This window comes from Micromonospora sp. NPDC049203, from assembly GCF_043197215.1.
GTDB lineage: Bacteria > Actinomycetota > Actinomycetes > Mycobacteriales > Micromonosporaceae > Micromonospora.
The window spans coordinates 1-55,767 of the sequence record NZ_JBICSV010000016.1 but is presented as its reverse complement, the minus strand read 5'-3'; the positions used below and the strand labels follow the sequence as shown (position 1 = coordinate 55,767).

At 74.8% G+C, this 55,767-nt stretch carries 57 protein-coding genes (1 of these 57 only partly in view); 30 read left to right on the top strand and 27 right to left on the bottom strand.

Translation table 11 applies throughout. From position 1 onward, the window contains the following. A protein-coding gene (locus tag ACGFIA_RS27800) for a S1 family peptidase (protein ID WP_357390905.1) crosses the window boundary here: on the top strand, positions 1-816 show its 3' portion. 27 nt of this gene lie to the left of the window's left edge; 816 of the gene's 843 nt are visible here — the last part of the coding sequence; its start codon lies off the left edge, out of view; it ends in the stop codon at positions 814-816. 48 nt (positions 817-864) lie between these two features. On the opposite strand, the gene ACGFIA_RS27795 is transcribed toward ACGFIA_RS27800, so the two are convergent. Next, on the bottom strand, positions 865-1,197 hold the full coding sequence (locus tag ACGFIA_RS27795; protein WP_357390903.1) for a putative quinol monooxygenase: 333 nt from the start codon (positions 1,195-1,197) through the stop codon (positions 865-867). Positions 1,198-1,236: 39 nt separating this feature from the next. Next, complete coding sequence (locus ACGFIA_RS27790) at positions 1,237-2,199, bottom strand: hypothetical protein (RefSeq protein WP_357471456.1); 963 nt, start codon at positions 2,197-2,199, stop codon at positions 1,237-1,239. A 175-nt stretch (positions 2,200-2,374) separates the two neighbouring features. Here ACGFIA_RS27790 and ACGFIA_RS27785 point away from each other — a divergent pair, with 175 nt between their 5' ends. Beyond that, on the top strand, positions 2,375-2,680 hold the full coding sequence (locus ACGFIA_RS27785) for a DUF1330 domain-containing protein (RefSeq protein ID WP_128138258.1): 306 nt from the start codon (positions 2,375-2,377) through the stop codon (positions 2,678-2,680). A 61-nt stretch (positions 2,681-2,741) separates the two neighbouring features. Then, positions 2,742-3,164, top strand: a complete 423-nt coding sequence (locus ACGFIA_RS27780) for a thioesterase family protein (RefSeq protein ID WP_357471459.1) — start codon at positions 2,742-2,744, stop codon at positions 3,162-3,164. Between the two features lie 7 nt (positions 3,165-3,171). Here the strand turns inward: ACGFIA_RS27780 and ACGFIA_RS27775 are convergent, their stop codons facing one another. After that, a complete protein-coding gene (locus tag ACGFIA_RS27775; protein WP_357390896.1) occupies positions 3,172-3,831 on the bottom strand; it encodes a response regulator transcription factor in 660 nt (219 codons plus the stop codon). Further along, a complete protein-coding gene (locus ACGFIA_RS27770) occupies positions 3,819-5,102 on the bottom strand; it encodes a histidine kinase (RefSeq protein WP_357390894.1) in 1,284 nt (427 codons plus the stop codon). The genes ACGFIA_RS27775 and ACGFIA_RS27770 overlap by 13 nt, the downstream gene beginning before the upstream one ends. A 133-nt stretch (positions 5,103-5,235) precedes the next feature. On the opposite strand from ACGFIA_RS27770, the gene ACGFIA_RS27765 reads away from it, so the two are divergent. Genes ACGFIA_RS27765 through ACGFIA_RS27755 form a run of 3 tightly spaced genes read left to right on the top strand, consistent with a single transcriptional unit; the run spans position 5,236 to position 6,984 of the window. After that, positions 5,236-5,877 carry a DUF998 domain-containing protein gene (locus ACGFIA_RS27765; protein ID WP_357390892.1) on the top strand — a complete coding sequence of 214 codons (642 nt, stop codon included), beginning with the start codon at positions 5,236-5,238 and terminating at the stop codon, positions 5,875-5,877. A 4-nt stretch (positions 5,878-5,881) separates the two neighbouring features. After that, positions 5,882-6,169 (top strand): DUF1905 domain-containing protein, encoded by a 288-nt coding sequence (locus tag ACGFIA_RS27760; RefSeq protein ID WP_013286479.1) that lies wholly within the window; start codon positions 5,882-5,884, stop codon positions 6,167-6,169. Beyond that, positions 6,166-6,984, top strand: coding sequence for a Sir2 family NAD-dependent protein deacetylase (locus ACGFIA_RS27755; protein WP_357471462.1), 819 nt, complete (start codon positions 6,166-6,168; stop codon positions 6,982-6,984). Before ACGFIA_RS27760 ends, ACGFIA_RS27755 begins: the two co-directional genes overlap by 4 nt. Positions 6,985-7,017: 33 nt before the next feature. On the opposite strand, the gene ACGFIA_RS27750 is transcribed toward ACGFIA_RS27755, so the two are convergent. Beyond that, positions 7,018-7,563, bottom strand: coding sequence for a hypothetical protein (locus ACGFIA_RS27750; RefSeq protein WP_357390888.1), 546 nt, complete (start codon positions 7,561-7,563; stop codon positions 7,018-7,020). 69 nt (positions 7,564-7,632) lie between these two features. Between ACGFIA_RS27750 and ACGFIA_RS27745 the strand changes: the two genes are divergently transcribed. Then, on the top strand, positions 7,633-8,211 hold the full coding sequence (locus ACGFIA_RS27745; protein WP_357390886.1) for a TetR/AcrR family transcriptional regulator: 579 nt from the start codon (positions 7,633-7,635) through the stop codon (positions 8,209-8,211). A gap of 5 nt (positions 8,212-8,216) precedes the next feature. On the opposite strand, the gene ACGFIA_RS27740 is transcribed toward ACGFIA_RS27745, so the two are convergent. Genes ACGFIA_RS27740 through ACGFIA_RS27720 form a run of 5 tightly spaced genes read right to left on the bottom strand, consistent with a single transcriptional unit; the run spans position 8,217 to position 15,305 of the window. Then, positions 8,217-10,958 carry an ATP-binding protein gene (locus tag ACGFIA_RS27740; protein ID WP_393262882.1) on the bottom strand — a complete coding sequence of 914 codons (2,742 nt, stop codon included), beginning with the start codon at positions 10,956-10,958 and terminating at the stop codon, positions 8,217-8,219. A gap of 48 nt (positions 10,959-11,006) precedes the next feature. After that, the gene (locus ACGFIA_RS27735; RefSeq protein WP_393262879.1) at positions 11,007-12,431 is read right to left on the bottom strand and encodes a hypothetical protein; all 1,425 of its coding nucleotides are present in this window, start codon (positions 12,429-12,431) and stop codon (positions 11,007-11,009) included. Positions 12,432-12,439: 8 nt separating this feature from the next. Next, complete coding sequence (locus tag ACGFIA_RS27730) at positions 12,440-12,988, bottom strand: hypothetical protein (protein ID WP_357390878.1); 549 nt, start codon at positions 12,986-12,988, stop codon at positions 12,440-12,442. Positions 12,989-12,999: 11 nt separating this feature from the next. Continuing rightward, positions 13,000-13,551, bottom strand: coding sequence for a hypothetical protein (locus ACGFIA_RS27725; protein ID WP_357390876.1), 552 nt, complete (start codon positions 13,549-13,551; stop codon positions 13,000-13,002). A gap of 47 nt (positions 13,552-13,598) precedes the next feature. Further along, positions 13,599-15,305: a sugar ABC transporter permease gene (locus ACGFIA_RS27720; protein ID WP_393262875.1), complete on the bottom strand. Its 1,707-nt coding sequence runs from the start codon at positions 15,303-15,305 to the stop codon at positions 13,599-13,601. Positions 15,306-15,416: 111 nt separating this feature from the next. Here ACGFIA_RS27720 and ACGFIA_RS27715 point away from each other — a divergent pair, with 111 nt between their 5' ends. Continuing rightward, positions 15,417-16,346 carry a diacylglycerol kinase family protein gene (locus tag ACGFIA_RS27715; protein WP_357390872.1) on the top strand — a complete coding sequence of 310 codons (930 nt, stop codon included), beginning with the start codon at positions 15,417-15,419 and terminating at the stop codon, positions 16,344-16,346. On the opposite strand, the gene ACGFIA_RS27710 is transcribed toward ACGFIA_RS27715, so the two are convergent. Then, a complete protein-coding gene (locus ACGFIA_RS27710) occupies positions 16,340-16,735 on the bottom strand; it encodes a DUF2267 domain-containing protein (protein WP_357390870.1) in 396 nt (131 codons plus the stop codon). The two genes, ACGFIA_RS27715 and ACGFIA_RS27710, sit on opposite strands and share 7 nt — an antisense overlap. A gap of 135 nt (positions 16,736-16,870) precedes the next feature. Here ACGFIA_RS27710 and ACGFIA_RS27705 point away from each other — a divergent pair, with 135 nt between their 5' ends. Further along, positions 16,871-17,623, top strand: a complete 753-nt coding sequence (locus ACGFIA_RS27705) for a dienelactone hydrolase family protein (RefSeq protein WP_357480115.1) — start codon at positions 16,871-16,873, stop codon at positions 17,621-17,623. Between the two features lie 103 nt (positions 17,624-17,726). Further along, positions 17,727-18,440, top strand: coding sequence for an RraA family protein (locus ACGFIA_RS27700; protein ID WP_357480118.1), 714 nt, complete (start codon positions 17,727-17,729; stop codon positions 18,438-18,440). Between the two features lie 5 nt (positions 18,441-18,445). On the opposite strand, the gene dinB is transcribed toward ACGFIA_RS27700, so the two are convergent. The 3 genes from dinB to ACGFIA_RS27685 form a co-directional block, all read right to left on the bottom strand. Beyond that, positions 18,446-19,633, bottom strand: a complete 1,188-nt coding sequence (dinB, locus tag ACGFIA_RS27695; protein WP_357390864.1) for a DNA polymerase IV — start codon at positions 19,631-19,633, stop codon at positions 18,446-18,448. Positions 19,634-19,729: 96 nt separating this feature from the next. Beyond that, positions 19,730-22,915 (bottom strand): penicillin acylase family protein, encoded by a 3,186-nt coding sequence (locus tag ACGFIA_RS27690; protein WP_357389996.1) that lies wholly within the window; start codon positions 22,913-22,915, stop codon positions 19,730-19,732. A gap of 256 nt (positions 22,916-23,171) precedes the next feature. After that, entirely contained in the window at positions 23,172-24,305 is a 1,134-nt protein-coding gene (locus ACGFIA_RS27685) for an N-acetylmuramoyl-L-alanine amidase (protein ID WP_393262870.1), read from the bottom strand. 449 nt (positions 24,306-24,754) lie between these two features. On the opposite strand from ACGFIA_RS27685, the gene ACGFIA_RS27680 reads away from it, so the two are divergent. The 9 genes from ACGFIA_RS27680 to ACGFIA_RS27640 all read left to right on the top strand — a co-directional run bounded on the left by ACGFIA_RS27680 (position 24,755) and on the right by ACGFIA_RS27640 (position 35,479). Further along, the gene (locus ACGFIA_RS27680; RefSeq protein WP_393262867.1) at positions 24,755-24,964 is read left to right on the top strand and encodes a TlpA family protein disulfide reductase; all 210 of its coding nucleotides are present in this window, start codon (positions 24,755-24,757) and stop codon (positions 24,962-24,964) included. 114 nt (positions 24,965-25,078) lie between these two features. Continuing rightward, positions 25,079-25,519, top strand: a complete 441-nt coding sequence (locus ACGFIA_RS27675) for a DUF4395 domain-containing protein (protein ID WP_357390002.1) — start codon at positions 25,079-25,081, stop codon at positions 25,517-25,519. Between the two features lie 42 nt (positions 25,520-25,561). Then, positions 25,562-27,349 carry a hypothetical protein gene (locus ACGFIA_RS27670; RefSeq protein WP_357390004.1) on the top strand — a complete coding sequence of 596 codons (1,788 nt, stop codon included), beginning with the start codon at positions 25,562-25,564 and terminating at the stop codon, positions 27,347-27,349. 291 nt (positions 27,350-27,640) lie between these two features. Continuing rightward, on the top strand, positions 27,641-29,260 hold the full coding sequence (locus tag ACGFIA_RS27665) for a serine/threonine-protein kinase (protein WP_357480124.1): 1,620 nt from the start codon (positions 27,641-27,643) through the stop codon (positions 29,258-29,260). A gap of 54 nt (positions 29,261-29,314) precedes the next feature. After that, positions 29,315-30,541 (top strand): hypothetical protein, encoded by a 1,227-nt coding sequence (locus ACGFIA_RS27660; RefSeq protein WP_357390008.1) that lies wholly within the window; start codon positions 29,315-29,317, stop codon positions 30,539-30,541. A gap of 73 nt (positions 30,542-30,614) precedes the next feature. Next, positions 30,615-31,640: a hypothetical protein gene (locus ACGFIA_RS27655; protein ID WP_357480129.1), complete on the top strand. Its 1,026-nt coding sequence runs from the start codon at positions 30,615-30,617 to the stop codon at positions 31,638-31,640. A 203-nt stretch (positions 31,641-31,843) separates the two neighbouring features. Then, on the top strand, positions 31,844-33,058 hold the full coding sequence (locus tag ACGFIA_RS27650; RefSeq protein ID WP_357390012.1) for an MFS transporter: 1,215 nt from the start codon (positions 31,844-31,846) through the stop codon (positions 33,056-33,058). Between the two features lie 80 nt (positions 33,059-33,138). Then, a complete protein-coding gene (locus tag ACGFIA_RS27645) occupies positions 33,139-35,001 on the top strand; it encodes a transketolase (RefSeq protein WP_357480134.1) in 1,863 nt (620 codons plus the stop codon). Between the two features lie 88 nt (positions 35,002-35,089). Then, a complete protein-coding gene (locus tag ACGFIA_RS27640) occupies positions 35,090-35,479 on the top strand; it encodes a DUF2267 domain-containing protein (protein WP_357471537.1) in 390 nt (129 codons plus the stop codon). A 72-nt stretch (positions 35,480-35,551) separates the two neighbouring features. Here the strand turns inward: ACGFIA_RS27640 and ACGFIA_RS27635 are convergent, their stop codons facing one another. Then, entirely contained in the window at positions 35,552-35,968 is a 417-nt protein-coding gene (locus ACGFIA_RS27635) for a YchJ family protein (RefSeq protein WP_357390018.1), read from the bottom strand. A 100-nt stretch (positions 35,969-36,068) separates the two neighbouring features. On the opposite strand from ACGFIA_RS27635, the gene ACGFIA_RS27630 reads away from it, so the two are divergent. After that, complete coding sequence (locus ACGFIA_RS27630; protein ID WP_357390020.1) at positions 36,069-36,749, top strand: tyrosine-protein phosphatase; 681 nt, start codon at positions 36,069-36,071, stop codon at positions 36,747-36,749. Positions 36,750-36,828: 79 nt separating this feature from the next. Then, the gene (locus ACGFIA_RS27625; protein ID WP_357390022.1) at positions 36,829-37,830 is read left to right on the top strand and encodes an aminoglycoside phosphotransferase family protein; all 1,002 of its coding nucleotides are present in this window, start codon (positions 36,829-36,831) and stop codon (positions 37,828-37,830) included. A gap of 3 nt (positions 37,831-37,833) precedes the next feature. On the opposite strand, the gene ACGFIA_RS27620 is transcribed toward ACGFIA_RS27625, so the two are convergent. The 4 genes from ACGFIA_RS27620 to ACGFIA_RS27605 form a co-directional block, all read right to left on the bottom strand. Beyond that, entirely contained in the window at positions 37,834-38,475 is a 642-nt protein-coding gene (locus ACGFIA_RS27620) for a class F sortase (RefSeq protein WP_357390024.1), read from the bottom strand. A 72-nt stretch (positions 38,476-38,547) separates the two neighbouring features. After that, positions 38,548-39,030 (bottom strand): hypothetical protein, encoded by a 483-nt coding sequence (locus tag ACGFIA_RS27615; protein ID WP_357390026.1) that lies wholly within the window; start codon positions 39,028-39,030, stop codon positions 38,548-38,550. Between the two features lie 242 nt (positions 39,031-39,272). Further along, positions 39,273-39,947 (bottom strand): response regulator, encoded by a 675-nt coding sequence (locus ACGFIA_RS27610; protein ID WP_393262859.1) that lies wholly within the window; start codon positions 39,945-39,947, stop codon positions 39,273-39,275. After that, positions 39,944-41,047 carry a histidine kinase gene (locus ACGFIA_RS27605; protein ID WP_357390030.1) on the bottom strand — a complete coding sequence of 368 codons (1,104 nt, stop codon included), beginning with the start codon at positions 41,045-41,047 and terminating at the stop codon, positions 39,944-39,946. Before ACGFIA_RS27605 ends, ACGFIA_RS27610 begins: the two co-directional genes overlap by 4 nt. 169 nt (positions 41,048-41,216) lie before the next feature. Here ACGFIA_RS27605 and ACGFIA_RS27600 point away from each other — a divergent pair, with 169 nt between their 5' ends. From ACGFIA_RS27600 to ACGFIA_RS27585, 4 genes are all read left to right on the top strand, one after another. Then, the gene (locus ACGFIA_RS27600) at positions 41,217-41,651 is read left to right on the top strand and encodes a DUF6069 family protein (protein WP_393262856.1); all 435 of its coding nucleotides are present in this window, start codon (positions 41,217-41,219) and stop codon (positions 41,649-41,651) included. 121 nt (positions 41,652-41,772) lie between these two features. Further along, entirely contained in the window at positions 41,773-42,180 is a 408-nt protein-coding gene (locus ACGFIA_RS27595; protein WP_357480153.1) for a YciI family protein, read from the top strand. An 8-nt stretch (positions 42,181-42,188) separates the two neighbouring features. After that, positions 42,189-43,346: a DUF6596 domain-containing protein gene (locus ACGFIA_RS27590; protein ID WP_357480170.1), complete on the top strand. Its 1,158-nt coding sequence runs from the start codon at positions 42,189-42,191 to the stop codon at positions 43,344-43,346. A gap of 99 nt (positions 43,347-43,445) precedes the next feature. Continuing rightward, on the top strand, positions 43,446-44,648 hold the full coding sequence (locus ACGFIA_RS27585) for a lycopene cyclase family protein (RefSeq protein ID WP_393262853.1): 1,203 nt from the start codon (positions 43,446-43,448) through the stop codon (positions 44,646-44,648). Between the two features lie 6 nt (positions 44,649-44,654). Here ACGFIA_RS27585 and ACGFIA_RS27580 read toward each other — a convergent pair whose 3' ends face one another. From ACGFIA_RS27580 to ACGFIA_RS27560, 5 genes are all read right to left on the bottom strand, one after another. Further along, the gene (locus tag ACGFIA_RS27580) at positions 44,655-45,626 is read right to left on the bottom strand and encodes an ABC transporter permease subunit (protein ID WP_393262851.1); all 972 of its coding nucleotides are present in this window, start codon (positions 45,624-45,626) and stop codon (positions 44,655-44,657) included. Further along, positions 45,623-46,522: an ABC transporter ATP-binding protein gene (locus ACGFIA_RS27575; RefSeq protein ID WP_357390041.1), complete on the bottom strand. Its 900-nt coding sequence runs from the start codon at positions 46,520-46,522 to the stop codon at positions 45,623-45,625. The genes ACGFIA_RS27580 and ACGFIA_RS27575 overlap by 4 nt, the downstream gene beginning before the upstream one ends. Beyond that, entirely contained in the window at positions 46,519-46,914 is a 396-nt protein-coding gene (locus tag ACGFIA_RS27570) for a GntR family transcriptional regulator (RefSeq protein WP_357390061.1), read from the bottom strand. Before ACGFIA_RS27570 ends, ACGFIA_RS27575 begins: the two co-directional genes overlap by 4 nt. A 73-nt stretch (positions 46,915-46,987) precedes the next feature. Next, positions 46,988-48,103: a serine hydrolase domain-containing protein gene (locus tag ACGFIA_RS27565; protein WP_357480162.1), complete on the bottom strand. Its 1,116-nt coding sequence runs from the start codon at positions 48,101-48,103 to the stop codon at positions 46,988-46,990. A 163-nt stretch (positions 48,104-48,266) separates the two neighbouring features. Next, complete coding sequence (locus ACGFIA_RS27560) at positions 48,267-49,091, bottom strand: tyrosine-protein phosphatase (RefSeq protein ID WP_357480164.1); 825 nt, start codon at positions 49,089-49,091, stop codon at positions 48,267-48,269. A 70-nt stretch (positions 49,092-49,161) separates the two neighbouring features. Here ACGFIA_RS27560 and rnhA point away from each other — a divergent pair, with 70 nt between their 5' ends. Then, positions 49,162-49,725 (top strand): ribonuclease HI, encoded by a 564-nt coding sequence (gene rnhA, locus ACGFIA_RS27555; RefSeq protein WP_357390047.1) that lies wholly within the window; start codon positions 49,162-49,164, stop codon positions 49,723-49,725. Here the strand turns inward: rnhA and ACGFIA_RS27550 are convergent. From ACGFIA_RS27550 to ACGFIA_RS27540, 3 genes are all read right to left on the bottom strand, one after another. After that, the gene (locus ACGFIA_RS27550; protein WP_357390049.1) at positions 49,644-49,904 is read right to left on the bottom strand and encodes a hypothetical protein; all 261 of its coding nucleotides are present in this window, start codon (positions 49,902-49,904) and stop codon (positions 49,644-49,646) included. The genes rnhA and ACGFIA_RS27550 overlap by 82 nt on opposite strands. 82 nt (positions 49,905-49,986) lie before the next feature. Next, positions 49,987-50,241 (bottom strand): preprotein translocase YidC, encoded by a 255-nt coding sequence (locus ACGFIA_RS27545; protein ID WP_357390051.1) that lies wholly within the window; start codon positions 50,239-50,241, stop codon positions 49,987-49,989. Between the two features lie 99 nt (positions 50,242-50,340). Further along, positions 50,341-51,195, bottom strand: a complete 855-nt coding sequence (locus ACGFIA_RS27540; RefSeq protein WP_357471564.1) for a pentapeptide repeat-containing protein — start codon at positions 51,193-51,195, stop codon at positions 50,341-50,343. A gap of 403 nt (positions 51,196-51,598) precedes the next feature. Between ACGFIA_RS27540 and ACGFIA_RS27535 the strand changes: the two genes are divergently transcribed. From ACGFIA_RS27535 to ACGFIA_RS27520, 4 genes are all read left to right on the top strand, one after another. Beyond that, the gene (locus ACGFIA_RS27535; protein ID WP_357390053.1) at positions 51,599-52,606 is read left to right on the top strand and encodes an ABC transporter permease; all 1,008 of its coding nucleotides are present in this window, start codon (positions 51,599-51,601) and stop codon (positions 52,604-52,606) included. A 58-nt stretch (positions 52,607-52,664) separates the two neighbouring features. Beyond that, positions 52,665-54,413 (top strand): ABC transporter substrate-binding protein, encoded by a 1,749-nt coding sequence (locus ACGFIA_RS27530; RefSeq protein WP_357390055.1) that lies wholly within the window; start codon positions 52,665-52,667, stop codon positions 54,411-54,413. A gap of 62 nt (positions 54,414-54,475) precedes the next feature. Further along, the gene (locus ACGFIA_RS27525) at positions 54,476-55,465 is read left to right on the top strand and encodes an ABC transporter permease (protein ID WP_357390057.1); all 990 of its coding nucleotides are present in this window, start codon (positions 54,476-54,478) and stop codon (positions 55,463-55,465) included. A gap of 15 nt (positions 55,466-55,480) precedes the next feature. After that, positions 55,481-55,767, top strand: a 287-nt coding sequence (locus ACGFIA_RS27520) for an ATP-binding cassette domain-containing protein (protein ID WP_393262845.1), incomplete at its 3' end; no start/stop codon positions are given.

Below are 55,767 nucleotides of genomic sequence, written 5' to 3'. Positions count from 1 at the left end.
GTCCTCACCGTGCTGCTCGCCGGCGCCCCGGCGGCCGCCCGGGCCGGCACCGCGCCGCCGCCCGTGCCCGCAGCGCTCGCCGCGATCCGCACGCCCGGCACCGCCTGGGGGCACGACCCGGCCACCGGCCGGTTGACGGTCGCCGCCGACGACACGGTACGCGGGCGCGAGCTGGCCGTGTTGCGCCGGACCGCCGCCCGGGCCGGCGCGGTGCTGCGCCACGAACCCGGGCGGCTGCGCCCGCTCATCGCCGGCGGCCAGGCCGTCTACGGCGGCGGTGGGCGCTGCTCACTGGGCGCGAACGTGCGCAGCGGCACCACCTGGTACTTCGTGACCGCCGGGCACTGCACCCGACTGGCCGCCACCTGGTACGCCGACGGCGCCGGGACGACGGTGCTGGGCAGCCGGACCGGCAGCAGCTTCCCCGGCAACGACTACGGGGTGGTCCGCTACACGGGCACCGTCGCCCACCCGAGCGCTGTCTACACCCACCCGGGGCAGGTCACCGTCACCGCCGCCGGCAGTGCGTACGTCGGGCAGGCGGTCTGCCGCAGCGGCGCCACCACGGGCGTGCGGTGCGGCTCGGTCACCGGGCTGAACGCGACTGTCAACTACGCCGAGGGCAGCGTCACCGGGCTCATCCGCACGAACATCTGCGCCGAGCCGGGCGACAGCGGCGGCCCGCTCTACGTGGCCGCGACCGGCACCGTCCTGGGCGTCCTGTCCGGTGGCAGCGGCACCTGCGTGAGCGGCGGCACCAGCTACTACCAGCCGATCCTGGAGATCCTCGCCGCGTACGGCCTGACGATCCCCTGACCCGGCGCGCGGGCGGCACAACGGACCCCGCGCCGGTCCCGTCAGCGGTCAGGCGTCGCCGGGCACTGCCATCTCGCCCAGGCGCGACCAGTCCTGCTGCGGCACCGTCACGTTGACGATCCGGGGCGTCTCGGCCAGGTGCGGCGGCAGCATGCGCTGGGCGGCCCGGAAGTGCTCCGACTGCACGTGAGCCGCGCCCGCCTCGTCGTCGCGGAACGCCTCGACCAGCACGTACTCGGTCGGGTCGTCCAGGCTGCGGGACCAGTCGAACCACAGGCAACCGGGCTCGGCCCGGGTCGCGGCGGTGAAGTCGGCGGCGATCCGTGGCCAGTTGTCGGCGTCTTCCGGGCGGACCCGGAACTTGGCGGTAATGAAGATCATGGGATCAGGCTACCCAGACCGGGCTGCCGCCGCGCCGCATCAGCTCCTGGCCGCCGGGCCGAGCAGTTCGGCCGCCCGCCGGTCGGCGAACGCGGTGACCGCCTGCTGCCCGGCGCCGAACACGATCGCCAGGCCGAGCAGCGCGGCGGTGCTGCTCACGCTGGTCTCCACCAGGCCGCCGACGACCAGCATGATCCCGACCAACGCCACCAGCGGGCCGATGGCGAGCTTCAGCAGCCCCTGCTGGAACGGCAGCTTGTAGGGCAGCCCGCCGGACCGTGCGGTGATCATCGACGGAAGCGCGCTGAGGAACGCGCCGAGCGCCCCGGCGATCAGCACGAAGGACAGCAACCGCCAGGCCGGCACGCCACCGGCGTCGCCCGGCGCCTCCAGCAGCCGCACGTCGGTGCTGCGCCACTGCACCAGCACCATCAGGACCTCTGCCACCAGCGCGAACACCGACAGCCCCAGGATCCGGTTCCGCAGCCGCCGGGCCGACTCGTGGAACTCGTCGGAGGCGGAGTGGTAGCGCGTCAGCAGCCCCTGCACCCGGGCGCGCAGCAGCGCCTCGGACATCCCGCCGGCCACCGGGTCGAGGTCGGTGAACACCTTGTCGTCCGGCGGCAGGACCTGTGCCGCCGCGCTGCGGTACGCGGGCAGCAGCCCGATCAGCTCGTCCCCGGTGCGCAGCGCCACCATGGCCCGCTCCACGGCATGAATCGTCTGCCACGCGTACTCCAGCTTGCCGCCGCGCAACCACTCGACCACGCCGCTGCGTCCGAGCACCCCCTCCACCGGCGACAGCAGCGCGCGCAGCGCCGATACCCGCTCGGGGTCGCGCTGGGACAGCGCGGTGAGCTGCTCGTACAGGTCGTCGAGCTTGGTCCGCACGCGGACCTGCCACACCGCGCGGGGAACCGGCGCGGCGGGTGGGGCCGGGTGGTCCTCCGGAGTGCCGCGGGGCCCGGGTACGGCCTGCGGCTGGGTCTCGTGTCCGATCATGTGCCCCACCTCTTTCCCCCCACCCGGCGCGGGGCGGGCGCGAGCCTGTCATCAGTATCCGCAGGTCAGCACCGTTCTCGCCAGACCACAACGGAGAGTCGTCGGGGCCGCGACGGCGTCCGGGCCGACCTGACGGACGACACCGCAGCCCTCGGGCGGTCGGTAGCCTGGGCCGGTGACCGTCTACGCCCTCGCACAGCTCACCATCCACGACCGGGCGCGCTACGACAGGTATGCCGCCGCCTTCCCGCCGGTGCTGGCCCGCTACGGCGGGAAGCTGCTGGCCGCCGACACCGCCCCCCGTGTGGTGGAGGGCGACTGGCCGCACCAGAAGGCGGTCCTGCTGTCGTTCGACAGCCGCGAGGACTTCGAGCGCTGGTCCACCTCGCCGGAGTACCGGGAGATCTCCCGCGACCGGGAGGCGGCCACCGAGGGCGTGGTGCTGCTGCTCGACGGGATCGGCCACGCCTGGCCGGCCTGACCGGGGCGGCGCTGTCCGGACCGCGCGCCGATTTCGCCACGCCGCTGGTTAGGCTGCCGGCATGGCAGATCCGTTCCGGGTACGCGTCACCGTGCGCGGCTACGAACTCGACACCCAGGGCCACCTCAACCAGGCGGTCTACCTCCAGTACGCCGAGCACGCCCGCTGGGAGTGCCTGCGCGCCTCCGGCATCGGCCAGGACCGGCTGCTCGCCGGCGGGGTCGGGCCGGTCGCGCTGGAGGTGACGGTGCGCTACCTGCGTGAGCTGCGCGGCGGCGACGAGGTCGACGTGACCTGCGAGTTCCACTGGGGCGAGGGCAAGACGTTCCGGATCGGCCAGGAGTTCACCCGCGCCGACGGCACCCCGGTCGCCTCGGTGAGCGGCGTCGGCGGCCTGCTCGACCTCACCGAGCGGCGGCTGGTGCCCGACCCGCGCGAGCGCTTCCGGGCGCTGGCCGCCGACCCCGTGCCGATGGGCCTGTAGCGCCCGGTCAGCCCGCCGCGCGCAGGTAGGCGAGCACGGCGAGCACCCGCCGGTTGGTGTCCTCGTCCGGCGGCAGGCCGAGCTTGGCCAGGATGTTGCCCACGTGCTTGCCGACCGCCGCCTCGGTGACGTGCAGCCGGGCCGCGATCGCGGTGTTGGAGTGGCCCTCGGCGATCAGCCCCAGCACCTGCCGCTCGCGCGGCGACAGCGCGGCGAGCGGGTCACGCGGGCGGCGCAGCAGGTGCCGCACCACGTCCGGGTCGACGGCGGTGCCGCCGGCCGCCACCCGGCGCAGTGTCGCGGCGAACTCCGCGACGTCGGCCACCCGGTCCTTGAGCAGGTAGCCGACCCGGTTGCCGTCGCCGCTGTCGAGCAGCGCGGCGGCGTACCCGCTCTGCACGTGCTGGCTGAGCACCACCACGGCGAGGTCCGGGCGTTCGGCGCGCAGCGCGACCGCCGCGCGCAGGCCGTCGTCGCGGTGTTGCGGCGGCATCCGGATGTCGGTGACCAGCAGGTCGGGACGGTGCGTGCGGACCGCGTCGAGCAGTTCCGGGGCGGAGCCGACGGCGGCGTCCACCGCGAAGCCGAACCGGGTCAGCAGGCCCACCAGGCCCTCCCGGAGCAGCACCTCGTCCTCGGCCAGGACGACCCGGGTCACGGACGGCACGGCAGCTCCACCCGCACGAGGGTAGGCCCACCGGGCGGGCTGGAGAGCAACAGCCGCCCGTCCACCGCCGCCACCCGGTCGGCGAGCCCGGTCAGGCCGGTGCCACGCGCCGGGTCGGCGCCGCCCCGGCCGTCGTCGCGCACCTCCACCACCAGCCGCCGGTCGTCGCGGGTCAGCCACACCTCGGCCCGCCTCGCCCCGGCGTGCCGGGCGACGTTGCCGAGCGTCTCGGAGACCACGTACCAGGCGGTGGTCTCCACCAACCCGGGCACCGGGCGGGTCAGGTCGGCGTGCACGGTGACCGGGACGACCGACCGGGTGGCCAGGTCGCCGACGGCAGCGGCCAGGCCGAGTTCGGTGAGCTGCGGCGGGCGGATGCCCTGGACGATCCCGCGCAACGTCACCATCAGCTCCTTGGCCTGCTCGTGCGCCGCCGCGAGCGGCCCCGCCGCGGGGGAGTCGTCCGGCACGTCGAGGCGGGCCAGCCCGAGCTGGAGGGTGAGGCTGGTCAGGCGCGGCTGCACGCCGTCGTGCACGTCGCGCTCGACGCGGCGGCGCTCGGCCTCGTAGGCGCTCACCAGGCGGGCCCGGGACCGGGCCACCTCGCGCAGCGCCGTCGCGCCGGGCGCGTCGTCGAGCAGCCGGCGGGCCACCTCCGCCTGGACCGCTACGAGCAGCCCGGCCAGGTAGACCAGGGCCGGGACCGCGAGCAGGCCGGCGATCGCGTACGGCACCGCCTCGGCCGGGGAGCCGACAGTCGCCCAGATCAGCACGATCCGGTCCTCGCCGCCGGCCAGCCACGGACCGGCCACCAGCGCCGCGTCCAGCAACACGAGCACACCGAACATCGCGTACGCCAGCGGCACCGCCACCCCCAGCACGGCCAGGTACGCGGCCTCCCGCCACCCGGCGGCGGTGGTGAAGCGGGCAGCGAGCCCACGCCACCTCGGCGCGGTCACCGGGCGGTCGTCGGCCACGCCGAGGCGCCACCGCTCCACCGCCGCCACCGGCGCACCGGCCAGCGGGGCCAGCGCCACCGTCAGCAGCGCCAGCACGGCCAGCACCGCCAGCGCTCTCGTGTCGACCGGCCGGCCCTGCCGCAGCGCGCCGGCCACCAGCAGCAGTGGCGCGGCGACCACGGCGGCGCCGATCGTCGCCGCGCCGGCCAGGGGCAGCGTCGTGACGGCGTACGCGAAGGCCCGCCACGGCCACGCGGACAGCAGGTAGCGGCGACCGCGCAGCGCACCGGCCAGCCCTTGATCAACGGTCATGGCTCGACGCTAGCCAGGCCGCACCCCCCGGCCCAGCCGGCTGGACCCCGCTCTGCGGGTAGGTCTGGCCCTACCCCGAACCGGCCCGCCACGCCCCGTGCGCCGGGGCGCCCCGAGGCGGTGCACTCGGCGGGTGAGAAACCGTCTCGCGGGCGCCTGCTGGCTGCTCGCCACCGCGTCGTTCCTGGCCGCCAACGTGCTCGTCGGCCTGGCCTGGGAGCAACCCCGGTTCAGCTGGGCTGAGCACAACATCAGCGACCTCGGCAACGTCACCTGCGGCGTGTGGGACACCAGCCGGCCGCGTCCGGTCTGCTCGCCGTGGCACCCGGCCATGAACGCCGTGTTCGTCGGCGCCGGGCTGCTGCTCGCGCTCGGCGCGCCGCTCGCACACCGCGCGCTGCGCCCGGGCCGCGCCGCGGCCGTCGCCGTCGTGTCGATCGTGGCCGCCGGCTTCGGGTATGTGCTGGCCGGAGCCTATCCGGCGGACGTGGACGAGAACTTTCACGTGCTGGGCGCGCTGCTGGTCTTCGCGCTCGGCAACGCGGCGTTGTTCGCCGCCGCGCTCGGCCGGTCGCCGCTGCTGCGCGAGCTGCGGGCGGTCAGCGCCCTCCTGGGCCTGCTCGGGCTCGCCGGCACCGTGCTGTTCCTGTCCCGGGTGGACACCGGCATCGGGGTGGGCGGCATGGAGCGTGTCGCCGTGTTCCCGTTGTTCGCCTGGGTGACGGCGGCCGGGCTGCGGCTGCTCGGGTTACGTCGGTCCCGGCCCCTATCCTGACCGGATGGAGCTGGCGTTCAGCGGCGAGGTGTGGTTCTGGCGCGGCCCGGCGCCGTACCACTTCGTCACGGTGCCCGACGAGCAGAGCGCGGCGATCGAGGCCGCCTCCGCGTCGGTCACCTACGGCTGGGGCATGATCCCGGTGACTGTGCGCATCGGCGGCACCGGCTGGCGGACGTCCCTGTGGCCCAAGGACGGCCGTTACGTCGTGCCGCTGCGCGTCGCCGCGCGCCGGGCCGAGGGGATCGAACTGGGCGACCGGGTCGACGTGCGGCTGACGGTGGACGTGTGAGCGGGACGGAGCTGGCCGAGGCGGGCCGGCTGCTCGCCGCCGCCCGGCGTCCGGTGGTGTTCACCGGCGCCGGCATGTCGGCCGAGAGCGGTGTGCCGACGTTCCGCGACGCGCAGACCGGCCTCTGGCAGCGGTACGACCCGCGGGAGCTGGCGACCCCCGCCGCGTTCCGCACCGACCCGGCCCTGGTCTGGGGCTGGTACGAGGCACGCCGTCACGGGGTGCGCCGGGCCCGGCCGAACCCGGGACACCTGGCCGTGGCCGCGATCCGGGCCCGGCTGCCGAAGACCGTGGTGATCACCCAGAACGTCGACGACCTGCACGAGCGCGGTGGTGTGCCGGCTCCGGTACGCCTGCACGGCAGCCTGTTCGCGCCCCGCTGTTCGGCCTGCGCCCGCCCCGCGCCGCTGCCGTCCGACCTGCCGCCACCCGCCGGCCCGCCGGTCCAGCACGCCGGGCCGGAACCGCACGCGCCGGCACCGCCGGACGGGCCGCTGACACCGCCCGCCTGCGCCGGCTGCGACGCGCCGGTGCGTCCCGGGGTGGTGTGGTTCGGCGAGGCGCTGCCGGAGGCCGCGCTGAGCGCGGCCGTCGAGGCGGCGTCCACGTGCGACCTGCTGCTGACTGTCGGCACCTCGGCGCTCGTCCATCCGGCCGCCGAGATCCCCCTCGTCGCGGCCCGCCTCGGTGTCCCGGTGGTGCAGGTGAACCCGGTGCCGACGCCGCTGGACGCGATCTGCGCGGTGAACCTGCGCGGCCCGGCCGGCGAGGTGCTGCCCGCACTGGTCCGCGCCGCCTGGCCGGACGCCATCTGACCGCCCGGCCCCGCCGCGCCTAAGGGGTGAGCGTCACGCGTCGCGCGGCGCCCGCTTCGGGAAGACGGTGTAGGCGACCGGCCAAAACACCAGCCAGGCGGCCATCACCACGGTGAGCCGGCCGGCCCAGGCCCACAGCTCGGCGGTGCGGTCGGTGTCGCCGACCACGGCGATGCCGGCGAGCAGCACGGCGCAGGCGACCGCCCAGCCGAGCATGCCCTTGCCCCACTCGCGCCACTCGTACCGGGCCCGCGCCATCCCGTACCGGGGTGCCCGGCGTGGGGGAGGGCCGCCGGCGAACCGGTGCGCGAACCGCTGGTCGGCCCAGCGCACCATGCTGTGCCCGAACGCCACCGAGAACCCGAGGTACGCGGCGGCGAGGCCGTGGGCGAACGTGGCGGTCGCGCCCCGGCGCAGGTCGATCATCGTGGCGGCCAGCAGCACGAGGTCGACCACTGGCACGGCGATCAGCAGGGCGGCGCCGAGGCGGGGCCGTCGCAGCGGGTAACGGGCGATCAATCCGGCGAGCAGCACCACCCAGAACGCCACCTCGCATCCGACGATCACTGCGACGAGCATGCGGCCCCCTTTTTAGTACGCTGTGCGATAACCGTAACAGCGGCCGTCAACGAGGTTCCGGAGGGGCCCGTGCCCAAGATCGTCGACCACGACGCGCGCCGTGCCGAGCTGGCGCGGGCGATGTGGCGGGTCGTCTACCGCGACGGCGTCGGCGCCGCCACGGTGCGCAGCATCGCCGCCGAGGCCGGCTGGTCGCCGAGCGCGCTGCGGCACTACTTCGCCACCCAGACCGAGCTGCTGGTGTTCGCCATGGAGCACGTGCAGGCCGAGGCGGCCGAGCGGATCGCCACCGGCGACCGCACCGGCAGCCCGCGTGAGGTCGCCCAGCGGATCCTGGAGCAACTGCTGCCCCTTGACCGCCAGCGCGTCCGTGAGGCCGAGGTGTGGCTGCTGCTCGCCGCGCGCGCCCAGAGCGACCCGGTCGCGCGGGCCCGGACGGCCGAGGCGGACGACGGCATCCGCCGGGCCGTCGAGTTCGCCGTCACGCTGGTCACCGGGGAGCCGGTCGCCGACCAGGACGCCGTCGCCCGGCTGCACGCCCTGCTCGACGGGCTCGCGTTGCACACGCTGCTCTACCCGGACCGGATGCCGCCCGGGCGTGCCCGGGAACTGCTCGGCGCGCACCTGGACGCGCTCGCCGTGTCCTGACCGCCTCAGTCGCCCGGCGGGCGGCCCATCGCCGCGCCCAGCTCGGCGCGGCTGGCGATGCCCAGCTTGCGGTAGACCCGGGCCAGGTTGGCCTCCACCGTCTTCGGGCTGATGTAGAGCGCGTCGGCGATGAGCCGGTTGGTCTGGCCCCGCGCGGCGAGCCGGGCGACCCGCTCCTCGGTGGCGGTCAGCGCCGTCGGTGCCGGGGTGCGGGCGCCGACGCGGCCCAGCTCCGCCCGCGCCCGGTCGGCGAACGCGGACGCGCCGAGCGCGTCGAACTCGGCCACCGCCGCGTCCAGCGCCGCCCGCGCCTCCCGCCGGCGACGGACCCGCCGGTACGCGCGCCCGGCGGCGAGCAGGCAGCGGGCCCGGTCCAGCGGCAGCACCGTCTCCGGCACCGCCGCCCGGGCCTGGGCCAGCGCGTCCAGCGCGTCGCCCGGGTCCGCGCCGGTCGCCCCGGCCAGCAGCACCCGGCTGCGGGCCAGCCCGAGCGTCGTCCACGGGCGCGGCAGCCGGCGGTGGCGGCGGGCCAGCCGGTCCAGCGCGGCGTGCGCGGTGTCCAGGTCACCGGCGCCCACGCACGCCTCGATCCAGTCGGGTTCGAAGCGCTGCCCCAACGGTTCGGCGATGCCCGACCCGTCCAGGTCGGCGGCGAGCGCGCCGTACGCCGTCGCGGCGGTGGCCCACTCGCCGGAGGCCAGCGCCACCAGGCCGGTGAGCTGGTGGTGCAGCCGGCGGCTCCACGCGTCGCCGAGGTCGTCGTCGCGGCGCAACCCGTCGGCGGCGGCGCCCGCCCGCGCCAGCCGTCCCCGGTGCGCGTCGAGCATGCCGGCCAGCCAGCTCTCGCCCACCAGCCCGGTGCCCAGCTGCTCACCCAGATCCCGCGCCGCGGCGATGTGCGTGCCGGCCTCGGCGAACCGCCCGGCCAGCAGTTCCGTCTCGCCGAGGTGGGTGAGCACCTCGTGCCGCAGCGGGTCGTCGCCGCGCGCCACCGCCAGGTCCAGCATCAGGTGCAGCCGGGCCCGCGCCCGGTCGTGGTCGTCGACCGCCTTCCACCAGATCGCCGGCACCGAACCGGCCAGGTAGGACGGTTCACCCGCCTCCAGTGCCAGCGCCCGTTCCAGCAGGTCGACGGGGGTCGGGCCGCCGGCGCGTACCTCGTGGAAGAACAGCAGCAGCAGCGCGGCGGTGAGCAGCGGGCGGTGCTCGTCCCGGTCGGACAGCCGGGTGATCGCCGCGCGCGCGTGCCGGCGGGCGGTCTCCGGCTGGTCGTGGAACATGGTCAGGTGGGTGTGGATGCGCCCGGCCAGGTCCCCGTCCGGCCCGGCGGCGGCGAGCGCCTGCTCGGCCACGCGCACGGCGGTGACCAGGTCGTCGGCGCACCAGGCGACGAGCGCGCGCAACAGCAGGGCCTCGCCCCGCTCGGCGCCGGTCAGCTCGCCGGCCGCCGCCTCGGCGGCCCGGCCGGCCGCCGCGTAGTCGCCGCTGTCGATGCGGCACTGCACCGCGTCGAGGCGGCGCCGGTTCCGGTCGGCGGTCGCCGCCGGCGGGGTAAGCTCGGCCGCCCGGTCGTACCAGTCGGCGGCGAGCGCTGACGCGCCGCGCAGCCGCTGCCGGGCCGCCGCGGCGGCCAGGTCGGCGGCGACCGCGGCGTCCGGCGTGACGGTGCACCGGGACAGGTGCCGGGCCCGCTCGTCGGGGTCGGCGACCGCGTCCGCGAGCAGCGCGTGCAGGCGCCGCCGGGCGCCCGGCGGGATGCTCTCGCGCACCGCCGCCGCGTACCGGGGGTGCGCGAAGTCGATCCGGCTCGGCGCGACCACCACCAGCCCGGCGTCCTCGGCCGCGTCCAGCGCCCCGGCCGGCACGCCCGCCGCCGCCAGGTCCCGCGGCGTCGGCACGGTCAGCAGCGCGGCCAGCCGCACCGCGTCCCGGCTCGGGCCGGGCAGCGCCCGCAGCGTCTCGGCGAGCAGCAGGCGCAACGACGACGGTACGGGGAGGTCCTCGTCGTGCGCGGGCGGGCGGGGCAGCCGCAGCACCGCCCGGGCCAGTTCGATGGCGAGCAGTGGGTTGCCGCCGGCGTCGCGGGCCAGCCGGTCGGTGAGCGGGCGGCTGAGCGTGCCGCCGAGCCGGGCCGCCAGGACGCGGTGCAGGTCGGGCGGGGGGAGCGGTGGCACGTCGGCGCGTAGCAGCCGGTGCCGTCCGGCCGGGTCGTCGTCAAGCCCGAGCGGCACCGGGACCGGCGGGCTGTTCCCGGTGCGGTGGGTGGCCAGGACGGCGGGCCACCGGGTCAGCCGGCGCAGCGCGAACCGCAGCGCCCGGGCGCTCGGCGGGTCCAGCCACTGCGGATCGTCGACCGCGAGCAGTACCCGGGGCGCGCCGGTGACCGCCGCGTCGAGCAGCGTACGGGTGGCCGCGCCCACCGCCCGCTCGTCCACCGCGCCGTCGTGCTCGCCGGTCAGCAGCACCATGTCGGCGGCGACCCGTTGCGGCGCGGGCAGCCCCGGCAGGGCGTCGGCGAGCGGGCGCAGCACGTCGGCCAGCGCCGCGTACGGCAGCGCGGTCTCCGCCTCGGTGGGCGCGGTGGACAGCACCCGCCAGCCGGCCCGCCCGGCGTGGGCGACCACCGCTCGCCACAGCGCGGTCTTGCCGATGCCGCTCGGACCGTCGAGCAGCACCGGCGTACCGGCGGTCAGGGCACGCCACACCCGCTCGACGACCGCGTCGCGGCCGACCAGTGCGGCGTCCATGGCGGGATGGTGGCACAGCCGCGCCCCCGAACCCAGCGTCGGCGCGGCCTAGCCCGGAAGCTGTCCGCATATCGAGACGGGCGGGATCACCTCCTGGTTGCGGTAGACGTCGGCGCTCCAGCTCGGCCCGCCCGCCGCCACTATCGGCGGTATCCGTGGCGCCCGGGACGGGCTGAGCAGGCTGAGGAACTTGTTGATCACCTGGACGACGGGTTCGAGGATGCGGTAGCCGATGCCGAACCGCGCCCGCACACCGAGCCCGACGCCCCGGCACAGCGCGTACGGGGCACCGAGCGCGGAACCGATCGTGGCACCGTACGAGGTGACCAGCTCGAACCAGATCCCGGCGGTGAACAGGAACGCGCTGATCCCCATGGTGAACCGCACGCCGTGCCGGACGACCAGTCCCATCACACCCACCGGCACGCCGGTGAGCGAGTCGAGCAGGCTCACCCGGCGGGCGAAGCCCTCCGTCACGCGCGAGCCCACCTGGCCGCCTGCGTAGCCGAACCCGAGCTTGCCCGCGAGCGCGTACTCGCCGGCGCCGCGGAACGTGCCCCGGCGCGCGCCGAACGCGGTGGCCACCTCGAGCGTCTGGTTCACCGTGAACGACAGCGGCAGGCCGGCGACCAGCCCGATCGGGAACGCGATGTCGACCGGGACCGGGAACGTGCGGCGGTGGTTCTGCCCGCCGTCGACGCCGGCGGTGAAGTCCACCCTGATGCCGAAGCCGCCACCGATCTCCAGTTCGGCCCGGTTCACCCGGCCGGCGCCGATGGCCAGGTGGAACGACGCGGTGGGCCGCCCGACCGTCAGTGTCACGGTGCCGGCCAGCCGGAGCCCGCCGTCGTCGTACGTGAAGTGCGTGCCGACGCCACCGGCGCAGCAGAACGTCCGTACCCGGTAGCCGTGGGCGGTGGCGCCCGCCTGCCCGCCCGGCGCGGGTGGCGGCTGCGCGGGCGTGACGGCGAGCGGACCGGAGCGGCCGAGCGTGCCACCTGCCGCCGCGACCTCCCGGGTCCACGACGGCTCACCCGCCACGTAGACGGTCGGGCGGTCGAGCGTGACGGCGTCGCCGCCGAACGTGCCGTCCCGGATCACCTCGGTCAGCGTGACCGGCCCGATCGTGACGACCAGGTCGCCGCCGTCCTCCGCCAGGTCGAGCACCCGGCCCACGCCGCGTCCGGTGAGGAACATGACGCGGCCGGGCGCGAGCCGGTCGGCGTCCCGCGCGTCCGGGTCGAGCCGCCAGGTCAGCCCGTCCGGGCTCACCGACCGCACGGTCCGGCTGCCGCCACCGACCAGCACCACGTCCGGTTGCAGCGTGACGTCCTTGCCCGGCGCCGGGGCCTGCCCGTATCGGGTCTGCTCCCCGTCGCCCGCCTCGGCCGGGCCGGGCGCGGGACCGCCGCCGCAGCCGGTCACCACGAGCAGCACCGCCACTCCGGCCGCGAGCAGACGACGGCCACGCACCGGCCGCCTCACATCCGGCCGGCGACGGTACGGGCGAGCCGTTCCAGCGGCGCCTTGTTCTCCTGCGGGTCGTTGAGCCGCACCAGCCGCACCGCGACCCACAGGTCGCCCTTGCGCAGGAAGAACGCCTCATAGGTGAGCAGCGCCTCGTCGGCCACGCCGGGCAGCTCGCGGATCTCGTGCCCGAGCTGCCGTTCGATGTCGAGGTACTTCTTGGCACCCTCGCCCACGAACGCCTCGACCTGGGCGGTCGGCCCGCTCGTCGGCCCGGTGTAGGTGCAGGACTGCCCAGCCACCACCGGTTCCTCCAGCGGCGTGCCGGCGAGGCGCTCGGCGTCGTCCTTCGACACCAGCGTGCACGCCTGCGGCGCATCGGCGGCGCCGTCCACCGGTTCGGCGCTCGGCTCGGCCGGCGCCGCCCCGGTCGGGTCCGCGACCGGCGTGCCCGTACCGGGTGCGGCGCCACCGGCAGCCGGCGGTTCGTCGCCGCCGCAGCCGGCGGACGCGGTGAACAGGATCGCGGCCAGCGCGAGCGCTGTCAGTCGGCGGGTTCGCATGGCTGCCCCGCTCAGGCCGGGATCGCGTCGAGGGCGCGACGCAGGATCTGTTCGTTGCCGGCCGTGCCGCCGCCGAAGCTGCTGATGGTCACCGTGTACGTGCCCCTGCCGTCGATCAGCACCGCCTCGCCGCGTACGTCCTTGACCGCGAGGTAGCCCCGCTCGCCCCGGTCCAGGTCGACGACCTTCTCGTACTGCTGGCCGGCCTGCTCGTGCTGGTAGTCGTAGGTGGCCTTGCCGGCGGTGGCCGAGGCCGTGGTGACCGCCAGCTGGGCGATGCCGTCGCCGAACGAGCAGTTGCCCTCGTCGCGCAGCTTCCGGTCGACCAGTTCGGAGACCTGGGCGGCGGTGAACGGGCACGGCGGCCGGACGTCGTCCACCGCACCCGCGTCGGCGTCGCCGCCGTCCTCGCCCGCCACGGAGTCGGCCGAGCCCCCGTCGAGCACGTCGCCGCCGGAGTCGCACCCGGCCGGCGCCAGCAGGGCGAGCAGCACCAGGGGCAGCGCCAGGCGGGCGCGGTGGAGGCGGGCGGTCCGGGCCGGTGTGAGCGCGTCAGTTGCCATGCCAGCGACGCTAGGCGCGACGTCACCGCCCGTAATCGGGGGTTTCCCTATGCGGTGACCTTGCCGACGGCCTCGCCCGCACCGGCGGGTGGCGCGTCCGCGCCGCCGCGCCGCCCCACCCGGATGGCGAGCCGATCCACGTAGCCGACCATGAGCGCGACGAACAGCAACACGAACAGGATCAGCATGGGCAGCGGCAGGACCAGGCCCAGCGGAAGCTCGCCCCCGGCGCCGAAGGCGCGGCTGGCGATCATGTTCACCAGCGCGGGAGCGGTGAGGCTGTCCGGGCCCCGGCCCACCAGCGTCGCCCACAGCGGCGACTGGGCGTGCGTCAGCCAGGTCGGCAACGCGGTCACGGCCAGCATCGGCAGCGCCGGCAGCAGCAGCGTACGGACGACGCCGCCGCCGGAGCGCCACCGCTCGTGCTGGCCCCGGAACAGCAGCGTGAACGCGAACAGCGCGGGCACCGACAGCCAGGTGGGCGGCACCAGGCCGAGGAACAGGCCCAGCTGTTCGCGCTCCATCGTGCGTTCGAAATTGGCGATGGCCAGCGGGCCGGCACCGACGAACAACCAGGGCGCGAACGGCACCAGCAGCAGTTCGCTCCAGCGTCCGAGCGGTCGCAGCGCGCCGATCCCGAACCCGGCCAGCGCGGCGAGCGTGACCGCGACGAGTGTGGACAGCAGCGGCGGCACCCAGGTGTTGGCGAACAGGTTCGACGTCTCGACCCCCTTGGGCAGGGGCCCGGTGTCGGAGGAGAGGTTCCCCAGCCACGGCGACAACGCCCAGACGGTCACGCCGAGGACGACGACGAGCGCGACAGCGGTCAGGCCGACCAACAGCGGACGGCGGCCGGAGTAGGACTCCGCCTCCCGGTCGGCCGGGCGGTCCCGCCAGCCGTCGAACTCGATGCGCAGCCGGGTGACCAGGATGAGCGCCACCGCGGCCAGCCCGAGCAGCCCGAGCAGCACCAGCAGCAGCGTTGACGTCGCGGACCCGACACCGAAGCGCATCGTCCGGAAGGTGGTCTGCACGGCGGTGAACACCGGCGTCGCCGTGTCGTCGCCGCGCGGTCCGCCGCCGGTCAGGATGTACGGGGCCGTGTAGGTCTGCAGGGTGGCGGCGAGGACGCCCAGGCCGAGCAGCCCGCCGACAGCCAGCATGGCCGGCGCGGGTCGCTGGTCGGGGTCGCGGCGGCGCAGGGCGCTCAGGTAGACGGTCGCGGCCACCGCGACGACCAGCCCGAACGTCACCTGTGCCAGCGCCGAGACGAGGAACGCCCGGGGGGACTGCAGATCCTGGGTGAGGGTGCCGTCCTCGATGCCCTCGGCGCGCCGGCCGAGGAACACCGCGACCGGCGCGTACGCGGCGAGCGGCAGGGCCAGCACGCCCCGGGTGACAAGGCGTGCGACCCGGCCGGCCCGGTCGGCGAGGACGGCGAGCAGCGGCGCGGCGAGCAGCGCCACCACCAGCGGGATCAGCCCGAGCAGCACCGCGAACCCGACCTGGCCGACGAACCCGGAGGTGAAGGCGGCCTCGTAGTTCGCCGTACCGACCGACTCGCCCGAGCTGCGCGGCCCGTCACCCTGGAAGCTGCGAGCCACTGTGGACAGCGCCGGCAGGACGTACGACCAGATCCAGGCGATCGCCGCCGGTACGATCAGCGCCAGCCCGATCAGGGTCCGGCCCGTACTGTTCGGCTGTGCGGTCGGGGGCACTGGCGCTGTCGCCTGCGGCGCTGCCGGCTGGCTCATCTGGACATCCCCTCGAAGATCGACGATCACGGCCGCCGCGACGATAACCAACCCCGTCAACGTCGGCAGCGCAACCGGCCCACGACCGCGGGGGCGGCTACTGTCGCAACCGTGCGGACCAAGCAGGAGCTGTCGACGGCGATCCGGGAACGGCGGCGGGCGGCGCTCGTGGTCAACGCCCACTCCCGCCGTGGCCGGCGGCTCTACGACACCGTCCACTCGCGCCTGCGCGCGGCCGGGTTCACGCTGCTCGGCGCGTACCCCGTGGACCGGCCCGGCGAACTGGACCGGGTGCTCGCCGAGGCCGCCGGGCTGGGCCCGGACCTGCTTGTCACCGGCGGCGGCGACGGCACCGTCGGCGCGGCGGCCCGGCTGCTCGCCCACCGGGACGTCGCGATGGGCCTGCTGCCGCTGGGCACCACGAACAACTTCGCCCGCACCGTCGGCGTCCCCCTCGACCTGGACGCCGCGATCGGCATCCTCACCGACGGGAAGGTGATCGACGTCGACCTGGGCCTGATCGGTGACACCCGGTTCACCAACCACGTCGGGATCGGGCTGTCCGCCGACATCATGCGGGCCGCGCCGCCGCGGCTGAAACGGGTCGCCGGGCGGCTCGCGTATCCGCTGACCGGGCTGGGGCTGCTGGCCCGGCACCGGCCGCTGGCCGTGACGGTCCGCGCCGAGGGCCGCGAGCACACCTTCACCACCCACCAGGTGTACGTGGCCAACGGCGGCTTCCACGCCGGCCGCCCGATCACCGCCGACGCCACCGCCGATGACCGGCTGCTGGTCGCGTACCCGGTGGGTGGGCCGACCCGGCGCGGGCTGCTGCGCGAGACGGCGCGCAACGCGGCGGCCGGCCACCGCCGCACGCTCGGCGAGGAGCCGTTCCTGGCGGTACGCCAGCTGTGGCTGGACACCGACCGGCCGGCCCGCATCGAGGTCGACGGCGAGCCCTACGGGCGGACCCCGGTCCGCATCGGCCTGGACCCGAACGCGCTGCGGCTGATGGCCCGCCCGGACAGCCCGGATCACTGACCGGTCAGATACCTGGCGCTCTGGTCGGCGACCTCGCCGTACTCGGCCGGGAGTTGCCCGACGACCTGGGCGTAGGCGGCCGGGTCGACGGCGTCGCGCAGCACGTCGAACACCGCGGTGACCCCGTCCCGGGCGGCGTCGGCGTCCACGTCGGCGCGCCCGCTCACCCGCTCCACGAACACGTCGAGCCCGAACGGCTCGGCGTCCTCGACCGGGCCGAACGCGTACGCCCGGAGCGCCTCCGGCAGCCGGTCCGCGAGGTCGCGGGCCTCCCCGCCGTCGATGCGCTCGGCCAGCGTGGTCAACGTGGCCCGGGTGATCGCGGTGGCCTGCTCGGTGGACGCGCCGCACCGCTGGGCCACCGCGTCGATGAACTGATCATGGTCCATCTCGCCGCCTTCCTCCGCCGGGAGTGCGGGATTCCCGCCCTGGACCTCCGCAAACGGCCGGTCAGCCCTCGGGGTGCCGGCGTCGCCGAGCCCGGGTAGCGTGCAGCGCGAACCCGCAGCGAGGAGGCCCCGACAGTGCAGCCGACGACCGTGGACGTGCCCACCCCGGACGGGACGGCCGACGCCTATCTGGCCGTGCCGGAGGCCGCCGGGCCCTTCCCGCCCGTCCTGCTGTTCATGGACGCGTTCGGGCTGCGGCCCCGGGTGGCGGAGATGGCCGCCATGATCGCCGCACGCGGCTACGTGGTGCTGGCCCCCAACCTGTTCCACCGCTCCGGGCGCGCGCCGCTGGTCGACCTCGGCGCGCTCGCCGACGACAGCCGCCGGGCCGCCCTGTTCGAGCGGATCGGGCCGATGATGGCCGCGTTGACGCCGGATGCGGTGGCCCGCGACACCGTCGCCTACCTGGACTTCCTCGCCGCCCGCCCGGATGTCGCGCCGGGCCCGGCGGTGATCACCGGCTACTGCATGGGTGGCACGAACGCGCTGCGCGCGATCGAGGCGCTCCCGGACCGGATCGCCGCGGTGGCCGCGTTCCACGCCGGGCGGGTGGTCACCGACGCCCCGGACAGCCCGCACCTGGCCGTCGGCGCGGTGACCGGCGAACTGTACTTCGGGCACGCCGACGCCGACCCGTCGATGACCGCCGAGCAGATCGCCACGCTGGAGAAGACGCTGGACGCCGCCGGGGTGACCTACCGTTCCGAGGTGTACGCCGGCGCCCGCCACGGCTACACCCAGTCGGACACCCCGATGTACGACGAGCCGGCCACGCGGCGGCACTGGACGGCCCTGTTCGACCTGCTCGACCGCACGTTCGGGCGCTGACCCGCCACGGCGCCGGGAACCCGGGGGCGGCCCGCCGGCCCCGCACGCCACCGGGTGCCGACTGGCACCTGCCCGCGCCGCCGCGGCTGGCTAGCGTCGGCGTATGGACATCCGTCACGACGAGCCGGCCACGCGTTTCGCCGCGCTGAGCACCGCCCACGTCGCCGACGCCTGCCTGCGCGCCGGCGTCGCCGTCCGCTGCGCCCCGGCCGCCGTCGTCCCGGTGCTGCCCGGCCGGCGCCTGGCCGGCCCGGTGCGCCCGGCCCGGCACGCCGGCAGCGTGGACGTCTTCCTGGAGGCGATCGAGCAGGCCGCCGACGGGGACGTGCTCGTCGTCGACGACGGCGGGCGCACCGACCGGGCCTGCGTCGGTGACCTGGTGGTGCTGGAGGCGCGGGCCGCCGGCCTGGCCGGGCTGGTGGTGTGGGGCGCGCACCGCGACACCGCCGACCTGGTCGCGGTCGGCCTGCCGGTGTTCAGCCTCGGCGCCACCCCGAGCGGGCCGCTGGAACTGGACCCGCGCCCGGACGGGGCGCTGGAGAACGCCCGGGTCGGCCCGTTCACAGTCGGCCCGCGGGATCTGGCGCTGGCCGACGACGACGGCGTGCTGTTCGTACCCGCCGACCGGGCCGGGGAGCTGTTCGGCCTGGCCGAGTCCATCCGGGACACCGAGCGGCGGCAGGCCGACCGGATCCGGGCCGGGCAGTCGCTGCGCGAGCAGGTCGGGTTCGCCGCGTACCTGGCGGCCCGGACGGCCGACCCGGCGCTGACGTTCCGGGCGCACCTGCGCGCGGTGGGCGGCGCGATCGAGGAGTGACCCGGTCAGTCCGGCAGCCGGGGCGTTTCGACGCCGGGGTCGCGGCCGAGCAGCACGCCGCGGGTCAGCGCCCGTGATCCGAAGCGGTCCCGCACGGCGTCGACGGCGGCGTCCAGCGCCGGGCCGGGGTCGGCGATGAACGGCAGGGCGAGCTGCGTGTGCCCGCCGCCGAGGTTGCCCACCGAGACGCCGAGCAGCGTGACACCACGTTCCGCGATCTGCGGCAGCGCGGCGCGCAGCAGGTCACGGGCGGCGGTCCGCAGCGGCCCGGTCTGCGCGGTCGGCTCGTCGAGCGTGTGCGACCGGGTGGCCCGGGTGTAGTCGGCGAAGCGCAGCCGCAGCGTCACGGTGCGGCCGGTGCGCCGGGCGGCGCGCATCCGCCCGGTGACCCGGTCGACCAGGCCGGCCAGCACCGCGTCCAGGTCGGCGGGGGAGTGCGGCCCGCGTCCCAGCGCGTGCTGCGCGCCCATCGACGAGCGGCGGCGGCCCACCCGCACCGCCCGGGGGTCACGGTTGTGCGCCAGGGCATGCAGGTGCCGGCCGGCGCCCGCGCCGACCAGCGACACCACCGCCGGCTCGTCCAGCCGGGCCACCTGGCCGACGGTACGGATGCCGCGTTCGCGCAGCCGGGCGGCGGTGACCGGGCCGACGCCCCACAGCCGTTCGACAGGCAGCGGGTGCAGGAACGCCAGTTCCCGCTCCGGCTCCACCACCAGCAGCCCGTCCGGCTTGGCCACGCCGCTGGCCACCTTGGCGAGGAACTTCGTCCGGGCCACGCCGACGGTGATCGGCAGGCCTACCTCGCGGCGTACCCGCTCCCGCAGCGCGGCCGCGATGCCGGCCGGCGGCCCGGCGAGCCGCCGCAGCCCACCCACGTCGAGGAACGCCTCGTCGATGCTGAGCCCTTCGACGAGCGGGGTGGTGTGCCGGAAGATCTCGAACACCGCCCGGCTGGCGGCCGTGTACGCGGCCATCCGGGGCGGCACGACGACGGCGTCCGGGCAGAGCCGCCGCGCCTGCCGGCCGCCCATCGCGCTGCGCACGCCCCGGGCCTTGGCCTCGTAGCTGCACGCGAGCACCACGCCGCCGCCGACGATCACCGGCCGGCCGCGCAGCCGGGGGTCGTCGCGCTGCTCGACCGAGGCGTAGAACGCGTCCAGGTCGGCGTGCAGGATGGTGGCCTCGCTCGACACCTGGACATCTTCGCACAGGTGTTCGATTCGCGTGCGTAGCCTGCCCGGACACGGGCGGACGGCCGGCGGGAGCTCCCGCCGGCCGTCCGCATGACGTCACCGTCCGTAGACCTCGAACTCGTAGAGCGAGAAGCCGTACGAGGTGGCCCGCGTGACGCCGTACATCCGCACGTAGCGGGCGCTGACCGGGGCGAACGTCACGTTGTCGACGCCGCCGTTGCCGGTGGTGGTGCTGAACACCGGCTGCCAGGAGTTGCCGTCACCGGAGACCTCGATCCGGTAGCCGGTGGCGTAGGCGGCCTCCCACCGCAGCACCGCCCGGCTGATCGTGCGGGCCGAGCCGAGGTCCACCCGCAGCCACTGGTTGTCGTTGTAGCTGCTGGCCCACCGGGTGCCGAGGCTGCCGTCGACCGCCTTCGCCGGGGTGTTGCTGGTCAGGAACTGCGTGCTGGACGCGGTGGCGGTACGGCCCTGCGCCAGGTTGGTCACCGTGTCGCCCCGGCGCGCCGGGAACGAGACGACCTGCTGGTAGGTGGGCCGGTTCTGCCAGGCGATCAGCGGGTGGGTGATGCCGCCGAGCCCGGACTGGGCGATCGAGTCGGCGCACCACTGGTCGCCCGCCCCGCAGGACGAGTCGCCCGGGTAGACGGTGGTCGCCGGCGCCGCCGTGGCCTGGCCGAGCGTGTCGAGCAGCGCCTGCCGGCACGCGCCCAGGTTGCCGTTGCCGCAGTACGTGCGCCCGAGCCCACCGGCCACCGGGTCGCCGAGCACGGCACGCAGGTCCTTGTCGACGTAGCCCCACCAGCCGTACTGGAACGACGAGCCCTTGTGCGCCTGGCCCTGCGCCGCCCAGTTCACGGTGCCGTCGCGGGCGCCGTTCTGGCCGCCCGAGGGCGACTCGTTGACCTGGAGGGCGCCGACGAGCGCGCCGTACAGGTCGGGGCCGAGGCCGGGGCGGAACTGGGCCGAGGCCAGCAGCGGCCACCAGGCGTCGAAGATCCGGATGGCGTCGGCGTGCTGGTAGACCTTCGAGCCGGGTGACGTCTCCACCCGCCGCGACCCGGCCTGCTGCCAGGCCCGCAGCTTGCTCACCGCGGCGGCGAGCGCCGGGTCGGTGACCGGCGTGCTGTCGAGCACCCGCAGCAGTTCGCCGAGGACCTGCTGGCCGCGCAGGTCGGTCACCGCCGCCTCGGCGGTGATCCGGACGATGTCGGCGCGGCCGACCTTGCGCTGGGCGATGGCCGCGCGCACCGGACCGTCGAGCAGCTGGCCCCGGTGCACGGCGCCGTAGCTGAAGTTGCCGTCGGCCGCGCCGAAGTCGCGCGCCTGCTTGTTGTTCCAGCTGACGTAGTAGTCCTGGTTGACCGACTGCGGGTGGGCCGACGCCGGGGCGTACGTGGCGTCGTTGGTGTCCGGGTTCCAGCCGGCCCACTCGTACGCCGGCTCCGCCTTCGCGGGCAGGTTCGGGTCGAGCCCGGACGGGCGGACCGGGTTGGAGCCGGAGTTGTAGTACGCCGCCTCTGTCGAGTTGACGTAGAACCAGTTGAACGCGTACCCGACGCTGGTTGCGGACGTCTGGAACGCCGCCGCGCTGCCCATCGCCGCCGGGTCGTTGAACGCCTGGAAGCCGATCGCCGAGTCGGCCTCGTGCCGGTAGGTGGAGCGCAGCTTGGTGAACGCGGTGGGCTGCCCGTTCACCAGCCCCCGGTAGGCCACCAGCCCGTACTTGGTGCGCAGCGAGCGCAGCGTGTACGCGCCGGCCGGGGTGGAGTCGGCGAGCGTCGGCGACCAGGAGTTGCGCTTCTCCAGCACCTCCATCGCGACGCACTGGCCGCGGTAGAGGTAGCGGTTGGAGCGCAGCGTCGGCGCGCTGCCGTCGGTGGTGCACAGCGGCACCGCGTACGTGTCGGTCAGGTCCTGGGAGGCTGAGGTGGCGCTCCACGCGTAGTCCTGGCCGCGGCCGAGCAGCACGTAGAGGTTCAGCCCGGCGAACGCGGCGCCGCGCGCGCTGATCCCCGGCCCCTGGAGTTCCTGGAGCATGAGCAGTTGCGGCGCGAAGTAGCCGGTCTGCGGGCCGAACACGGCCACCGGGTTGCCGGTGGTGGTGTGCCGGCCGGAGACCACTACCGCGTTGGACATGCCGTGTGCCCGCAGGTTGGACAGGCCACCGACCAGGTCCTTGGTGGCGGCGCTGCTGCCGGTGCGGGCGGCGGCCCCGCCGGTGGCGTCGTACGCGAGCGGCTCGGCGACCACCGTGCCGGCGTCGGGCAGCACCGCGCTGGTGGCGCCGGGCGGCGTCGCGCCGTACGGGAAGCTCTGCCCGTCGTGCAGCGTCAGCACGGTCTCCGGGTCGTTCTGCGAGCGGAACGCCGCCCAGACCCGGTCGCCCTCGGTGGGCCCGTACTTGGCCCGGGCGGCCACCCGGACCAGCGCGGACTGCATCTCGCTGCCGCCGCCCCCGCCGAACAGCCCGCCGATGACACCGGCGGTGGCGATCAGGTCGGTCATGGTGAAGTGCTTCGGCTTCCCGGCGCCGGTGAGCACGTACTCGCCGGGGTAGTTGTCGTCGGCGATCGACTTGTCGATGTAGGCGTTGATGCCGGCGATGTAGTCGACCACGTCGGTGTAGAGCTGCTGGCCCCGGGTGCCCTTGAGGCGCAGCGCGTTCACCTGGGCCTGGAGGTCCGCCTCCGTGTAGGGCGAGTTGGCCCAGACGCTCTGCTCCAGTTCCCGGTTGCCGGGGGCGCCGCCGGCGAACGAGCTGACGTTGCCGCGGCCGACGTGCCGCAGCAGGTCCATCACCCAGAGCCGGTCCTGGGCGCCGGCGTACCCGGCGCCGAACATGGTGCCGGAGCGGGTGGTGCCGGTGACGTGCGGGACGCCGGTGGCCTTGTCCCGCACGATGGTGACGTCCGAGCGCGGCGAGATCGTGCTCTCGACCTGCCCGTCGGGGACCCCGAACGAGGCGTCGTTGTAGAAGTGGGCGATCTGCTCGTCGGTCAGCCCGGCGTAGTTGTAGACCAGGTTGGCGTACTCGTCGAGCTGGTCGCTCGAGTGCGCGGGGCGGGTGCCGAGCGCCTGGTGGGCCAGGATGCCGGCGAGCGTGGCGTTGCCGTTCTGCCCGGGGGGCAGGATGTCGGCGCACTGGCCGAGGCAGTAGTCGTCGGGGGTGAACGTGGTGGCGGCGAGCGCCGGTGACGGCGGGGTGACCGTCAGGACGCTCGCGGTGAGGGCGGCGGCGGTGAGCGCCGCGAGGCGGGCACGGATGGCGGGTCGTGGCATGGCGATCCTCCGGGGACGCGGAGTCGGGCCGTTCGGTACGCCCGGCTGACGGCGTCTCGGCCTCCGCGCCGGGCGTCGTGCCCGGAGGTGAGAATGACTCATATCTATCTGCGGGCAATGATCGACGCATCACCGGCGTCCGGGATAGCCGTTGTTCACCAGCTGTCAATGCCGACGTTTCGCCGCCTTCCGTCCCACAACGACACGGTGGGGGTGGCGCGTCGCCACCCCCACCGCTCTCCCCGCCGGTGCGCCGTCAGTGCTTGTGGAACGACTGGCGCACCACACCCCCCACCAGCGCGCACCAGGTGGTGGTGCTGATCTTGCCGTTGGGCGGTAGTCCGTGCAGGCGCTGGAGGTCCTTCACCGCCGTGCGGGTGGCGTGGTCGTACTCGCCGGTCGGGACGACCTCGGCGTAGCCCTTGGAGGCGAGCATGAACTGCGCGGCGGTCACCGGGATCCCGCTCGACTTCTGGTCCAGCTCCGGTGCCAGGGTCTCCCAGGTCGGCGCCGTGAGCGTGGCGTCGACGTCGACCGGGATGCCGTTGCGGGCCTGCCAGTCCTGCACCGCCGCGACGGTGGCCGCGTCGAACACGCCGGTGACCGGCACGGTGTAGCCCTGGAACGTCAGCAGGTACTGCGCGACCCGGACCACCGGCCCGCCGACGAAGCGCCAGATGTCCGGCCAGCGGCGGGCCGGCACGTCGCCCAGGTCGGTGCCGAGTTCCTTGAACACCGCGCGGCGCAGCGCCGGGAACTCGCGGTAGAACATCGCCCCCGGGCAGAGTGTGGCGCGGAAGTCCCAGTGGCCGAAGATGTCGTGCGCGTGCAGCCCGTACTGCCGGCAGATCGCGGTGCACAGCCGGGCGAGGGAGTCGAGCAGCTCCTCCGGCGGCGTCTCGGTGACGTACGTGCCCTCGTTCTCGATGCCGATGGCCCGCCCGTTCTCGCCCGGGCAGTGCGCGGCGATCATCTGCCGGTCACCGGCCCGCAGCCGGCCCAGGCTGCCGTGCCGTCCCTCCAGGACGTGACCGCCGCGGCTCACCGTGAAGTGCTGCCCGGTGTCGGACCAGCCGTTGCCGTCCATGTGGAGGTCCTGGCAGTCGCGGGCGAGCTGCTTGGCGTGCTCCTCGGAGTAGTCGGTGACGTTCGGGAACGCCATGTGGTGCACGATGATCTTGTTGGTCGGGATCGCGCTCACCGAGAGCGGGTCGGCCGGCGGGCGGGCGGCCCACCCGTCGCAGCTGATGATCCAGTCGAGGTCCGCGCCCGGCGCCGCCTGCGCGGCGGCCGGCAGGGCGAGCTCGCTCCCGACGACCGCGACCGCGGCGGCGCCGAGGCCGGCCCGCAGCAGCGTACGGCGGTCCAGCTCGGGGTGGTCGAAGTGCATCTCGCCTCCTCGATGGCCCGACCCGCGCCGGGCGATGTAAAGGAACTGCAAGGAATGCGCGTGTGGTGGAGAATATTGCCAAGCGCGCGCGGTGCGCCAGAGGACAAAAGCGACGTTCGCCGGCCGTTCCTACCGCCGGAGTAGGCGATCTCACATCCGCTGACCGGGACGGACCATGTCCTTCCGCTACCTGCCGTGGCAGCCTGGGCCGATGCAGTCGCCCAGCCCGGCCGGGATCGTCGTGCTCCTCGCGGTGCTCGCGGCCGCCACCGCGTTCGGCTGGTGGCGCCGCCGCCACGACGGGCGGCTGCGCGCCGTCCGGAATCGCCCATCGACCGCTGCCGGGGCGCCGCACCGGGCCACCCTCACCGCCCTCGGGGTACGCCCCGGCGAGGTCACGCTGGTGCAGTTCTCCGCCCCGGTCTGCGCCCTGCCGGGCCGCCCGCCGGGTGCTCGCCGACGTCGCCGCCCGCCACGACGGCGTGACCGTGCTGGAGGTCGGCGTGGACGAACACCTCGACGCGGCCCGGGAACTGGACGTGTGGCGTACCCCGACCGTGCTGGTGGTGGACGCGGCCGGCCGCGTGGTGCGCCGGGCAGCGGGCGTGCCCGACCGCGACGACCTGACCGCCGCGCTCACCGTCGGAGCCGGGCGATGACCGGCGTACGGCTGACCCGCCGCCGGGTGGTGGACCACGGGCGGCTCGCCACGAGCCTCTGTGCGGCGGCGCGTCCCGCCTGACCGACCGCCCCCGCACGAACGGACCGACCCCATGCTGCTCGACCCCCGGGGACCGCGCTTCGCCGCCGTCCTCACCACAGCCGTCCTCGCGCTCGTCCTCGTCACCGGCTCCGGGCTGCTCCTGCTCGCCCAGGCCGTCGTGTTCGCGCTCACCGCCCTGAACCCGCGCCTCGGGCCGTACGGTCTGCTGTTCCGCGCCCTGGTGGCGCCCCGGCTGGACCCGCCGGCGGAGCTGGAGCCGGTCGCGCCGGTGCGTTTCGCCCAGGTCGTCGGCCTGGCCTTCAGTGTCGTCGGCGCGGCCGGCTGGTTCGCCGGGCTGCCCGCGCTCGGCCTGTCCGCCACCGGCGCCGCGCTGGCCGCTGCCTTCGGAAACGCCGCGTTCGGGCTCTGCCTCGGCTGCGAGGCGTACCTGGCGATCCGGCGGCTGGCCGGGCGCCCGCTCGCCGCCCGGGTGGCGGTACCCCCGCGCTGATGTTCCGCACGTACGCTGGCCCCGGCGGGATGGGGGAGTGGCATGGCGGGTCGTGGACGGCTGGACCGGCGTAGCCTGCTCGTCGCCGCGGGCGGGCTGGCGGTCGCCGGGATCGGCGTGCCGGTCGGGCTGGCCGCCACCAGCGACAGGCCGCCGCCCCCGCCGCGCGGCCGGCGGCCGGTCAGCATGGCGATGCACCTGCACGCCTCGTTCAGCGAGGGCGTGGCCAGCTACGCCGCCCACCTCGACCAGGCCCGCCGCAACGGCGTCGACGTGCTCTGGTGGACCGACCACGACTTCCGGGTCGCCGCCCACGACCACCGCCGCGTCGTCCACTTCGACGGGCCGGAGGAACGCGAGGGCGGCCTGGCCTGGACCTGGCAGCCGGCCACCGAGGGGCGCCTGTCCGCCCCGGCCGCCGACTTCGTGGACGTGCCGGACGCCCCCGACGGCCCGGGCCGCGCGCTGCGCCTCACCGCCGCCGGTGCCGGCACCCACTGGTACGCGGGCAAGGCGTGGAACTGGACGCACACCTCCAACATCTCCGACACCACACTGCACCTCGACGTACGCCCCGAGGCGGCCGGCCGGGACGCCACGCTCACCGTGGAGCTGGCGCTCTCGCACCACCCGGCCGGAACCGGCCGGCCCGCCGGGCAGCTCGTGCTGCGCTACCGCCTCGGCGGCGTGGACACGACCCGGCACACGGTCGACGGCCGGCACGGCACTGTGGAACTGCCCGCCCCGGCCGGCGCCTGGCGGCGGCACACGTTCGACCTGCTCGCCGACGTACGTCGGCTCTGGCCGGACCTGGTCGCCGGGGACAACTCGCTGCGCGGGCTGCGCCTCGGCGTGACGGTGGCCGGTGGCGCGCGCGGCGCGTACCTGGTGGACCGGCTCGTCTTCGACCGGGCCCGCCGCGCCGGGCAGGCGGGCGAGGAACTGCGCGCCGAGGTGCTGCGCGGCTACGACGGCGCGTATCCCGGCGTCACCCACCACCGCGCGTACGAGGTGTCCATGGTGCGGCACCTCAACTGGTTCGGCGGTGACGGCACGCTGCCGCGCTTCCCGTCCCCGCCGTACCGGGACAACGACGTCGACGCCACCGAGAGGATGGTGGAGTTCCTGCACTCGCACGGCGGCGTGGTCTGCTGGAACCACCCGCTGGACGCGGAGCGCCGCGAGTCGCTGGCCCGGCTGCTGGTGAGCCGCGACGCGCTCGGCGTCGACCTGATCGAGATCGGCCGGAGACCGGTCGAGGACCACCTGTGGGCGTACGACGTGGCGGCCCGCAACGCGATCCCGCTCACCGCCGTGGGAGTCACCGACGACCACGACGGCACCGACTGGCGGGCCGGCCGGGACCGGAACGTCACATCGGTCTGGGCGGCCTCGACCGGCCGGGACGACCTGGTCGCGGCGCTGCGCGCCGGGCAGGCGTGGTTCGCCGACCTGGCCGGCTACCGGGGCGCGCTGGACCTGGAACTGGGTGGCCGCAGCGCCATGGGCGCCCTCGCCGTGCTCGCCGAGGAGGCCGTCACGGTGCGGCTGCGCGCCACCGACCTGCCGGCCGGGGCCACGCTGGAGACGGTCACCGGCGCGGTCGACCGGGCCGGTGTCGCGGACCCGACACCGGCTGTCCGGGTCGGGCAGGTTGCCTGGCGGCAGTTGCGGCAGGGCTGGCACGACCTGCCGGTGCGCGTCGGCGCCGGCACGTACGTGCGTACCCAGATCCGCGACCGCGACGGGGAGATAGTAGGCGCGAGCAACCCCCTCTGGCTGCTCCGCACCCCTCCACCCGCAGGCATCCCCCCAGCCCGCCGCTTCTGACCGCCCCCGGTCCCAGCCCGTCGACCATGAAGGTGGCGGCGATCTCCGTCCTCTTTGTCCCCGGCCAACTTCATGATCAACGAGGTGAGGGTGGTTGCCGGGGTCTGGTACTCGTGGCGGTGTGTCCGATAACGACCAACTGCCGTGCGGTGCCGCGCCGTACCGGGAACCGGGCGCCGACCGGCGTCCGGAAGCAGCCGTTGCGGCGATGGCCGACGGCCGTGGCGCGGTGAGAATGACGACCGAGGCGGCACCCGACATCCGCCCGTGGGACGCCGTGGAGTCTGTCGCATGAGCGGCTGGGAACTGTCCGGATACACGCCGGTCCGCCGGCTCGGCGCCGGCGCGTCGGGCAGCGTCGTGCTCGCCACCCACGACCCGACCGGCACCCCGGTCGCGATCAAGTACCTGGTCCGCGACCTGGGCGCGGACTCGGCGTTCCGGACCGCGTTCCGCACCGAGGCCCGGCTGCTCGGCGAGATCGACGACCCGCACGTCAGCCGCCTCTACGAGTACGTGGAGAGCCCGCACGGCGCGGCCATCGTGATGGAGCTGGTCGACGGGGTCTCGCTGCGCCAGATGCTTCGCGAACACGGCCCGACCACGCCCGAGGCCGCGCTCTGCGTCCTCAAGGGCTCGCTCGCCGGCCTGGCCGCCGCGCACGCCCACGGAGTCGTGCACCGTGACTACAAGCCGGAGAACGTCCTGGTCACCGGCACCGGGCTGAGCAAGCTCGCCGACTTCGGCATCGCCATGCCGATCGGCCAGGGCTCCGGCGCCACTGTCTCCGGCACGCCCCGCTACATGGCCCCCGAGCAGTGGACCGGCGCCCCGGCCAGCCCGGCGTGCGACGTCTACGCCGCCACCGCCACGTTCTTCGAGTGCCTCACCGGCCGGCCCCCGTACCAGGGGCCGGACCTGCTCTCCCTGCGCGACCAGCACGCCGGCGCACCGATCCCCGCCGAGGCGGCGCCCCCGCCGGTGCACGAGCTGCTGCGCCACGGCATGGCCAAACGCCCCGACGATCGCCCGCCGACCGCCGAGGCGTTCCTGGACCTGCTGGAACGGGTCGCCGGCATCGGGTACGGCCCCGACTGGGAGGAACGCGGGCTGCGGGAGCTCGCCCGGCGGGCCGCGCTGCTCGCCGCGCTGTGGCCGTTCCCCGAGCGGGCCGGGGGCGCCACCGCCGTCGCGCACACCGAACTCGGCACGACCACCGGCCGGGGCGGACGGTTCCGTCAGGGCCGCGCCCGTACCGCTCTGGCCGCCGGCACCCTGGTCGCCGCCGCCCTGGCCGGTGGCGCCGGCTACAGCTACGCCGCCAACGACGGCACCTCCGCCGCCGGTCCCACCGGCCCGGCGAGCGCTGCTCCCGCCACCGCCGCCGGCACGCCCGCACCGGACCCGACCGGCTCCGAGACACCCAGCCCGTCGCCGACACCCGGCCCGGCCACCGCGGCCGCCGCGCCGCCACCGCCCACGCCGGACCGGACCGGAACGCCGACCCGCACCGGCACGCCCACCCCCAGCGCGTCGCGCAGCACCAGCCCGCCGCCGGACGTGACAGCGCCGGTCGTGGACGGCGTACGCGCCGACCCGGGGGAGCTGGACCCGAAGGGCTGCCCCTACGGCGCCAAGAGCAGCACCGTCACCGCCACCGTCACCGACGACCGCAGTGGCGCGGCCGCGCTCACCGTCACCTTCGGCTACACCCTCGACGGCGCCACCGGCACGATCCGGATGTCCGCCACCGGGCGCGGCGTGTTCACCGGCACGCTCGGCCCGCTGTCCACGCCCAGGAGCAGCACCCGGATCCCCGTCCGGGTCACCGCCGCCGACGCCGCCGGCAACACGACCACCTCGGCGTCACCTGTGTATGTGACGCTCTACCACGACTGCACCCCCGGCTAGGAGTACGACAGTGCCCACCGTCCCGCACCGCAGCCCGTCCCGGGGAACCTCCGCGTGACCCGCCCCGACGAGCCCACCGAGGCGCTGCCCACCCGCGCCCTGCCGATCACCGGTGACGCGGACACCGCCGAGCCCACCGTCGACCTGGTCCGGCCGCGAGCCGACGCCGACTCGACGGTCCCGCTCGCCGTCACGCGGGCGGAGCAGACCGCCGAGAAAGCGGAGCCGACAGTGCCGCTCGTCGTGGAGCGGGCGGAGCCGCCCGCCGGCGGTGCCGAGCCGACAACCGTGCTGGTAATCGACAACGCGGAGCCGACCGTCCGGCTCGCCGTCGACACCCCGGCGGCGACCGGCAGGTCGGAGCCCACCGTCCACCTCCCCGGGGCGGCGGGTGACCAGCCACCGACCGCCGAACCCACGGTCCACCTGACGGCGATCCCCGGCGGGGACGACCGCACCGCAGACCTCGCCGCCCCGGCCACGCCGACGCCGCCCGATGCCGAGCAGACCGTGCACGTGCGCCCAGGCCGGGCAGACGACGCGGGCGAGGCGACGGTCCAGATGCGCCCGCCAGCCGGAAACGCGACCGGGCAGGCCACCGTCTACCCGCGCCCGACGGGGCGTCCCGGCGCGGAACCGACCGCATCATGGCAGCCCACCGCCTCCTGGCAACCCACCGGCGGGCCGCCTCGGGGGCACCACTCCGGGACGGCGGCGACGGACGGCGGGGCGTACCCGGATCGGACCGGCGACGCGCGGGCGGTGAGTGGCGGGCCGGCTCCGGGTGGCGAGCTGCGCTTCGGTCCGGGCGTGCCGGCGACGCCGCCGCCCGCGCCGCAGTGGCCCACCGCGCCCCCGATCCGCACGCGTCCGGTCTGGCGACGCGTCGTCTCGGTGCTGTCCACGCTGCTCACCGCGGCGCTGCTGCTGGCGGCCGGCCTCTACCTGTGGCAGCGGTTGCATCCGCTGGAGGTCGAGGGGGTCACCGTCGCGGTGTCCCGGCCGGCCGGGGTGGCCTGCGACGTGACAGTCGACGTGGTCGCCACGGTGCGCACCAACGGGCGCGGCGGGACGATCCGCTACCAGTGGTTCCGCACCGGCGCGCCGCCCGGCGCCGTGCTCACCGAACGGGTCGGCAGCGGGCAGCAGACCGCCGCCCTCACGCTCAAGTGGACGTTCAGCGGGGTCGGGGCGACCGCCGCGATCGCCACCGTCAACATCATCGAACCGGCGCCGACGCAGGCCAGCACCCGGGTCGTCTACCGCTGCCCGGGCGGCTGACCGCGTTTCCCCGCGCGCGGGTCCGGGTAGCCCCACCCGAACAAACCTGGACCACGTACGTGGAGGCCCTTCGATGAGAGACAACTTCGGGGACGCGGTGGGCGACGCGTTCCGTTCGGTAATGCTGTTCCTGCCCAAGGCGGTCGCGTTCATCGCGATCCTGGTCGCCGGCTGGCTGATCGCCAAGGCCGTGCTCAAGCTCGTCGACAAGGTGCTGGAGCGGGTCCACTTCGACCGCGCCGTCGAGCGCGGCGGGATCAAGACCGCGCTGGCCCGCTCCAAGTACGACGCCAGCGACATCGTCGCCAAGCTCGCCTACTACGGGGTGCTGCTGGTCACGCTCCAGCTCGCGTTCGGCATCTGGGGCCCGAACCCCATCTCCGACCTGATCGCCGGCGTGATCGCCTGGCTGCCCCGGGCGTTCGTCGCCATCGTCATCGTGGTGGTCGCGGCGGCCATCGCCCGCGCGGTGAAGGACATCATCTCCAGCGCGCTCGGCGGCCTCTCGTACGGCCGGGTGCTGGCGAACCTCGCCTCGGTGTTCATCCTGGGTCTCGGTGTCATTGCCGCGCTCAACCAGATCGGCGTCGCCACCACGGTCACCACCCCGGTGCTGATCGCGGTGCTCGCCACCATCGGCGGCATCCTGGTCGTCGGCGTCGGCGGCGGGCTGGTCCGGCCGATGCAGAGCCGCTGGGAGAACTGGCTGACCCGGGCCGAGGAGGAGTCGCGCACCATCGCCACGCACGCCCGCGCCTACCAGGCCGGCCGGCGTGACGTCGAGGCCCGCCTCGCGGCCTCCGGCCCGTACGCGGACTCGGAGCTGACCCAGCCGGTGAGCCGCGACGCCGAGGCGGACCGCACCCAGCCGGTCCCGGCGTACCCGGCCACCCCGTCGGCCCCGGCCGCCACCGGTGCGGACCCCACCGAGCCGGTGCCGTCGCAGGCGGGCGCGGAGGCCACGCAGCACATTCCGGCGTACGCCGACTCCGAGCGCACCCAGCCGGCCACGCCGCGCCAGCCGACCGCCGAGCAGGCCGCGGACAGCGAGGCCACCATGGTCATTCCGCAGGCCGACGTGGAGAAGTTCCGCCGCTGACCCGACAGCGGCGACGAATCGGGGCGGGACCGCACGGTCCCGCCCCGATCTCGTGCCCGCCGGGGACCACCCGGGCGCCTCGCGGCAGATAGGATTCCGGCATGACCTGGCGATGTTGATGCCTTCCTGAGCGACGAGGCCGCGGGCCGCCGCGGACGCCGTGCATTGCGACCGGTGTCCGTCACGTCCCGTGGGAAGGTTCCATGCTCGTCGCTCCGGCCCGCGTGCCCGCTACCCGCCGCCTGGCGGCGACGCTCTACGGGTACGCGTTCCTCACCGACCTCGTCCTGCTCTACCCGCTCTACGTGCTGCTGTTCGCCGACACCGGGCTGTCGGTCGGGCAGATCTCCTCGCTGTTCGTGCTCTGGGCGGCCGCCGGCATCCTGCTGGAGGTGCCCTCCGGCGTGTGGGCCGACGCGGTGTCGCGCCGCCTGCTGCTCTGCCTGGCGCCGCTGCTGGCCGCCGCCGGGTTCGCGCTCTGGGTGCTGCTGCCGTCCTATCCGGCGTTCGCCGTCGGCTTCCTGCTCTGGGGCGCCGGTGGCGCGCTGCGCTCCGGGGCGCTGGAGGCACTCGTCTTCACCGAGCTGGAACGCCTCGGCGCCACCGACCGGTACGCCCGGCTGATCGGCCGGACCCGCACCGCCGAGGTGCTCGGCGCGGTCGGGTCCGGGGTGCTCGCCGGGCCGGTGTTCGCGCTCGGCGGCTACCTCGCCGTCGGCGCGGCGAGCGTGGCGACGTGCCTGCTGGCGGCGGCCGTCGCGGCCCGCTTCCCGGAACACCGCCCACCACCCGCCGCGGCGCCGCCGGGCGTCGGGCCGGGGGAGAAGCCGGGTGACGACGAGCCCGGCTGGCTGGACAGCCTGCGGCTCGGACTGGCCGAGGTGCGGGCCGACCGCCGCGTCCGCGCCGCCGTGCTGCTGGTCGCGGCCGTCACCGCGATCTGGGGCGGGCTCGACGAGTACACCGGGCTGCTGGCCGCCGACACCGGCACGGCCGAGGCGGGCGTACCGCTGCTGCTCCTGGTGGTGTGGGCCGGGATGACGGTGGGCGGGCTGCTGGCGCCGCTGGGCGAGCGGCTGACCCACCGGGGGTACGCCGGTCTGCTGGTGTTCGCGGCGACGGCGACGGCGGCCGGGGCGCTGCTGCGGCACCCGGCCGGGTTCCTGCTGCTGGCGGCCGCGTTCGCCGCGTTCCAGCTGGCCACCGTGCTCGCCGACGTGCGGCTCCAGGCCCGGATCGCCGGGTCGGCCCGGGCCACGGTCACCTCGCTGGCCGGGATGGCCACCGATCTGACAGTCGTCGCCTTCTACGGCGGGTACGGGCTGCTCGCCGGCGCCGTGGGCAACCCGGCGGCCTTCGCGGTCGCGGTCCTGCCGTACCTGCTGGTGGCGCTCTGGCTGCTCACCGGTCGGGCGTGAATCGCCAGAAAGGGGACCAATGGTCGCGTTCGCGGCCTAGCGTTGGTCCGGAAATTCGGCGACCCCGGGAGACGATCGCGGTGACGTTGGAAGCAGAGCGCACACTGCGCGACGAGGAGCTGACCGGGCTGGCCGAACTGGCCGCCCAGCTGCGGGTGGACGCCATCAGGTGCAGCACGATGGCCGGCTCCGGGCACCCCACGTCCAGCCTGTCCGCCGCCGACCTGCTCGCCGTGCTGGTCGCCCGGCACCTGCGCTACGACTGGTCCTACCCCGACAACCCCGGCAACGACCACCTGATCTTCTCCAAGGGGCACGCCTCGCCACTGCTGTACGCGGTGTTCCGGGCCACCGGCGCGATCAGCGAGCAGGAGCTGCTGGAGACGTACCGGCGGGCCGGCTCGCGCCTGCAGGGTCACCCGACGCCGGTGCTGCCCTGGGTGGACGTGGCCACCGGCTCGCTCGGGCAGGGCCTGCCGGTCGGCGTCGGGGTGGCGCTGGCCGCCCAGTACCTCGACCGCTCGCCCGCGCACGTCTGGGTGCTCTGCGGCGACAGCGAGACCGCCGAGGGATCGGTGTGGGAGGCGCTGGACAAGGCCGGCCACTACGGGCTGCGCAACCTCACCACGATCGTGGACGTCAACCGGTTCGGCCAGCGCGGCCCCACCGAGCTGGAGTGGGACCTGGACACCTACCGGCGGCGCGTCGAGGCGTTCGGCTGCCAGGCGATCGTCGTGGACGGCCACGACCTCGGCGCGATCGACGAGGCGTACGGGCAGGCACGCGACGCCACCGGGCCGACAGTGGTGCTGGCCCGCACGGTCAAGGGCAGGGGCGTGCCCGAGGTGGAGAACGACCCGGCCTGGCACGGCAAGCCGTTCGACTCGGAGCTGGCCGACCGGGCCGTCCGGGCGCTCGGCGGCCCCTGGCGCATCCGGGTCGCCGGACCGAAACCACCACCCGCGCCGCGCACCGCAGCGGCCGGGCACGGGCAGCCGGAACTGCCCCGGTACGAGCGCGGGACGAAGGTCGCCACGCGGGACGCGTACGGCGACGCGCTGCGCGCCCTCGGGGCCGCCCGGCCCGACGTGGTAGCGCTCGACGGCGAGGTCAGCGACTCCACCCGGGCGGAACGCTTCGCCGCCGCGTACCCGGATCGGTTCTTCCAGATGTTCATCGCCGAGCAGCAGCTCGCCGCCGCGGCGGTGGGCCTGGCGGTGCGCGGCTACCGGCCGTTCGCCGCGACGTTCGCCGCGTTCTGGTCCCGGGCGTACGACTTCATCCGGATGGCCGGCGTCTCCCGCGCCGACATCGCGCTCGTCGGCTCGCACGCCGGGGTGGAGATCGGCCCGGACGGCCCGTCCCAGATGGGGCTGGAGGACATCGCGGCGCTGCGCGCGGTCCCCGGCTCCACGGTGCTGTGCCCGGCCGACGCGGTCTCCTGCGCGGCCCTGGTCGCCCAGCTGCCCGACCACCCGGGGGTCAGCTACCTGCGGACGACGCGCGGCGCGTACCCGGTGCTCTACGACGACGCCGAGCCGTTCCCGATCGGCGGCAGCCGGATGCCGCGTGACGGCGGGGACGTGGCGCTGCTCGGCACCGGCGTGACGGTGCACCTCTGCCTCGCCGCCGCCGACGAGCTGACCCGCGAGGGCATCGAGGCCCGGGTGATCGACCTGTACTCGATCAAGCCGGTGGACCGGCAGCGCCTCGCCGAGGCGGTGGTGGAGACCGGCGGGCGGCTCGTCGTGGTCGAGGACCACTACCCGGAGGGCGGGCTGGGCTCCGCGGTGCTGGAGGCGCTGGCCGACCTGGGCGAACCGGCCCGGGTCAACCACCTGGCGGTACGCGGGCTGCCCGGCTCCGGCACCCCCGCCCAGCAGCTCGACCGGGCCGGCATCGGCGTCGGCGCGATCGTCTCGGCGGCCCGGGCCCTGGCCTGAGCCGGTGCTCGCCCCCGGCGGCGCGGGGTGGTGTTTGCCGGGGCCGGCGGCGGGTAGCCACGCTGTCGGTGCGACGGGAGGACGGGCGATGGCCGAACCGGAGTTCTACGCGCGGGTTTCCGCCCGCGCCGGCGTGCCGGTGGAGACGGCCCGCGCGCTGACCGAGGCGACACTGCGCACGCTCGCCGAGCGGATCAGCGGCGGCGAGGCCGACGACCTGTCCGCGCACGTCGCGCACGAGTTGCGTCCGCTGCTGGCACGCGCCCGGGTCGACGATCCCGAGGTCTTCGGGTACGACGAGTTCCTGCGCCGGGTCGCCGAACGCTCCGGCGCGACACCGTCCGACGCCGAGCGTGGCGCCCGGGCGGTGTTGCAGGCCCTGCACCGGGTGATCGGGCCCGCCCAGTTCAACCGGGCGCTGTCCCAGCTGCCCCGGGAGATCGCCGAACTCGCTCAGCCCGCCCCGCGCCCCGCCTAGGCGAAAGGAAGGGCCCCCTCTTAACGCCTCCGGTAGAGGAAGGGCCCCTTGTTAACAGCCGACCGTGCGGCGTCACTGCGGCAGCGCGTCCAAGTAGACCCAGCGGCCGTCCTCGCGGGCGAAGCGGCTGTGCTCGGCCAGCACGCCCGCCTGCCCGCCCTCGCGGTAGTGCGCCCGGAACCGGACCGTACCAGCGCTGTCGAACAGCCCGCCCTGCCCGGTCTCCACGATCTCCAGCCGGGTCCAGCGGGTGCCCGGATCCAGCTCCAGCCGGTCGGGCCGGGTGGTGGAGTGCCAGCTGTGCCGCAGGTAGGCGGCGTCGCCGAGCGCGAACGCGCTGAACCGGGACCGCATCAGCGCCTCCGCTGTCGCCACCGTCGCCTCGCCCCGGTGCACCGGGCCGCAGCAGTCCGCGTACGGCCGGCCGGTGCCACACGGGCAGGCCGCCGGACGCTCACCCGCGCCCTCGCGCGCCTTCCGTCTCGCCATCCGGCGATTCTCTCCCACACCACGATCGCCCTCGCCGCCGGTAGGCCGGGATATCCCGGACGGGACAGGGTGAGAGGGTGCACCTCGTATAGTCGCCTCCATGATCACTCGTGGGGCCACGGCCGACGCCACCACCGGCGGTTCCGGCGTCCGGAACTTCCGCGACGCGGGCGGCGTCGGATCGTTGCGCCGTGGGGTCCTGTATCGCTCTGGCGCCCTGCATCTCCTGAGGCCCGAGGGCGCCCGGGAGCTGGAGGATCTCGGGCTACGCACGGTCATCGACCTCCGCAGCATCCGAGAGGTGGCCGACCGGCCGGACCGGTGCGCGGGTCTCGACGTCAAGCAGTGGCACTTTCCGGTGTTCACCGAGCAGAGCTGGCCGGACGACCAGGTGGCGCTGTACCCGTACATGGCTGAGCAGGCCGGTCGTGCCACCGTCGCGATCATCCGGCAGCTCATCACCCCCGGTGCGCTACCTGCCCTGGTCCACTGCGCCTCCGGCAAGGACCGCACCGGAGTCGTCGTCGCCGTCATCCAGACTCTCCTGAATGCTTCCGATGCGGAGGTCACCCAGGACTTCCTGCGCTCGAACGCCGCTCTGGGCCTCACCGGATCGCCGGCCGGCGCGGCGATCGGACACGGCACCCGCCCGGTGACCGCAGCGCACCTGCTTCATGCCATGGTGTGGATCCGCAGCCACCACGGCTCGGTCTCCGCCTATCTCCAGGCTGCCGGCGCCACCGAGGCCGAACTGGAGGCCCTGCGGGGGGTTCTTGCCTGAACCGGTCGTCCCGCCGGCCGGTGGCCGCACGTCTTCACGATCGCTGCGCCCACGACGCAGGCACTACGCTCCCCGGTCCATGAGTGTGAGTCCGACTCAGCGTGTCCTCGACCCCGATCAGGTCCGCCGCTACCTGACCGCCTCGCTCGGATCCGGCGCCGAGGTGGCCGGCTGCGGCCCGCTGACCGGGGGCGGGTTCGCCGCCGTCTGGTGGGTACGCCTCACCGACGGCCGCGAGGTGGTGCTCAAGGTCGGTCCGCCGCCGCACGTGCCGCTGCTGCGCTACGAGCGCGACATGATCGGCGCGGAGGCGCACTACCTGCGCCTGGTAGCCGGCCGCGCGCCGGGGGTGCCGACGCCGGCGCTGCTGCACCACGGCACCGACCCCGAGCTGGGCGACTGGCTGCTCATGGCGCGGCTGCCAGGTCGTACCCTCTGGGACCTGACCCGGGCCGGCGCGGACGTCGGGCCGCTGCGCGCGGAGTTCGGGCGCGCGCTCGCCGCGCTGCACGCCGTCACCGGCGAGCGGTACGGCTACGACGGCGACCGGGCCTCCGGCGCGACGTGGCGGGACGCGTACACGGCGATGGTGGACGACATGCTCGCCGACTCGGCGGACTGGGCCGTGCCGCTGCCGGTGCCCGCGTCCCGGATCCGGGAACTGGTGGCCCGGCACGCGACGGTGCTCGACGCGGTCCGCCGCCCGGCGCTGCTGCACTTCGACGGCTGGGCCGGGAACGTGCTCGCCGTCGACGGCCCGGACGGCACGCCGCGACTGAGCGGCCTGGTCGACGGCGAGCGGTACCTGTGGGGCGACCCGCTGATGGACCTGGTGTCGCCGCTGCTGTTCCGCCGCGCCGAGGACGAGCCGGACGACCCGCTGGTACGCGCCTACCGGGCGGCGGCGCCGTTCCCGCTCGACGCCGGGGCGCGGCGGCGGCTCGGGCTCTACCGGCTCTACCTCTATCTGCTGATGACTGTCGAGATGCCCAGCCGGAACATCACCGCCGGCAACGATCCCGGCCGGGTGGAGCTGCTGGCGAAGCTGCTCGGCGCGGAACTGGCCGACCTGGCCGGCTGAGCCTCACCGGGTCGCGGTGGCGAAGACGACGATGTTGTCCGGGTAGCTGCCGGTACCCGGGTCGAACCGCCCGCCGCACGTGATCAGCCGCAGCCGGGCCGCCGCGTCGCCGCCGTAGACCCGCGCGGTGGGGAAGCGCTCCTTCGGGTACGCGCCGACGCCGTCCACAGTGAACGTCGCGGTCCGGCCGTCGGCCCGCAGCACCCGGATCGTGTCGCCGCCGCGCAGCCGCCCGAGGTCGAAGAAGACCGCCGGGCCGTGCTGCGAGTCGACGTGCCCGACCAGAACCGCGTTGCCGGCCTGGCCGGGGGCGGGACCGGGGTGGTACCAGCCGGTGACCTCTGGCCGTTCCAGCGGCGGCACCTCCAGCGCGCCGTCGGCGTCGGTGGCGACCGGGACGACCTCGGCGTCCACGCCGATGCGCGGGATGGAGACCCGGACCGGCGTGGACCGGGAAAGTGCCGGGCCGGCCGTACCGGGGCGTTCGGTGGCGGGCGCGGCGGATACGCCGGGCTGCGGTGGCGGCGTCGACGTGCTGCCGAGCCCGGCCGAGACCAGTCCGGCGCCGGTGGCTGCGGCGAGCGTGACGGCGGTGACCAGAACGACGGTGCGCAGACGCGCCCGCCGCTGCGACTCCGACAGCATCCCACCTCCGTCCGACAGGACGCGGCGCCCGCGCCGGGACGTCCGGCGCGGGTGGGCCGCTCGGCGAGCCGGTCAGGCCGTGGCGCCCGCGCGGCGCCGGCGGACGACCGCGTACGCGCCGCCGGCGAGCGCCCCGGCGGCCAGCACGCCGCCGGCGACGAGCACGCCGGTGTCGCCGTCGCGTCCGCCGCCACCGGCCTGCGCGCCGCCGATCGGGGTGACGGTGAACGTGGCGCTGCCGCCGTCGCTGCCGTCGCCGCACGTGGTGGCGACGGTGTACGTGCCGAGCGTGAACCCGGCGGTGAACAGTTCGGCGCTCAGGCCGCCGCCCGCGGCCGCGGTGGTGGACCTGACGTTCTGGTCCCGGTCCGGGCCGGTGACCCGGAAGATCGCGTCACCGGCGTTCGGGTTGCACGTGGTGGTCAGTACGACGGTGCCGCCGACCGGGGTGGTGGCGGGTGAGACCCTGGTGTCCGCCAGCGCGGCGGCCGGGAGCAGCAGTGCGCCGAGGCCCACGCCGAACGCCGCCGATCCGAGAAATGACTGTGCCTTCATCCGCGTCTTCCCTCACTTTTCGTCCGCTGTAGGCGTGGGACGTCGTTCGGGTGGCCAACTCCGTGACGAGCACCGGTGTGGCCAACACTAGGAGGGTTGCGGCGGTCACTGGGGGTAATTGAGAAATCTTCGTTGCCGTCCGGTGTGCTCCCTGCCGCCGCGAGAGGGCGGACATGCCGGGCCAGGCCGGACGGCGGAACAGCCCGGTCCGGCACGTCTGGGGCCGGTGTCCGGTTCGCCGGCTACCGGACCGGTGGCTCCGGCCGGACCAGTCCGGTGTCGTACGCGAGCACCACCGCCTGGATCCGGTCGCGCAGGCCCAGCTTGGTCAGGATCGCCGAGACGTGCGTCTTCACGGTGGCGGTGCTCAGGTGCAGCCGGGCGGCGATCTCCGCATTGGACAGTGCCCGCGCGGTGAGCGTCAGCACCTCCCGCTCGCGGGCGGTCAGCACGGCGAGCGCGTCGGCGGTGGACGTGGGGGCGGGCGCGGGCAGCCGGTCGGCGTACCGGTCCAGCAGCCGCCGGGTCACTGTGGGCGCGAGCAGCGCCTCGCCCCGGGCCACCACGCGTACCGCCTCGGCGAGGTCGGCCGGGCGGGTGTCCTTGAGCAGGAACGCGCTGGCCCCGGCGCGCAGCGCGGCGTAGACGTGCTCGTCCAGGTCGAACGTGGTCAGCATGACCACTCGCGCCGGGTTGCCGGCGGCCACCAGGTCCCGGGTGGCGGCGATGCCGTCGCGCCGGGGCATCCGGACGTCCATCAGCACCACGTCCGGCCGGGTGCGGGACGCCACCGTCACCGCCTCGACGCCGTCGGCGGCCTCGCCGACCACTGTGAGGTCGGGCCGCGCGTCGAGCACCGTGCGCAGTCCGGCGCGGATCAGCTCCTGGTCGTCGGCGATCACCACCCGCACCGTCACCGGGTCACCCCGACCGGCAGCCGTGCGTGGACCCGGAACCCGCCGGCCGGCAGCGGGCCGGCGTCGAGCGTGCCGCCGAGCAGCCGGGCCCGCTCCCGCATGCCGACGATGCCGCGCCCGGCGGGCGTTCCGGGCCGGCGGGCGGGCGCCGGGCCGTCGTTGACGACCTCCAGCCGCAGGACGCCGTCGCGGTAGTGGACGTCTACGTCGGCGCGGGTGGCGTGCCCGTGGCGCAGCGCGTTCGTCAGCGACTCCTGCACGATCCGGTACGCCGACAGCTGCACCCCGCCGGGCAGCGCCTCGCCGTCGCCCTCCCGGTGCAACGTCACCGGCAGGCCGACCGCGCGTACCGCGTCGGCGAGCGCGTCGAGCTGCGCCAGCCCCGGCTGCGGTCCGTCCTGTCCGGACCCGTCGTCGAGGGCGAGCGCGTGCAGCATGGCCCGCAGTTCGGTGAGCGCCGACCGGGCCGCCGCGTCGATCGCGCCGAGCGCGGCCCGCGCCTGGGCCGGCTGCGTGTCGAACACGTCCTCGGCGGCGGCGGCCTGCACCGCGATGACAGCGACGTGATGCGCGACCACGTCGTGCAGTTCCCGGGAGATGCGTTCCCGCTCGGCCGCGAGCACGTGCCGCTCCCAGGCGCAGCGCCGCTGCGCCTGAGCCCGCTGCAACTCGCCGAGCGCCCAGGCCAGGGCCAGCGCGGTCACCGCGAGCAGCAGGTCCCGCCAGCCGCCGGTGACCAGCTTCCACGGCGTCGGCGCCAGCAGCAGCCCGAGCGCCACGAGCGAGTACCGGGGCGGGCGCAGCCGGGCCACGTACGCCAGCGGCACCGCGACCAGGCCGAGCCAGCCGAGCTGCGGGCAGAGCGCCTCCAGGCCGAGGCCGGCCAGCGCGGCGACGCCGACGGCGTACCCCGGGTGGCGCCGGATCCACAGCAGACAGCTGGCCTGCGCGACGGCGAGCCCGACCGCGACGGCTGTCGCACCGGTCGTGTCCGGTCCGGCGTCGGAGGCCAGCAGCGCGAGCAGGCACACGGCGAGGCTCACGGTGGCGATGCCGCCGTCGAGCAGCAGCAGGAACCGGGGCCGGGGCGCGCACTTCATGTCCGGATGCTAGGCCGCCGGCCCGCCGTTTCTCATCGGTCGCCAGACGGAGATCCGGGCCGGTGGTCGGTCCGGCGACGGAGCCGGGAACCGCTCCGCGGCCCGATCCGTACGGCGGCCCGCCGGACCTAGCGTTTCCGGCAGTCGTACCGATGTGGAGGAGTCACCGATGGAGACCACGATCCCGACCGTCGCCGCCCGCCCGAATCGCCGCCGGGACCGCCTGCTGACGGTGCTCGCGGCCACCGCCGCCGCGCTGCTGGGCTGGGTGGTCGCGGTACCGGTCGCGGGGGTGGAGTTGATCGCGCGCAGCGGCTCCACGGACCAGCGGGTGACCCCGGTGGCCGTGGTGGTGAGCACGCTGCTCGCCGGGCTGGCCGGCTGGGCGCTGCTGGCCGTGCTGGAGCGGCTCACCGGCCGGGCCCGGAGCGCCTGGACGGTGGTCGCGGTGCTGGTGCTGCTGGTGTCCCTGCTCGGGCCGCTGGGCGGGGGAGTGGGCGGCGCGGCGAAGCTGACGCTGGTGGCGCTTCACCTGGTCGTGGGCGCGGTGCTGATCACCGGCCTGCGCCGCACCGGCCCGGACCCGTCAGAACTAGCCTCCTAGGACGCCCTGCGTGATGTGACGCCCGAAATCCCTCCGCCACCGATGTCGAGAACGCAACGCCTGCTCCGTCCCCGGGGTGAACGCGGCCAGAATGGGTCGCACCCTCCACGAGGAGACACCGATGAAGTACCTGCTCCTGAAGCACTACCGCGGCGGCCCGACCCCGGTCACCGACATGCCGATGATCGACAAGTGGACGCCGGAGGAGATCTCCGCGCACGTGCGCTACATGCAGGAGTTCGCGGCGCGGCTCCAGGAGAGCGGCGAGTACGTCGACGGGCAGGCGCTCGCCCCGGAGGGCACGTTCGTCCGCTACGACGGCGAGGGACGCCCGCCGGTGACCGACGGCCCGTTCGCCGAGACGAAGGACCTCATCGCCGGCTGGATGGTGATCGACGTGGACAGCTACGAGCGCGCGCTCGTACTGGCCGCGGAGCTGTCGGCCGCGCCCGGCCAGGGCGGCAAGCCGATCCACGAGTGGCTGGAGCTGCGCCCGTTCCTGACCGCGCCGCCCACCATCACCGAGTGATCCGTCCGATGGACGAGGTCGCGCTCCGCAGCCTCATCCCGGGCGTGCTCGGCGTCCTCGTCCGCCGCGGAGCCGACTTCGCGGCGGCCGAGGACGCCGTGCAGGACGCGCTCGTCGAGGCGCTGCGCGTCTGGCCGTCCGACCAGCCCCGCGATCCGCGCGGCTGGCTGGTCACAGTGGCGTGGCGGCGGTTCCTGGACGCGGCCCGCGCCGACGCCGCCCGGCGCCGGCGCGAGGACCTCGTCGAGGAGGAGCCGCCGCCCGGCCCGGTGTCCGCCGTGGACGACACGCTCCAGCTCTACTTCCTCTGCGCGCACCCGTCGCTGAGCCCGCCGTCGGCCGTCGCGTTGACGCTGCGCGCCGTCGGCGGGCTCACCACCCGGCAGATCGCGCGGGCGTACCTGGTGCCGGAGGCCACCATGGCGCAGCGGATCAGCCGCGCCAAGCGCACCGTCTCCGGCGTGCGCTTCGATCAGCACGGTGACGTCGCCACCGTGCTGCGGGTGCTGTACCTGGTGTTCAACGAGGGCTACTCCGGCGACGTGGACCTGGCGGCCGAGGCGATCCGGCTCACCCGGCAGCTCGCCGCCGCGATCGACCACCCGGAGGTGGCCGGGCTGCTCGCGCTCATGCTGCTGCACCACGCGCGCCGGGCCGGGCGGACCGCGCCCGACGGCAGCCTGGTGCCGCTGGCCGAGCAGGACCGCAGCCGGTGGGACACCGTGCTGATCGCCGAGGGTGTGGGCATCCTCCAGACCGCCCTGTCCCGGGACCGGCTGGGCGAGTTCCAGGCCCAGGCCGCCGTCGCGGCGCTGCACGCCGACGCGCCCACCGCCGCCGAGACCGACTGGGTGCAGATCGTCGAGTGGTACGACGAGCTGGTCCGCCTGACCGGCAGCCCGATCGCCCGGCTCAACCGGGCGGTGGCCGTCGGCGAGGCGGACGGCCCGCGCGCCGGGCTGGCGGCGCTCGCCGCCCTCGACGACTCGCTGCCCCGGTACACGGCGGTGGCCGCGTACCTGCACGAACGCGACGGCGACCCGGACCGGGCGGCGCGCCTCTACGCGGAGGCGGCCCGCCGGGCGTCCAGCCTGGCCGAACGCGACCACCTGAACCGGCAGGCGGCTCGCCTCAACAGCCGCCGCCCGGCGCGGGCCGACGGATGAGCGGGACGCGGACGCGGGTTCTGGCCCGGCTCGCCGACGACCTCGCCGCCTGTCTGCGGATGGGGGTGAGCGCGGGTCGGCCGGTGGCGGCGCCGGCCGATGTGGCAGCGTGGCCTGATGCACGCATCCCTCCCGGTCGACGTCGACCTCGCGCTGGTCGGCGGCGGCGGTGCCGCGTCCCTGGTCCTGGCCGCGCTGGACCGGCACGGCGTGACCGGGCTGCGGGTCGCGGTGGTCGACCCGGTGCACAAGCGCGGCCAGGACCGCACCTGGGCGTTCTGGGGCCTGCCCGGCGACGACCTGGACCCGCTGCTGAGCGCGAGCTGGTCGCAGGTCGACGTGGTCACGCCCGCCGGGCGCCGCGTCCTGACGCTCGACCCCCTGCGGTACGCCATGCTCCGCTCCGCCCCGGTCTACGACCGGGCTGCCGAGGCCGAGCGGCGGCTGGACGCGGTGCGGATCAGCGTCCCGGCGGGGGAGCTGCGTGACGACGGCGAGCGGGTGACGGTCCGTGACCCGGACGGGCGGGACCTGGTGCGGGCCGGCTGGGTGCTCGACTCGCGGCCCCGGCGGCCGAAGCGGCCGGGGCGCACGAGCTGGTTGCAGCACTTCCGGGGCTGGTGGCTGGCCGCCGACCGGCCGACGTTCGATCCGCAGCGGGCGGTGCTGATGGACTTCCGCACGCCGCAGCCGCAGCGCGGGGTGTCCTTCGGGTACGTGCTGCCTGTCGACGACCGGTTCGCGCTGGTCGAGTACACCGAGTTCGGGCCGGAACTGCTCGACGACGCAGGCTACGACGCGGCGCTGCGCGGGTACGCCGGCCTGCTCGGTCTGGACCTGACCGCGCTGCGGGTGCGGGAGGTCGAGGACGGCGTGATCCCGATGACCGACGGCCCGTTCGAGTCCCGCCCGAGTCCGCGCGTGGTGCGGCTGGGCACCGGCGGTGGCGCGACCCGCCCGTCCACCGGATTCACGTTCTCCGCGATGCTGCGCCAGGCCGACCAGGTGGCACTGGCGCTCGCCGCCGGCCGCCCGCCGGTCCCGGCGCCCGCGTACCCGGGCCGGCACCTGTGGATGGACGCGGTGGCACTGCGGGCGCTGGACCGGGGGCACGTCGGCGGGGTGGAGTTCTTCGAGCGGCTGTTCGACCGCAACCCGCCGGAGCGGGTGCTGCGGTTCCTCGACGGCGTCACCAGCCCGGCGGAGGATCTGGCGGTGATGCGGTCCAGCCCGCTGCTGCCGATGACCGGCGCGGTGCTCGGTGACGCGGCCGGCCGGCTGCGTGCCCGGCTGCGCCGCTAGCCCGCACTAGATCATCCGGCGCCGTACCCGCCACACCACCACGCCGATCAGGATCGCCGCGACGGCGACGAACACTGCCGCCTCGATGAGCTGGAACGTCCAGAACCGGTCGGCGGGGTGGTAGACGCCGAACCGCTGGATGCCGCGCGCGTGCAGGAACTGGTTGAGGTTGGTGCCGGCCCGGTCGGCGGCGCCTGCCAGTTCGTCGTACTCGGTCCGGCTCAGCCTGCGCCCGGTGGCGTCCGCGTAGCCGTGTTCGATCACCCAGTCGGCGATGCCGGGCCGCTGCCCCGCCTGCTCCTGCGCGTCGCTGGACCGGACCGGCGTCATGGCGGTGAGCGGCGTGGCGTACGCGGGGCGGGCCAGCAGCGCCACCGACATCCGGGCGGCGAGGAAGGCCCCGAAGGCGACGCCGAACGCGGGCAGGCTGCGCCGCAGGATCGCCCCCGCGGCGGTGGCGACGCCGAAGGCGAACAGCGCGTACGCCACCGGGACGAGGCCCTCCAGGTCGAAGGCGTCGTACTGGAACCGCCCCTCCCACGCGTCGAACGGCTGACGGAACCAGGTGAGCACAGCGGTGAACATCCCGGTGAGCGCGACGGTCACGCCGGCCAGCGCCGCGAGCTTGGCCGCCAGCCAGCGCATCCGCGGCACGGCCTGTGTCCAGGCGAGCTGCCAGGTGCCGTCCTCCAGTTCGCGCGCGAGCAGCGGCGCGCCGAGGAACGCGCCGATGACGACGGGGACCAGGTAGAAGGCCGCCAGGAGGTTCTCGACGTAGCCGTACTGCTCGTCGAGCCGGCGGAAGGCGGCCGCGCAGGCCCCGTCGACGCCGGCCTGCCCCGCGCACCGGGCGGGACCGCCGGGGAACAGGTCGTGGGCCTGCGTCCCGAGCACGATGAGGGCGACGCCGAACAGGCCGACGAGCAGACCCAGGACGCAGACCTCGCTCCGGTGCTGACGCCAGATCAGCCACGTCATGCCGTCACCTCCGGCGTGAGCGCGGCGTCCGGCTCGGACGGCCGGCGCAGGTACGCCAGCACCAGGTCCTCCAGCGCGACCGGCCGGGCCTGCCACCCGGGCGCGGCGGGGAGCCCGCCGTCGCGTACCAGAAGGGTGGTGTGCCGGTCGCTGTGGACGGCCTCCACGACGGCGCCGGACCGGTCGGGGTCGTGGGCCGTGCGCGGGCCGACGAGCAGCCGGTGCTCGGCGAGGAGGGTGTCGATGTCGCCGGTGAGCGTGACCCGGCCCTGGTTGAGCACGACCAGGTGGTCGCAGACGCGCTCCAGCTCGTGTACGACGTGGGAGGAGAACAGGACTGTCACCCCGCCCTCGGCCACCGCGCCCATGAGGACCTGGAGGAACTCGTGCCGGGCCAGCGGGTCGAGGCTGGCCACCGGTTCGTCGAGGACGAGCAGGTCGGGCCGCTTCGCCAGGGCCAGCGCCAACGCGACCTGGGCCTGCTGCCCGCCGGAGAGCGCACCGGCCCTGCGGTCGAGCGGGATGCCCAGCCTCGCCAGCCGGCGCTCGGCCAGCCCGCTGTCGAACCGCATGTTGCAGGCCCTGCCGAAGCGGAGCATCTCGGCGACGGTGAAGCGCTTGTACAGCGGGTGGTCCTGGGCCAGGAACCCGACCCGGGCCAGAGTCCGCGGGGTGCTGTCCGTGACGTCGTGGCCGAGGACCTCCACAGTGCCGGTGCTCGGTGCCAGCAGCCCGACGACCAGGCGCAGCAGCGTGGTCTTGCCCGCGCCGTTCGGCCCGACCAGGGCGATCACGCCGCCCGCCGGCAGGGCCACTGTGCAGTCGCGCAGCGCCCAGCCCTTCCGGTACCGCTTGCCCAGACCGTCGGTGCGCAGCGCGAACCCGGTCGCCGTCACGCCACGTCCTCGTTCCTCGTCTGCTGGTGGACGGAGGTGAACAACGCGTCGACCGCCTGTTCGTCGAGGCCGGCCGCGTAGGCGCGGCGCAGCCAGGTCTCCAGGCCGCGGCGCAGCGACGTGTACGTCGCCGCCGACATCGCGGCCGACTGCCGCTCGGTGACGAAGGTGCCCTGGCCGGGCCGGCCGGTGACCAGTCCCTCCTGCTCCATCTGCCGGTACGCCTTGGCGACGGTGTTCGGATTGATCGCCAGGTCCTCGACGACCTCGCGGATGAGCGGGAGGCGGTCGCCGGGTTGGAGGAAGCCCAGCAGCACCGCCTGGCGGACCTGCTGGACGAGTTGCAGGTACGGCGGCACGCCGGAGTGGGTGTCGAGCCGGAAGACGAACACGGTCAGCCCCTTCACTGCTTTACTAGGACCATAGTAAAGCAGGAGGGTCGCGTGGGCGGAGTCCTCCGTGGCCCTATCGGTGGCCGGTCGCCTCGGCGACGCGGTCGCGCACCAGCGTCCGCAGTCGCTCCATCGGGTCGCCGTCGCCCGCGCCGAGCCGGTTGCGCAACGCCGCCACCGTCAACCCCAGTTCCGGGTACGCGAACGCGAGGCTGCCGCCACTGCCGGCGGTGCCGAACGATCCGTCGTCCTCGACCGCGTACCCGAGGCCGAACGCGCTCTCCTGCCCGAACACCCACTCCTGCGCGCGTACCGCCGGTGCGGACACCTCCCGCATCCGCTCGGCGGAGACCAGCCGCACCCCGTCGACCGGGCCGAGCAGCGCCGCGTACATCCGGGCCACCGCGCGGGCGCTCATCGTGCCGACCGACGGCACGTCGGCGCGCAGCACGTCGGGGCGGGAGCCGATGACGGTGTCCGGGCGTACCGCGGGCGGGGCGACCGCGTCGAAGTGCGGCAGGTTGGCCCCGGCCCAGGTCATCAGCGCGGACAGCCCGGCGTCCTCCAGCCGGGCCAGCCGGGGCAGGTCCGCCTCGGGCACGCCGAGGAACAGTTCCCGGTCCACGCCGAGCGGCCCGGCCACCTCGTCGGCGAGCACCCGCGAGACCGGCAGGCCGGTGACCCGCCGGACCACCTCGCCGAGCAGCCAGCCCCACGTCCAGGCGTGGTACGCCAGCCGTTCGCCGGGTGTCCACAGCGGCCGCGCGTCGGCCAGCAGCGCGCACATGCGCGTCCAGTCGGTGAAGTCCTCCGGGGTGACGCCGGCGGGCAGCGCGGGCAGGCCGGCGGTGTGGGTGAGCACGTGCCGCAGCGTGATGCCGTCCTTGCCGTGGCGGGCGAACTCCGGCCACACCGCCGCGAGTGGCAGGTCGTAGTCGAGGCGGCCCCGCTCGGCCAGCACGTGCACCACAGTGGCGGTGAGTCCCTTGCCGGTGGAGACCGCGTGCACGGGCGTGTCGGCGGACATGGGCCGGCCCGACGTGGTGTCGGCCAGCCCGGCCTGCTCGGTGACTATCGCGACGCCGTCCAGGTACGCGGCCACCTGCACCCCGGCCTCCCGGCCCGAGGAGACCAGCTCACCGATCGTCGCCCGCACCTCGGCCCGCAGGCCGTCCCACCGCGTGTCCACGATCTCGCAGCGTGCCAGACCGGGGGCGACGGCGTCGTCTGCTTTTCGCCGTCGGCCGTCCGATTCGCGCCGCCACGGTGGCGCCGGTTCGCCCGGCGTCACCGCGTGCTCGTTCGCGGCGGGTCGCCGGGGGATCCCGGTGCCGGCGACCATCAGGCGATGCTCAGCGGGTGACCGCGGTCGGCGTACCGCCGGTGGTGCCCTGGGCAGGCAGCGGGCTCGCGCTGCCAGGGGTGCCCTGGGCGGCCAGGGGGCTGGCGTCGCCGGTGAGCAGCCGGGCGCGCAGCGCGGCGATGGTCTCCTCGCCGACACCGAGCCGACCGGTCACGTAGCCGTGCGGCGAGCCGTGTGCGGCCCGCAGATCGGCCAGCACCAGCCGGATGATGTCGGCGGGCGCCCGTCCGTACGCGGGCCAGCCCGGCGTCGCGCCGCCGTTGCGGTCCCGCCACTCGGCCACCAGCCGGTCGGTGGCCTGCTCGGTGCGCGCGAAGTCGGTCGCGATCTGCTCGTCGTCCACGCCGAGCAGGGCCAGCACCAGCGCGGCGAGCAGCCCGGTGCGGTCCTTGCCGGAGGCGCAGTGGAACACCAGCGGCAGCTCGCCGTACGCGATCACCTCCAGCGCCTGCCGCAGTTCGGCCACGCCGTCCTCGGCCACCTCGGCGTACCGGTCGGCCAGGTAGCGCCACGGGTCCACGTCGGGATCGATGTCGGCCTGCACGTACGGCCGGTGCTCGATGCTCAGGTTGTGCCAGGTCACGCCGAGGCTCTCCGGCGCCCGGCCCCGGTCGGTGATCTCCCACGGGTACCGCAGGTCGATCACGGTGCGGACACCGAGCGCCGCGAACCGTTCCAGATCGTCACCGGCGAGCTTGGCCAGCGAGTCGGAGCGGTAGAGCCGGCCCCGGGCGACGGTGCGGCCGTCGCCGGTCCGCCAGCCACCGAGGTCACGGAAGTTGCAGAGCGTGGCGAAGCCGGGGGGAGTGGTCATGGCCGCACGGTAGCCGGGCGCGGCGGGTCTGGTGGTCCCGCGCGCCCGCGTACCCGGTAGGTTGCCGGGCATGGCGGAGGCGGAGACCGGCCGGGTCGTGGAGATCTGGACCGACGGCGCGTGCAGCGGCAATCCCGGGCCCGGCGGCTGGGGTGCGGTGCTGCGCTGGGGCGGGCACGAGCGGGAACTCTGCGGCGGCGAGGCCACCCCGACCACGAACAACCGGATGGAGCTGACCGCCGCCATCCGCGCGCTGGAGAGCCTGACCCGCCCGGTCACGGTACGGCTACACACCGACAGCACGTACGTGCGCAACGGCATCACCGGCTGGCTGAACGCGTGGAAGCGCAACGGCTGGCTGACCGCCGCGAAGCAGCCGGTGAAGAACGCCGACCTGTGGCAGGCGCTGGAGGCGGCCTGCGCCCGGCACGACGTGACCTGGCTGTGGGTGAAGGGCCACAACGGGCACCCGGAGAACGAACGCGCCGACGCGCTGGCGAACCGGGGCATGACCGAGGCGCGGGGCGGTGTGGCCGCCACCCCGCGCGCGCGTCAGCGCAGCGGCCGACCCTCCTCGATCTCCTCCGGCTCCTCGGACGGGTCGCCGGCGCCGGAGACCGCAGCGACGTCGTAACCGGCCCGGCTGACCTCCCGTGCCGAGCGCCGCTCCTCGGCGGGCAGGTCGGCGAAGTCGTCACCGGTGTCGTCTGTGGTGTGCAGGGACTCGCCCGGCGGGCGCAGGGACGCCTCGTACGCGGTCGCGCCGTCGGGCTCGTCGCCGCCCGCGCGGCCGAAGGACTCTTCACTGGTCATGTCGCACTCCTGCCCGCAGCGGGTGACGGCAAACGTCGAGTGGCCCGGGTCCGTTCGGTGGCCTCGTCCGTGCGGTGCCCGTTCAGGTGGCGGCGTCCGGCCCGCGGGCCGCGTCCGGGTGGGTCGGCATCGAGGAGCCGCCCGAGCTGCTGCCGGAGGCGCCGCCCGCCATGCCGGATCCGTCGTCCTCGGTCACCTCGTCCGGTTTCGGCGTGCCGGGGGTGGGCGCCGGCACGTCGGTGTCCGCGGCCGTCTGCACCAGCGGAACCTGCCCGGCCTCGTCCTCGGCGTGCGCCGGGTCGACCGGCTCCTCACCGTCGCGTGCCCGATACCCCACCGGTGCCCCTCCCGTCGATCGGTCGTCGTCCGCGCCGCCTACCCCACCCCACCCCCACCAAACCCCACCCCGGCCGGGAGCGGGCGGGCCCGGGTGGCGTCAGCGGGGGCGGGGGCGGCGTGGCTGGGGGCGGGCCGGGGTCAGGGTCAGGGACCAGTGGGCCGGGCGGCGTAGCCCCGGCGGCAGGACGGTGCGGCGGTCGCCGCGTGCGGCGTCGAGCTGCGACTGGTGGGTGAACAGGCACTCGCCCAGGTCCGTGCCGCGCAGGTCGGCCCCGCGCAGGTCCGCGCCGGTCAGGTCGGCGGCGCCGAGGCGTACGCCCCGCAGGTCGGCGCCGATCAGGCAGGCGCCGCGCAGGTTCGCGCCGGCCAGCTGGGTACGGCGCAGGTCCACACCGATCAGCAGCGCGCCCCGGCGGTCCGGGCCGGCCCGTCCGGCGCGGGCCTGTTCGGCGGCGCGGGACAGCAGGCGGTTGGCCCGGTCCCGGTGTGCGTCGACGTCGAGGGCGAGCAGGTCGTCAGAGGTGCCGTCGGTGAGCCGGGCGGTCTCGTCGAGCGCGGCGGTCAGCTCGCCGCGCAGCGGGCCGGGCGGGGTCAGGCGTACCGCCTCGGTCAGGTACCACAGCAGCTCGTGCAGCGGGCGCAGCACGGCGAAGCTGTCGAACATCCGCTGTGCGGTGGCCGGGTCGGCCCGCCAGTCGCGGCCGGCGAACGTGTGCTGGGTGAGGTGCTGACCGGCGCCGAAGCAGTCGAAGACGGTGCAGCCGGGGAAGCCGCGTTGGCGCAGCTCGGTGTGGATGCCGCAGCGGAAGTCGGCACCCAGGTTCGGGCAGGGCCGCCCGGCCGGCTTGTCGATGGCGAAGTCGGCCGACGCGGTGAACGCCGGCGCGACGCAGCACACCCCGGCGCAGCGCGAGCAGTCCGCCCGCAACTCCCGCCCGCCCACCACGCGCACCCCCACAGTTCCTCCTCCGAACACCCCGCCCATTCTCCCCACCCACCGTCCCCAGCCCACCTCACCCCACCCCGTCGATCATGAGGTTGACGGCGACAAGCCGGCCCGGGAGCCCCGCCAACCTCACGATCGACGGGGTGGGCGGGGAAGGTGGGCGGAGAATGCCCGAACGGCTGACAACGGCTTGAGCGCCTTGCGGCAACGCATTACGAAACCGCTGTACGGGTGGCTGAAAGGCTGACAACCGAATCGCGCCGTTATTGCGCCGATGCATTCCGTAGGCCGGATCGTTGTCAATGCGCGACAACCGGAACGGCCGTTACCGGAACGATTCTTCTCAGTGCTCCGGAACGCATTACCGTCGGGTGGCAGGGCGTTTTCGTCCCCATCGGGAGGACTGCTCATGAGCGAACTGGCGCACCCACCGGCCGGCCCCGGCCCCGACGTCGAGGCCGTTGTCGCCCCGGCCGGCCGGCCCGGCGAATTCGTCGGCCGGTCACCCAATCAGCTCGCCTGGCTGCGGCTCAAACGCGACCGTACGGCCCGGGCCAGCGCGGTGACGCTCGCCGTCGCAGCGGCCGTGGCGCTCGGCGCGCCGCTGCTCGGCAGGCTCACCGGAATCGACCCGACCGACAAGTTCGCCGGCCGGCTCAACGATTTCGGAATGCCGATCGGATACGCCGGTGGAATCAGCGCCGACCATTGGCTGGGCCTCGAACCCGGCAGCGGCCGGGACATCCTCATGCAACTGGTCTACGGCCTGCGGACGTCCCTGTTCATCGCTTTCACCTCGGCGCTGCTGGCATCGGGAATCGGGGTCGCGGTGGGCGTGCTCGCCGGCTGGGCCAGAGGCTGGCTGGACAGCGTCGTCAACTGGCTGATCGACCTCACGCTGGCGTTCCCGTTCCTCATCTTCGCCCTCGCGGTCATCCCGATCCTCCAGGACCGCTTCTACTCCGACCGGGAGGCGCCGTCGCCCGCGTTCCGGGTGGCCCTGATCGTCGCCACCTTCGGCCTGTTCAGCTGGACGTACACCGCGCGGCTGGTCCGCGGGCAGGTGATCTCGCTGCGGGAGCGGGAGTTCGTCGACGCGGCCCGGGCCGCCGGCGCCGGCACCGCGCACATCCTGCTGCGGCAGCTGCTGCCGAACATCTGGGCGCCGATCCTGGTCACCGTCTCGCTGATGGTGCCGCAGTTCATCGCCATCGAGGCGGCGCTGGCGTTCGTCAACATCGGCGTCACCGAACCCACGCCCGACCTGGGCCGCATGATCTTCAACAGCATCGGCTACGTCGCGAGCGACCCCTGGTACACCCTGTTCCCCGGGTTGACGATCTTCCTGCTGGTCCTGGCGTTCAACCTGCTCGGTGACGCGCTGCGCGACTCGCTGGATCCCCGCTCCACCCGGTAGTCCCCACGGCCGTCACATGCCCGGCCGGCGGGGGCCGCCGGGCAGGAAGGAGCACACCGTGCGCGCACGAACCCGGACACTGACAGGTGTCCTCGCCGCGGCGGCGCTGGTCGCCGCCGGCTGTAGCCCCACCACCGACGACGGCGGGGGCGGCGACGACCAGAAGACCAAGACCCAGAGCGGCTCGATCTCGTACGAGGCCGCCGACAACCAGGGCCCGGCGAAGGACGTCGACGGGGCGGCCCGGGGCGGCACCCTCACCGTCATGCAGCCGGCCGACTTCGAGCACCTCGACCCGGCGCGCAACTACGTGAACGTGCAGCAGGTAGCCGGCGGGCTGCTGTACCGCGCGCTCAACGGCTACAAGGAGGACGGCAGCGGCAAGCTGCTGCTCGTCGGCGACCTGGCCACCAACCCCGGCAAGGACGTGAACGGCGACTGCAAGGTCTGGGAGTTCGCCCTGCGCGACGGCGTGAAGTACGAGGACGGCACGCCGGTGACCAGCAAGGACGTCGCGCACGGTATCGCGAGGTCGTTCGCGGCGAACCTCAACGAGGGTCCGCACTACATTCAGCAGTGGCTCTACCCGGGCGGGGCGTACAACGCCACCTACAAGGGACCGTACGACGGCGGCAAGCCGATGCCCGACGGCGTCACCACCCCCGACGACCGCACCATCCGGTTCACCTTCCCGCAGCCCCACTGCGACCTGCCGTACGCGGCGGCGCTGCCCACCAGCGCGCCGGTGCCCGCGGCGAAGGACACCCGTGCCAACTACGACCTGCGGCCGTTCTCGTCCGGGCCGTACCGGGTGAAGTCCTACCAGCGTGACGTGTCGCTGGAGCTGGAGCGCAACCCCAACTGGGATCCGGCGACCGACCCGATCCGCAACGCGTACCCGGACGCGATCCGGATGACGTTCGGCCTGGAGCAGGCCCAGATCGCCGAGCGGCTGGTCGCCGACGGGCCGGCCGACCAGGCGGCGCTGAGCTGGTCGGACGTGCCGCCGTCGGTGCTGCCCCGCACCACCGGATCCGGCGTCGCCGACCGGGTGGTACGCGGCCCGACGCAGTACAACTGGGTACTGAGCATCAACACCCAGCGGGTCACCGACCTGAACGTCCGGCGGGCGCTGAACTACGCGGTCGACAAGGACGCCCTGCTCAAGGTGCTCGGCGGGCAGGCCGCCGGCTCGCCGGCCAGCACGCTCATGTCACCCACCACCGCCGGTTTCGTGAAGTACGACCTGTTCAACGCCCCGGTCACCGGCGACAAGGCCAAGACCGCCGAGCTGCTCGCCGGCAAGCGGCCGAAGCTGGTCCTCGCCCACTCCAACCTGGAACTGCGCACCCAGCAGGCCGAGGCGCTGCGCAAGAACCTCACCGACATGGGCTTCGACATCGTGATGAAGCCGATCGACAACAGCAGCTACTACGACGAGGTCGGCCGCAAGGACAACCCGTACGACCTGTACCTCACCGGCTGGGGCTCGGACTGGCCCACCGGCTCCACCGTCATCCCGCCGGTCTACGACGGACGGGAGATCGTGGCCGAGGGCAACCAGAACCTGTCGTACCTCAATGAACCGCCGGTCAGCGCGGAGATCGACCGGGTCCGCGACCTGCCGGCCGCCGAGCAGGACGCCGGCTGGATGGCGCTCGACCGCATGATCATGGAGAAGTACGCCCCGGTGGTGCCCTGCTACTACGACGCCACATACGAGCTGCACGGCTCGAAGGTCGGCAACGCCTTCCTCAGCGACGCGTTCGGGATCATCTCGCTCAACGGCATCTACGTGAAGAAGTGACAGCCGCGCGGGGCGGCGGCCACGGCCGCCGTCCCCGCGCCCACCCCGGGGGAGGTGTTCCCGTGCTCCGTTTCGTCGTACGGCGGCTGCTCGTCGCCGCCCTGACCCTGGTCGTCATCAGCCTCGTCACGTTCGGTCTCTTCTTCGCGGTGCCGAGCAGCCCGGCGAAGGTGATGTGCGGCAAGAACTGCACGGCCGAGGACATCGCCCAGGTCGAGCGCCGTCTCGGCATCGACCAGCCGCTGCCCCGGCAGTACGCCGACTTCGTCAGCGGCGTCTTCGCCGGCCGCACCTACGGCGAGGGCGACTTCCGGCAGGACTGCCCGGCGCCCTGCCTGGGCTACTCGTTCCGCAACAACCAGCCGGTCACCGAGATCGTCGCCCAGCGCGCCCCGGTGACGTTCAGCATCGTCCTCGGCGGCGCCGTGCTCTGGCTCGGCCTCGGCATCTCGCTGGGCATGGTGTCGGCACTACGCCGGGGTACGGCGTTCGACCGCGCTGCCATCGGCGTCACGTTGGCCGGGGCGTCCATGCAGGTCTACTTCTTCGGGCTGATCCTGCTCTACCTGCTCGTCTACTCCACCGGACTGCTGCCGTTCCCCACCTACACCCCGCTGACCGAGAGCCCGCTGCGCTGGGCGGCCGGGCTGCTGCTGCCCTGGATGACGCTGGGCTTCCTCAACTCGGCGCTGTACGCCCGGCTGTCCCGGGCGCAGATGCTGGAGACGCTGTCGGAGGACTTCGTCCGTACCGCCCGGGCGAAGGGGCTGCCCGCACGCAAGGTGCACACCCGGCACGCGCTGCGGGCGGCGATCACCCCGATCGTCACGATCGCCGGGCTGGACATCGGCACCAGCCTCGGCGGCACGTTCATCACCGAGACCATCTTCGGCCTCCAGGGTCTCGGCAAGGCGACTGTGGAGGCGGTGCAGTTCCTCAACCTGCCGGTGGTGATGGCGACGGTGCTGCTGGCGGCGGTGTTCATCGTGGTCGCCAACATCGTCGTCGACGTGCTGTACGCGGTGATCGACCCACGGGTCCGGCTGAGCTGACGGGAGGAGACGGACATGGTGGAGCTTCCGGCGCCGCGTCGCGGCGACGGTCCCTATCTCCAGGTCAGGGATCTGCGGGTGCGGTTCGACACCGAGGACGGTGTGGTGTGGGCCGTGGACGGTGTGTCGTTCGCGGTGGAGCGGGGTCGGACGTTGGGGATCGTGGGTGAGTCCGGTTCGGGTAAGAGTGTGACGTCGCTGGCGGTCCTGGGTTTGCACGACGTGAAGCGCACGGCCGTGTCGGGGGAGATCTGGGTGGGTGGGCGTCAGCTCGTCGGGTTGGGTGAGGAGGAGGTGCGGCG

Coding starts and splice junctions, on each gene's coding strand:
- ACGFIA_RS27760 (WP_013286479.1), top strand. CDS start 5,882: ATGGAGCTGGCGTTCAGCGGCGAGGTGTGGTTCTGGCGCGGCCCGGCG.
- ACGFIA_RS27595 (WP_357480153.1), top strand. CDS start 41,773: ATGAAGTACCTGCTCCTGAAGCACTACCGCGGCGGCCCGACCCCGGTC.
- ACGFIA_RS27665 (WP_357480124.1), top strand. CDS start 27,641: ATGAGCGGCTGGGAACTGTCCGGATACACGCCGGTCCGCCGGCTCGGC.
- ACGFIA_RS27795 (WP_357390903.1), bottom strand. CDS start 1,197: ATGATCTTCATTACCGCCAAGTTCCGGGTCCGCCCGGAAGACGCCGAC.
- ACGFIA_RS27700 (WP_357480118.1), top strand. CDS start 17,727: ATGGACATCCGTCACGACGAGCCGGCCACGCGTTTCGCCGCGCTGAGC.
- ACGFIA_RS27635 (WP_357390018.1), bottom strand. CDS start 35,968: ATGGCGAGACGGAAGGCGCGCGAGGGCGCGGGTGAGCGTCCGGCGGCC.
- ACGFIA_RS27750 (WP_357390888.1), bottom strand. CDS start 7,563: ATGCTCGTCGCAGTGATCGTCGGATGCGAGGTGGCGTTCTGGGTGGTG.
- ACGFIA_RS27585 (WP_393262853.1), top strand. CDS start 43,446: ATGTGGCAGCGTGGCCTGATGCACGCATCCCTCCCGGTCGACGTCGAC.
- ACGFIA_RS27550 (WP_357390049.1), bottom strand. CDS start 49,904: ATGACCAGTGAAGAGTCCTTCGGCCGCGCGGGCGGCGACGAGCCCGAC.
- ACGFIA_RS27685 (WP_393262870.1), bottom strand. CDS start 24,305: ATGCACTTCGACCACCCCGAGCTGGACCGCCGTACGCTGCTGCGGGCC.
- ACGFIA_RS27600 (WP_393262856.1), top strand. CDS start 41,217: ATGGAGACCACGATCCCGACCGTCGCCGCCCGCCCGAATCGCCGCCGG.
- ACGFIA_RS27625 (WP_357390022.1), top strand. CDS start 36,829: ATGAGTGTGAGTCCGACTCAGCGTGTCCTCGACCCCGATCAGGTCCGC.
- ACGFIA_RS27630 (WP_357390020.1), top strand. CDS start 36,069: ATGATCACTCGTGGGGCCACGGCCGACGCCACCACCGGCGGTTCCGGC.
- ACGFIA_RS27650 (WP_357390012.1), top strand. CDS start 31,844: ATGCTCGTCGCTCCGGCCCGCGTGCCCGCTACCCGCCGCCTGGCGGCG.
- ACGFIA_RS27675 (WP_357390002.1), top strand. CDS start 25,079: ATGCTGCTCGACCCCCGGGGACCGCGCTTCGCCGCCGTCCTCACCACA.
- ACGFIA_RS27615 (WP_357390026.1), bottom strand. CDS start 39,030: ATGAAGGCACAGTCATTTCTCGGATCGGCGGCGTTCGGCGTGGGCCTC.
- ACGFIA_RS27605 (WP_357390030.1), bottom strand. CDS start 41,047: ATGAAGTGCGCGCCCCGGCCCCGGTTCCTGCTGCTGCTCGACGGCGGC.
- ACGFIA_RS27770 (WP_357390894.1), bottom strand. CDS start 5,102: ATGACCGTTGATCAAGGGCTGGCCGGTGCGCTGCGCGGTCGCCGCTAC.
- ACGFIA_RS27560 (WP_357480164.1), bottom strand. CDS start 49,091: ATGACCACTCCCCCCGGCTTCGCCACGCTCTGCAACTTCCGTGACCTC.
- ACGFIA_RS27790 (WP_357471456.1), bottom strand. CDS start 2,199: ATGATCGGACACGAGACCCAGCCGCAGGCCGTACCCGGGCCCCGCGGC.
- ACGFIA_RS27580 (WP_393262851.1), bottom strand. CDS start 45,626: ATGACGTGGCTGATCTGGCGTCAGCACCGGAGCGAGGTCTGCGTCCTG.
- ACGFIA_RS27780 (WP_357471459.1), top strand. CDS start 2,742: ATGGCAGATCCGTTCCGGGTACGCGTCACCGTGCGCGGCTACGAACTC.
- ACGFIA_RS27730 (WP_357390878.1), bottom strand. CDS start 12,988: ATGCGAACCCGCCGACTGACAGCGCTCGCGCTGGCCGCGATCCTGTTC.
- ACGFIA_RS27720 (WP_393262875.1), bottom strand. CDS start 15,305: ATGAGCCAGCCGGCAGCGCCGCAGGCGACAGCGCCAGTGCCCCCGACC.
- ACGFIA_RS27670 (WP_357390004.1), top strand. CDS start 25,562: ATGGCGGGTCGTGGACGGCTGGACCGGCGTAGCCTGCTCGTCGCCGCG.
- ACGFIA_RS27655 (WP_357480129.1), top strand. CDS start 30,615: ATGAGAGACAACTTCGGGGACGCGGTGGGCGACGCGTTCCGTTCGGTA.
- ACGFIA_RS27590 (WP_357480170.1), top strand. CDS start 42,189: ATGGACGAGGTCGCGCTCCGCAGCCTCATCCCGGGCGTGCTCGGCGTC.
- ACGFIA_RS27710 (WP_357390870.1), bottom strand. CDS start 16,735: ATGGACCATGATCAGTTCATCGACGCGGTGGCCCAGCGGTGCGGCGCG.
- ACGFIA_RS27725 (WP_357390876.1), bottom strand. CDS start 13,551: ATGGCAACTGACGCGCTCACACCGGCCCGGACCGCCCGCCTCCACCGC.
- ACGFIA_RS27640 (WP_357471537.1), top strand. CDS start 35,090: ATGGCCGAACCGGAGTTCTACGCGCGGGTTTCCGCCCGCGCCGGCGTG.
- ACGFIA_RS27620 (WP_357390024.1), bottom strand. CDS start 38,475: ATGCTGTCGGAGTCGCAGCGGCGGGCGCGTCTGCGCACCGTCGTTCTG.
- ACGFIA_RS27535 (WP_357390053.1), top strand. CDS start 51,599: ATGAGCGAACTGGCGCACCCACCGGCCGGCCCCGGCCCCGACGTCGAG.
- rnhA (WP_357390047.1), top strand. CDS start 49,162: ATGGCGGAGGCGGAGACCGGCCGGGTCGTGGAGATCTGGACCGACGGC.
- ACGFIA_RS27740 (WP_393262882.1), bottom strand. CDS start 10,958: ATGGACGCCGCACTGGTCGGCCGCGACGCGGTCGTCGAGCGGGTGTGG.
- ACGFIA_RS27690 (WP_357389996.1), bottom strand. CDS start 22,915: ATGCCACGACCCGCCATCCGTGCCCGCCTCGCGGCGCTCACCGCCGCC.